Source organism: Pseudomonas sp. MF08831 (assembly GCF_059862645.1).
In genome coordinates this window covers 1-52,370 of record NZ_JCBCUX010000024.1, presented here as the reverse complement: position 1 = coordinate 52,370, position 52,370 = coordinate 1, and the positions used below count along the sequence as shown (strand labels likewise).

Genomic DNA, 52,370 nt, shown 5'->3' with positions numbered 1-52,370 from the left:
TTGCTCGCGAAGGCGGTGTGTCAGCTACACATGAATTGACTGACCCACCGCCTTCGCGAGCAAGCCCGCTCCCACAAGTTGACCGAGTGCAGCCTCCAGCACCGCACTGCTTTTGCTTTTCTGTGGGAGCTGGCTTGCCTGCAATGCAGGCACCTCGGTGTATCAGTAACAACCAGTTGATGCCATCGCAGGCAAGCCAGCTCCCACCTTTGATTGAGTTCAGCTTCAAACTTCAGGTCGGCTGTCAGGCCGCCGTGCTCTGCTTTTGATCTTGATCTGCTTTTGACTTTGACCTTAGGCGCCCCGTTAAACCACGCTGGCCGAACGCAGGTAGTACGGAGCGGCGGCCCGCTCCGTAGTACCGGAGTGAGGGCACACCGAGCCTAAGCGAGGTGCCGAGTGGTGGGGCAAGAGCCCTTTGGTTACTTTGGGGCTTTTCCAAAGTGACCCGCCGTAAGGGCGGAACCCATACCCGCCATCACCCAAAAAACGGATATGTACCCACCCCCGACACCTCACAAATTACGACTATGCCGATAGTCGCTCACAGCCTCATACACCGCCTTGCGCAACCGATTAATCCCCCCAATCGGTCGATGCGCCTCAAGCCCGAACCACGGATTAAACGACTGGTTATCACAAGCAAGATTCAACGCCGGCGTATCAAAATCCTGCGCCTCAACCCGTACGGTCGCCACGGTCTCATACGGCGCATCGCTCTCCTTCCATTCAATGCTGGTGTCTTCGATCGGCATGAATTTCTGCGGATTCTGCCGCTGAACCTGCAACACAAAACACGCCGGCACACGGTCGGTCGACAGCTGCTGGCTCAAGGCACTGCGCAGAAAGTTCGGCAGGTCCTGGTTCTGCTTGGGCAACACATACTCCGGGCAACTGAGCGGGTCAGGCGCTACGCGAAACTTGGCATTGGCTGCGCCGAACTTGTAGGGCGACACCGAAAAGTAAGTCGTCTGCGTCGGGCTGGCCGGCGCAGGCGACAGTGTGGCCAGCGCGATAAACAAATGGCGCACCTGCCAACTACGCGGATCTGCCTTGGGAAAGAACGCCAGGACCTTCTTGCCGTCGGCCTGGGCGCCGATGTTTTGCGCATACTCCGCCACATCGCTGACGAAGAAATTCGGATGACTGAACATCACGAAATCCTGTTCGGTGCGCGCCTGCTGATCCGCCATCAACTGTTTGCCCGGAACATCCAGCAGCTTGAGCGCCATGCCCCGCGCATCGCGGATGCTGTCGAATTGCGGGTAGGCATTGCCATTGGACAGACGCATCAACGCCTGCCAGGTTTTGCCCGGCTCGGCGAACACGCCTTGGCGCAATGCCGGGTCAAGATCCGCCACTACGCTGACGTGCGCCTTCACGCAGCCGTGAGCCTTGGCATGCGCGTCGCGCAGGTAACGCGTGCCTTCGCGGTGCTGATCGACGATGCGCACGGCTGTCTGAATGATGCCCTGGGTCATGGCCGCTTCACCGGGCGGAATCTGCTCGTCCGGCGACACCGGGCCGCTGTGCTGCCAGGCAAACCAGGCGGCAGCGATCAACCAGCCCAGCAGCCCCAGGCCCACCAGCCATAACAGGGTTTTACCCAAAAACGCGCCGAGGCGCAGCCACAGACGCGCGAGCATCGAAGATTCCTTGTAGTTAGATCCAATAGTCATGGCAACTGTTGCTCCAGCGGGCCGCCCAGTACTTTGAGGTATTCCAGCAGCGCCCAGCGTTCTTGCGGCTGCAGGCCGCGGCCGATCACGCCATTGCCACGTTGGCCGGCGCGAAATTCGTGGCCGCTGTTGTGGTTGCCGGTGACGTTGGTATCGAACCGGAAGCCATTCTTGAACGCCTGTGTTTCAAAGCCCAGGTGGCGCGGGTCGTAGGCGAACGTGCCTTTATAGAAGGTGGTGCTGCGCTCGTCCTGAGGCGAGAGCAATTGGTAGATCGTCGGCACCGAGCCGTTATGCAGGAATGGCGGCGTGGCCCACACGCCGGCCAGTGGCCGCGCTTTGTAGGCGCGTACCTCGCGCACACCGATAGGCAGGCCGAAACCGTCCAGGCTTGGCCGCTCGGCCGGGGTCACGCCGGCGGCGCGGTAGGCGTGGTCTTCGACAAAGGCGGTGACGTAGGCCAGGCCTTGCGCCACCGACAGGTTGTGCAGGTCCAGCGGCGCGGTCGGCGTAGGGTGCAGTTCGACGTTGAGCGTGGCCAGTTCCGCCGGGTCCCATTGCAGCGCGCTGAGGTCGTAGCGCTGGTCGGCGATGTTGCTGGCGGTGCCGGGGTCGGTGCCGATGTATTCAACGGGGAGCATTTTCAACTGCTGCACCGGGCGGCCATTGACCTGGCTGACGGCGGGCACATGGCAACCGGCGCAGTTCTCGGCGAACAACGCGCGGCCCTGAGCGGCGAGGGGTTTGTCGATGGCGCCGAACAGGTCTTCCGGCCAAGTGGGCGGCTTAAGGCGTTGCAGCGTTTCTTCGATCAGGTTGAGGTCGCGCACGCGCACGCTGGATGGGTAGCGCGCTTGGCCTTGAAGGGGCTGGCCGGCGCTGTCGAAGAAGTCCAGTGTCGCACCGACGCCGAGGGCTTCACCGATGTTGCGCGCCATCGGTTGCTGGGCCGAACCGTTCCATTGCACCCAGTCGAAGGTCCAGATATCCCACAGGTGCGGGTAGTCCACCGGGGCATTGGCAACGCGGTAATTGTCCGGCGAGACAGCGTCGCCAAAGCTGGCATTGGCGATGCGGCCAAACGCGTCGGTACGGCCCGGGCCTTCTTCGGTGGGGTAGAGGCCGCGGTGGGTGTCATTCCAGGCGACTTTGAGGAACTGGTTGAGCGACCGTTTGAAGTCCTGACGCAGTTGGCCATGTTCGGCGTCGTATCGATCCCCCAGCACCTGGCGGGCAAAGCGCTCGAATTTCCATGGGTTGTAATAGGTGGCGGCCAGGCTGGCCACCAGTGCCTGGCCGAAGCTGCCGCCGCGCAAGGTGGGCACGCTGGAGGGCAGCACGTGCTGGGCCGAGCCGCCATCAATGCGCAGGGCCTGGCCTTTGAAGTGCAGCTCGCCGGTGTGGCAGGCGGCGCAGGTGATATCCAGGTATTCAACCGCGCTGCCGGCATTCTGGTGGCGGGCAAAACCGACTGGCAGATTGCCGGGGTTCTGCGCGGTAGGGACCTGCTTGGGGTCTACCAGAAACCCAAAGCGCGCCAGGTACTCGGGCGTTGCAAAACGCTGTTCGGAGAACGGCAGCTCCAGGGCGGTGAACCAGTCGTAGTGCAGGCCTTTAACTTGGGTGCCCTGAGGCGTGAAGTAGTAGGTCTGGCGATCGGCGGCACTCCATTGATCCTGGTAGCGCACCTGCTGCACAGGCACGTAGTCGGGCAGCTTGGGGTTGATGGTGTAATAGAGCACGACGGCCAGCAGCAGGCCGAGTGCGAGCAATATCACAAGCAAAACACGGGAAAAAATGCGCAAGATAACTATCCTTGTCGAGTTGTCGCGTTGTTATGCCACTACGCCATAGGTGCGGCAAGTGGCCATGAGCCTGGTTGCAGGCAGTCCCGCGATCCGTCGCGGGCCTCCATCATGAATGAAAATGCTTTTAAACACGTGAACTTATCGGAAGTTTCTTGCTCACATGCCGGTAGCCATTGGTCGTGGCCGCCTGATAAGCTCGCGACTTTACTCGAATGCCCTTTTGGCGCACGAACAAGGAAATAGCATGAAACAGCATCGGTTGGCGGCGGCGGTGGCCCTGGTTAGCCTGGTACTTGCGGGTTGTGATTCGCAGACCAGCGTAGAGCTGAAAACCCCGGCGCAGAAAGCTTCCTACGGTATCGGCCTGAACATGGGCAAAAGTCTTGCCCAGGAAGGCATGGATGACCTGGACTCCAAAGCGGTAGCCCAAGGCATCGAAGATGCCGTCGGCAAGAAAGAACAGAAGCTGAAAGACGACGAACTGGTTGAAGCGTTTGCCGCACTGCAGAAGCGTGCAGAAGAACGTATGACTAAAATGAGCGAAGAGTCGGCAGCCGCCGGCAAGAAATTCCTCGAAGAAAACGCCAAGAAAGACGGCGTAGTGACCACTGCTTCCGGTCTGCAGTACAAGATCGTGAAGAAGGCCGATGGCGCTCAGCCTAAGCCAACCGACGTGGTAACTGTGCACTACACCGGCAAGCTCACCAACGGCACCACCTTTGACAGCTCCGTTGATCGCGGTAGCCCGATTGACCTGCCGGTCAGCGGCGTGATCCCGGGTTGGGTCGAAGGCCTGCAACTGATGCACGTTGGCGAGAAGGTCGAGTTGTACATCCCGTCTGACCTGGCCTACGGCGCTCAGAGCCCGAGCCCGGCGATTCCAGCCAACTCCGTGCTGGTATTCGACCTGGAACTGCTGGCCATCAAGGACCCAGCCAAGGCTGAAGCCCCTGACGCACCTGCTGCTCCAGCCGCCAAGAAGTAATCGGCGCCTGAACAGACAACGCCCCGTTTCGACGGGGCGTTGTCGTATCTGCGGCCCGGTAAATCCGCCTGATTCACAACCGACGTAAATTCAAACGAACCCCTGCAAGCTGAAACAGTCTGATATAAGACTCGAGCACGGGTAGCCGCACATCAACGCCAAGTCAATGAAATCTTGGGTTTTTTTTATGTGCGCAAAAAACGCCCGATCTGACTGAAAGCCTTGTAGTCCGTGGCTTTCAGCCGATAAATCAGGCTCTGTTCACAAGGTTATCCACAATTTGTGTGGATAACCTTTTATGTCGCCTGGAACTGGAGTGACAGATGAAACCACCGTTCAATTTCACCCGTTTCCTGCCCATGGCCGCGCGTCTGCTTGGCCGTGGGCGTTTGCCAACCCTGCTGTTTGCCGTCGCCGCAAAAGGCTCAAGCCAGGGCAACCGCCTGGGTAAGCTCAAGGATGATCTCAAATTGCTTCAGGCCCTGTGCCTGGCCTACTGGCGCGGCGAATACCGGGCGATCAGCCCCAAGGCGCTGATTTCGGTAGTGGCGGGCTTGATGTACTTCCTCAGCCCGATTGACGCAATCCCGGACTTTATTCCGGTATTTGGCATGCTCGATGACATCGCCGTGCTGGCATGGGTCATGAAGACCCTGGACGGCGAACTGAGCGCCTTTCGCGCCTGGCGCGACGCCCAGCGCCCGGAAAAGCTCGCGGTGGTTGAGCGCCTGCCTGCGACGCCTGCGCTGCTGGCTGAGGAAAACCCGCAAAAAAACTGATCACACGGATATCCCCCTGCGACCTTTGTGGCTGTTAGGATTACACTCCTAAGGAAAGAGCTTACTTAGTGAGTGTTGTTATCCTACGGGGCAGTCATGGATATTCAGATAATTTCACGCAATGGCGAACCCGAGTACGCGGTGTTGCCATGGGACCAGTACCAGGCGCTACTAAAAGCCGCCGGTCAGCAACAACCAGCACTCCCTCCTTCTTCTGACGCTCAGGTCGCTCCCGATCAGGCTTTGCGCCCGCTCGCGGACCTGCGCGGCCTGCGTGAAACCCGGGGGCTGGCCATCGAAACCCTGGCCCGCACCGTGGGTATAAGCCCCTCGTATCTCGGATTGATCGAAAGTGGTGAACGCCAGCCGGATGCCGCCATTCGCCGCAGCCTGGCCTGGGAATTGGGCGTTGCAGGTTGGAGGGATGAATCTTGAGCCTACGTATCAGCCGTCAACACTGGGATGGATTACTCAACGAACTGGATCAGGCGCGCCGCCAGCGTCATCTGCTGACCTACCGCGCGCTGCTGGAGCGCCTGCAATTTCCCACGCCGGCGATGCAGACCCTGGCCGCCGCCCTTGAGCACCTGGCCGCGCTGGACGCCAAGGCCGAGCAGCCGTTGCGCAGCTCACTGGTGATCAGCCAGGGTGCCAGTCGCCTGCCGCGTACCGGTTTCTTCGAATGCGTGGAGCGCCTGGGGCGTTTCAGCGGGCCGTCCGATGGCGTGGCCGCCGCATCCTGGCACGCCTCGGAAGTGGTGCGCGTGTTTGAATACGATTATCCGGAATCTGCCGAGGCTTAAAGCGTGTGGGCCAGCATGTCCATGCTGTCGATCACATGAATGCTGTAGCCCGCCACATCCTTGGCGTGGTGCTTGGCCTGCGAGGCCAGCTCCGCCAACTGGCTGGCGTCGAGTTGCCCACAGGCCTGTGGGTATAAATGCACCACGCCGATCGACAGCGACAACAAGGCGAATTCCTGACGCGCGCCCTGGCGGTTCAATGCCACAAAGCAGCCGGCGTCGAGGTGTTCGGCGCGGTAGAAGCGTCGGCACTGGGTGTGAAAATCATCCAGCAACTGGTTAAGCCGCTTGCGCCAATCCTGTGGGCCGAGCACCAGCAAAAAATCATCGCCGCCTATATGCCCGACAAAGTCGCGGCTGGGGTCAACCCGGTCGTTGAGGCACTGCGCCAGGCACAGCAAGACCTCATCCCCGCGCCCGTAACCGTAGATATCGTTGAACGGTTTGAAGCTGTCGATATCCACGTAGCAGATCACTGACTCTCGTTGTTGCTGCAACAGCCGCGTCAGGCATTGCTGGATCGGCACGTTGCCCGGCAGCAGCGTCAGCGGGTTGGCGTAACGCGCCTGCTGGATCTTCAGCTCGGTGATCAGCTTGAGCACATCGATCACCCGCCCCAGGCCCAGGTAATCGCCATTGAGCGTGATGATGAAATCCTCTTCAATCCGTTGCCGCGCGCGGCTCGTCAGCAGGCGGCTGACTTGCTGCAGCGATTGGCTCAATTCAACCGCCAAAAAGTCATCGCTCATCAAACGGCTGATGGGCTTGCGCGCGAACAGATCGGTGGCGAAGGGCTTGAGCAGTGCGTCCGATAATGAATGCCGGTGCACGATGCCGACCGGGTGGCCACGCCCGTCCAGCACCGCCAGCGAATTGAGATTGGCCTGGCGGCGGAACGACTCCAGCACCTGGGCGGTGGCAGTGTCCTGATCCACCGCCGGCTGCTCGTTAAGCAGGGCACTGAGGTCGCTGCCTTCTTCGCTGAGGGCGAGGTTGGCATTATCCTGCTTGGGCAGCATCAGGCGTGCTTCCTGGGGCGGCTGCTCCTGCGGGCGGCAAAGCAGGTAGCCCTGCACCAGGTCCACGCCCATCTCGGTCAACACCGCCAGTTCTTCGGGTAGCTCAATACCTTCGGCAATGACCTGTGCCCGCGACGCCCTGGCGATTTGCAGGATGGAGCCGACGAACTCACGCTTGAGCGCGTCCTGATGGATGCCGTCGATAAAATGCCGGTCAATCTTCACGTAGTCAGGGCGCAGCTCCGACCACAACCGCAGGCTGGAATAGCCGGCGCCCAGGTCATCCAGGGCGATGGCGAAGCCCATGTCGCGGTAATGGTGCAGTGCGGTTTGCAGCAGATCGAAGTCGTCGGTGGGGGTCTGCTCGGTGAGTTCGATCACCACTTGGCTGGGGGGAATGCCGAAGTCGCGCAGCAATTGCAAAGTGCGCCCCGGTTGATGCGCGGTCTCCATCAAGGATTCCGGCGAGATATTCAGGAACAGCTTGCCTGGCAGTTTCTGTTCGCTGAACCGTCGACACGCGCTTTCGCGGCAGGCCATCTCCAGCTCACTGAGGCGCCCGGCATGCCCGGCCACTGAGAACAGCGCGACCGGGGAGTGCAATGGACTATTGGAGGGGCCACGGCTGAGGGCTTCGTAGCCGAGGATGCGCCGTTCGGACAGGCAAATGATCGGTTGGAACAGGCTGTGCAAACTGCCTTGAGCCAGGATAGAGCCCAATGCATTCAGCTGTTCGGTCATGGTCATGGCGATCTCGATCGAAAAAAAGGACCGCAGGCTTGGCGCCTGCGGTCCTTCATTTCACGACAGAATGATGTCTATATGATGACACTCCGAGGAGCGATCACATTAAATTGCCATCATTTACTGCTTGGCCACCTGTTTGCTGATTTTCAGGTAGTCGAGCAGGATCCGGCCTGTTTCAGACAGGTAGGCGTCGTCTTCCGGCTTGGTTTTTTCCGGCTCGGTCGGCAGCGCATCTTCATCTTCTTTCTTCAGTTCCTTGAGCGGGTCTTCGCCTTTGGCCTTGCGGCGGGCGTTTTCCAGTACCAGTTGCTGATTTTCGATGCTGGTGTGCTGCGCACGGCGATCGGCTTCGTTGAGGCTGACGGTTTTCTCTTCCATCAGCTTCTTGGCCAGGGCCAGTTTGTCGCGGATGAACACAAACTCGGCATCCTTGGCGGAGCGCGCGTCATGGTCAGCCTTCAACTGCGTCAGGAACGGTTTGAACGGGTCCGACGCCGGCTTGATCGCAGGGCGGATGGTGTCCCACGGCATGGCTTCAGGCAGGGCGCTCTCGCCGATTTCCTTGGTGTCGATGATCGACGGGAAGTCGACATCCGGCAGCACGCCCTGATGCTGGGTGCTCTGCCCGGAAACCCGGTAGAACTTGGCCAGTGTCAGTTTCAGCTCGCCATGGTTAAGCGGCTGAATGGTCTGCACGGTGCCTTTACCGAAGGTCTGGCCGCCGACGATCAGCGCACGGTGGTAGTCCTGCATCGCGCCGGCGAAAATTTCCGAGGCCGAAGCCGAGAGGCGGTTGACCAGCAACGCCATCGGCCCTTTGTAGAAGGCACCCGGGTTCTCGTCCTCAAGCACATCGACACGGCCGTCAGCGTTGCGTACCAACACGGTCGGGCCTTTGTCGATAAACAGGCTGGTCAGCTCGGTGGCTTCCTGCAGGGAACCGCCGCCGTTGTTGCGCAGATCGATCACTACGCCGTCGACTTTGTCCTTCTGCAGTTCGGTCAGGATTTTCTTCACGTCGCGGGTGGTGGACTTGTAGTCCGGATCACCGGCACGGAACGCTTTGAAGTCCAGGTAGAAGGCCGGGATCACAATCACGCCCAGCTTGTAATCCTTGCCATCCTGCTTGAGGTTCAGGATCTGCTTCTGCACGGCCTGGTCTTCAAGCTTCACCGCTTCACGGGTGATGGAAACGATCTTGCTGGTCTGGTCGTTCGGTGCATTGGTGTGCGGAATCACTTCCAGACGCACCACGCTGCCTTTTGGCCCGCGGATCAGCTTGACCACTTCGTCCAGACGCCAGCCGACCACGTCGACCATCTCTTTGTCGGCCTGGGCCACGCCGATGATCTTGTCGGCCGGGGCGACCTGCTTGGTCTTGTCTGCCGGACCTGCCGGCACCAGACGCACGATCTTGACCTGGTCATTGTCGCTTTGCAGGACGGCACCGATGCCCTCCAGCGACAGACTCATGTTGATATCAAAGTTTTCCGCGTTATCTGGCGACAGATAATTGGTATGCGGGTCGTAGGACATCGCGAAGGTGTTGATGTAGGCCTGGAAGATATCTTCGGCACGGGTCTGGTCCAGACGTGCCAGCTGATTCTTGTAGCGCTTGGTCAACAGCTCTTGAATGGCCTTGGGCTCTTTGCCGGCGATCTTCAAGCGCAGCACTTCGTCCTTGACGCGTTTGCGCCACAGGTCGTCAAGGGCGGCGCTGCTGGTCAGCCAAGGCGCGTCCTTGCGATCCACCAGAAGGGTTTCCTTCTGGGTGAAGTCAAGCTTGTCGACGCCTTTGTCCAGCTCACCCAGGGCGAAGTCCAGACGCGCTTTGACGCGGTCCAGGTAACGCTTGTAGATGGTGAAGCCGGGCTGCAGGTCGCCGCTTTTGAGGAAGTCGTCGAACTGGGTCTTCCACTTATCGAACTCAGCGATATCGCTGGCCAGGAAGTAGCTGCGCGACGGGTCCAGCAGCTTGAGGTAGCTGTCGTAGATGATCACCGAGCGCGCGTCGTCCAGCGGCGGCTTGCTGTAGTGATGGCGCTTGAGCAACTCGACGACGTTAAGGCTTGCAATCACCTCATCGCGATCAGGCTGAAGGTTGTCCCAGCTGTTGGCTGCGAACGTATTGGTCGACATCGACGCGAAGCCGAGACCAATGAAAAAAGCGAGGGCGGTGCTGGGGAACAGATGCTTCATGCTGATTCGACGCGGGGGCAATTGATAACGCATATTAGGCCGTCTTTGAGGGAGCCGGTTCCATATGATCCGGTCGCATAATGCAAAAAGCCCGGCGCTACAGCTACGGGCTCAGTCCAGACTCACTATGGAGGCACTGTGAAAGCATTGCAAGGCGTTGAAGGTCATGTGGAGTGGCTGACAGAACCCAGCCCTACCTGCGATGTAGGCCAAGTTCGCGTTCGTGTGGCGGCTGCGGGCCTTAATCGCGCCGATTTATTACAGCGCGCCGGGCTCTATCCGCCGCCGCCTGGCGCCAGCCACGTGCTGGGTCTTGAGTGCGCCGGGGTTATCAGTGAGGTCGGGCCGGGGTCGTCCTGGCAGGTCGGTGACCGCGTTTGCGCATTGCTCGCCGGTGGCGGCATGGCCGAAGAAGTGGTGGTGGATGCGCGCCATGTACTGCCTGTGCCGGAAGGTTTGTCGCTGACCGAAGCAGCGGCTCTGCCCGAGGTGTACAGCACGGCGTGGCTGAATCTGTTCCAGCTGGCGGGCCTCAAGCCCGGTGAAAAAGTCTTGCTGCATGCCGGCGCCAGTGGCGTGGGCTCGGCGGCGATCCAGCTGTGCAAGGCGTTTGGCAGCCCGTGCTGGGTCAGCGTCGGCTCGGCGCAGCGCCTGGCGTACTGCGAGGCACTCGGTGCCCAGGGCGGCGTGGTACGTAATGACGGCATTGAAGGGCTAAGCGATTTCGGGCCGTTCGATGTGATCCTCGACCCGGTGGGTGGCAACTACGCCGCGCTGGACCTCAAGCTGCTGGCCCTGGACGGCCGTTGGGTATTGATCGGCTTGATGGGCGGGCGCGACGCGCAGCTCGACCTGGCGCAGGTGCTGGGCAAGCGCATTCAGCTGCTCGGCTCGACCCTGCGCAGCCGCAGCGATCAGTTCAAGGCAGACCTGTTCAGTGATTTGAGCCAGCATGTATGGCCCCTGTTTGCCGAGGGACGCTTGAGCCCGCAACTGGCCAAGACCTTCCCGATCAAGGATGCCGAGGCGGCGTTTGCCGAGTTGGCGAGCAACCAGATTTCCGGGAAATTGGTGTTGGTGATTGACGAGAGTTTGGTCTGACACCCGTCTCCGGCTGAAATGAGATCAAAGTGTGGGAGCGGGCTTGCTCGCGAAGGCGGAGTGTCAGATGAAACATTCTTCACTGACAAACCGCTTTCGCGAGCAAGCCCGCTCCCACAGTGGATTGGATTTCAATTCAAGGAGCGCAGTGTCACACCCAGTGATGAATCGGCCAGCCGGCCTTTTGCGCATGCTCACGCAACACCGGGTCCGGGTTCACCACCTGCGGGTGATCCACTTTCAGCAGCAGTGGCAAATCATTGCGTGAGTCCGAGTAGAAATACGCGCCGTCGAGCGTCTCGCTTTCTTGCTCCAGCCATTCCAGCAACCGCGTGATCTTGCCTTCACGGTACGTCAGTACACCCACGGTATGGCCGCTGTACACGCCATGGCTGACATCCAGGTCGATGCCCAGCACTTCATCAATACCAATACGTGCCGCAATCGGTTTGACCAAGTGGGTGCCCGACGCGGAAATCACCAGAATCCGGTCGCCGTTCGCGCGGTGGCGAGCGATGGTCTTGGTGGCGTCACTGTAGATCAGCGGCTCGATGACGTCCTCGACCCACGGCTCTACCAGGTGCTCGATCTCTTCCGGCGTGCGGCCGATCATGGGTTCCAGGCTGAAGTCCATGAACGCTTCCATGCGCAGCTTGCCCTGGCCGTAGGCGTCCATCAATTCGTTGTTCTTGCGCATGAATGACTCAGGGTCGACCCAGCCCAGGCGGCCCATCTGCTCGCTCCACAGGGTGGCGCAGTCGCCGTGGATCAAGGTGTCGTCCAAATCAAAAATTACCAATGCCATCCGTCATGCTCTCTGAAATAAATCGTGGCGTCAGGCTACTTCACACAACGCACTGGGGTCGATGGAAAGTGCCAGGCGCTGGCCATCCGGGTGCAGGTCGTCGGCGGAACGGTTGAGCACATCCACCACCAATTCCACGCCGCGTGCCTCGATGCGGTAGCGAATCACGTTACCCAGCAGGCTGTGGCTGCGCACCAGTGCGTCGAGTTCGCCGCTGCGGCTCAGTTCGATGGCCTCCGGGCGAATCGCAATGCGCCCACTGATCGGGCGTTGCAGCAATTGGCTGGCCTTGTCGGCGTCGAGCAGGTTGTAGTTGCCGATGAAACCGGCGGCGAACACATCCACTGGCGCGGTGTAGAGCGTCTCGGCATCACCGCTTTGCACAATCTTGCCCTGGTTCATCAGGAAGATGCGGTCGGACATGGTCAGGGCTTCTTCCTGGTCATGGGTGACGAAAATCGTGGTCAGCCCCAATTCGCGCTGGATCTGGCGGATCTGTTCGCGCAGGTGCTTGCGGATCCGCGCGTCCAGCGCCGACAGCGGCTCATCGAGCAGCAACAGGCGTGGGCGGGTCACCAGCGAGCGGGCGAGGGCCACGCGCTGGCACTGGCCACCGGACATCTGATGCGGGTAGCGGCCGGCGAGCTCTTTGAGCTCCACCAGTTGCAGCACTTCCTGCACGCGCTTATGGCTGTCGTCGGCGTTGACCTTTTGCATGCGCAGGCCGAAGGCAACGTTCTGCTCCACGGTCATGTTGGGGAACAGCGCGTAGCTCTGGAACACCATGCCGATGTGGCGTTTCTGCGGGCTGAGGGGAACGATGTCCTGGCCATCCAACAGAATTTTGCCACTGTCCACCGACGTGAGACCGGCGATGCAACGCAGCAAGGTCGACTTGCCGCAACCGGACGGGCCGAGCAGGGTGACGAATTCGCCCTTGGCGATCTCGCAATTGATGTCACTGAACACCGGGGTGCCGGCGTAGCCTTTTTGCAGGTGTTGGACGCTGACGAAGCTCATTGGCTTTTGTCCTTGTTCAAGATATTGGCGGCCCAGGTCAGCACCAGCACAAAGAAGAAATAGGAAATGACGACGGCACTGGTGAAGTGGCCGCTGCTGTTGCGCATGTTGTTGAGGTACACCTGCAGGGTTTCGTAGCGGGTGCCCACCAGGATGTTGGCGAACACGAACTCACCGAACAGGAACGAAAACGACAGCAGCAGCGCTACCATCAGGCCCTTGCGCAGGTTTGGCAGCACCACCAGGATTGCCGCCTGCCAGGTGCTCGCGCCGAGCAATTGCGAGGCGTCCATCAAGTCGCGCAGGTTGATCGCTTGCAGGTTGTTGGTGATCGCGCGGTACATGAACGGCAGGGCCACGGTGAAGTAGCAGCCGATCAGAATCCACGGCGTGCCCACCATCGCCAGCGGCCCGGAACCGTAGAGTTGCAGCAGGCCCACCGACGACACCACCGGCGGCACCGCGAAGGGCAGCAGGATGAGGATGTTCATCAGCGCGTCGAGCCGGGGGAAGTGGTAATGCACCACGAACAGCAGCGGCAGAATCAGCACCACTGACAGGATCAGCGCACCCACGCACACCAGCAGCGACTGGCCAAAGGCGGCCAGAAAGCGTGGGTCGCTCCACAGCTGCACATACCATTTCACCGTGAAGCCTGCGGGCAGGATCGTCGCTGACCAACTGCTGGCAATGGAGTAGACAAAGGTGCCCACCAGCGGCAACACCAAAATCGCAAACAACAGGTACACCACTACGCGATGGTAGAGGGAGGCCGAGCCGGCTTCAGCGCGAGACATGGTAGCTCCTCTTGAGCAGCAGTTGATGAACCACGGTGACCACGGTCATCAGCGCCACCAGCACCACCGCCAGGGCACTGGCCATGTTCGGGTCCAGGGAAATATCACCGGAGACCATCGCCGCGATGCGGATCGGCAACACGTTGAAGTTGCCGGTGGTCAGCGCGTACACCGTGGCATAGGCGCCCAGAGCATTGGCCAGCAGAATCACGAAAGTGCCGAGCAGCGCCGGGGTGAGCACCGGCAAGCCGATGTGCCGCCAGAACTGCCAGCCGCTGGCGCCCAGCAGCGAGGCCGATTCACGCCAGTCTTCACGCAACGCATCGAAGGCCGGGTAGAGCAGCAGCACGCCCAATGGAATCTGGAAGTAGGTGTACAGAATGATCAGGCCGGTTTTGGAATACAGGTTGAAGTCCTGAATGATTCCGGCCTGCTTGAGCATGATCGTGATGCTGCCGTTGAAGCCCAGCAGGATGATGAAGGCGAAGGCCAGCGGCACGCCGGCAAAGTTGCTGGTCATGTTGGCGAAGGCGGTGACGAAATTGCGCAACGGCCCATCGACGCGGCGCAACGAATAGCTGCCGAGCACCGAGATGATGATGCCGAACACGCTGGAGTAGAAGCTGATCTCCAGGCTGTACTGGATGGCTTGCAGGTAGAACTTCGAACTGAAGATCTTGATGAAGTTGGCCACGCCCCAGCCGAACTCCTCCGATTGCAGGCTGTTGATCAGTACCCACACCAGCGGGGCGATTTCAAACACGATAAAGAACAGCGCAAAGGGCACCAGGCAGAGGATCGCCAGCCATTTGCCACGGGTTAGGGAATTCACTTCAACAGCTCCCGGCATACAGGTTTGTCGTGGGGCACCCCGAGCAGTTCGCAGACAGTGCCACACAGTTCGGTTTGCTTGGGTCGGGCAGACGGGTCGAAGTTGAAGGCCGAGCCCAGCACAAACAGGGGCACTTCACGCTCCTCGGGCAGCAGGCCATTGTGCGAGCGATCGTTGTTCATGCCGTGGTCGGCGGTCACCAGCACCTGGTAGCCGGCGTCGAGCCAGCCTTGCAGGTAATCGGCGAGGATGATGTCGGCCGAGCGTGCGCTGTTGCGGTATTGCGAGGTATCGAGGCCGTGCTTGTGGCCGGCGTCATCGATGTTCATCGGGTGCACCACGAGGAAATTCGGCGCGTGTTTGCGGCGCAGGCTTTCGGCGTCGGCGAACAGGTGCGAATCCGGGTAGTGGTCATTCCAGTAGAAATGCCCGTGCTGGATCGCCAGCGCCTTGTCGTCGGTATGGCGATCACGCGCGGCAATAAAGGGCGTGCGATTATACAACTCGCTGACCCAGTGGTAAGCCGCCGCCGCTGTGGTGAGGCCGGCGTCGGTGGCGTAATGGAAAATGCTGCGCTGGTTGGACAGGCGCGAGACATTGTTGTGGACGATGCCGCTGTCGATCGGTGGCACGCCGGTGAGGATGCATTCATACAACGGCCGGGACAGGGCCGGCAGTTCACAGTCCAGTTTGTAAAGCGCTGCGCGTCCTGCGCCGATATAGGCCTGGAGATGCCCCATGGCATGTCGGGCAACCTCGTAGTTCAGGCCGTCGAGCACCACAAGGATGACGTTGTGCTTCATAGGGGCTGGGGCTCCGCGACGGTAGGTTCGACTCAATTTCCCTGGCTGAACGGGATCAAACATGTGGGAGCGGGCTTGCTCGCGAAAGCGGTGTGTCAGGCAACACTTCTTTCTCTGAACCACCGCTTTCGCGAGCAAGCCCGCTCCCACACAAGCCCGCTTCCACATTGGATCTCCAGTGGAGAGCCAATGTGGTTTGAAGCCTTACTGCATATTGATGATGACTTCTTCCTGCCATTTTTGCGGCAGTGCCTTGGAGGTCTTCTCCCAAGCGTCGGCATCCTTGATCGGCGTGACTTTCTTGTATTGCTCGTTCGGCAGCAGCTTGGCCTGCACGTCAGCCGGCAAGGTCAAGTGCTCGGCACGGATCGGACGGGCGTTGCCGCGCGCCAGGTTGGTCTGGCCGGCGTCGCTGAAGATGTACTCACGGGTCAGCTTGGCGGCGTTCGGGTGCTTGGCGTATTTGTTGATGATGGTGGTGTAGCCGGAAATCACCGAGCCGTCCGATGGGATCAGCACCACGTAGTCATCCGGGTTGGCCATCTTGGCTTTGTAGCTCAGGCCGTTGAAGTCCCAGACCACGCCCACTTCGACTTCGCCTTTTTCCATGGTGGCGATGGTCGGGTTGGCCAGCGACAGGCGGCCTTGCTTGGCGATGTCGGCGAACATCAGCAGCGCAGGCTGGATGTTCTTCTCGTCGCCACCGTTGGCCAGGGCTGCCGCGAGCACGCCGTTGGCGGCCTGGGCGGCGGTGCTCACGTCACCGATGGAAACTTTGTATTTGCCGGTTTTCAAGTCAGCCCAGCTTGTTGGGGCTTCGGAGCCGTGCAGCAGCTTTTTATTGACGATAAAGGCGATGGTGCCGGTGTAGGCCAGGGCCCAGTTGCCATCTTTATCTTTTGCCCAGTCCGGCACTTGCGCCCAGGTGCTCGGCTTGTACGGTTGGGCCACGCCCTGTTTCACCGCGATCGGGCCGAAGGCGGCACCGACGTCACCGATATCGGCGCTGGCGTTGTCTTTCTCGGCGGCGAACTTGGCGATTTCCTGGGCCGAGCTCATGTCGGTGTCGATGTGCTTGAGGCCGTAGGTCTTGGCCAGGTCTTCCCAGGTGCCTTTCCAGTTGGCCCAGTCATCGGGCATGCCGACGCTGTTGACGGCGCCTTCGGCTTTCGCGGCGGCTTCCAGAGTCTTTAGATCGGTATCAGCAGCCATGGCGGCGGTGCACATGGCAATGGTCGAGCCTAACAGTGATGCCAGGAAAAGCTTTTTCATCCGAAGCTCCTTTGGGCGTTTTCAACGCGGCGTTTTTATGAACGTTTGCGGTGGTGTTGGTCTAGGTCAGAGCAATACCTGAGCCAATCTAGGCTCGGTGCATGACAGTTTCATGTCGATGTCGTTTTTTAATCGCTTTTGTCGCGCAGTGCAGGCTTAGCGTAGACCATGCCCAAGTGCCCGCAGGCCCTGGACTTGGCCGATGTATTGCAGGGTGTGGTGCAGGGCGTGGACAGGGACTGTCATCTGTCGGTCATCTGTAATGCCTAGGCTGGCACGCAGTAGCAAAAGCCCATTTACGGAGCGGTTTGTGCACCTGAACGGTGCTGGTCTAGTCCAGATAGGTAACGTTGATGCGTGATGAGGCAATCAAGGCGGTGACATCCATCGGCCTGGCGCTGCAAGAGCAGATCGACCACGGCCTGTTGCCGCCCGCGAGTAAATTGCCCGCCGAGCGCAAGCTCAGCGAGTTGTTCGGTACCACTCGCATTACCGTGCGGGAAGCCTTGTTACAGCTGGAAGCCCAAGGCCAGATTTACCGTGAGGAGCGCCGTGGCTGGTTCGTTTCGCCGCCGCGGCTGGCCTACAACCTGATGCAACGCAGCCACTTTCACGCGATGGTTGGGGATCAGGGCCGGGTGGCGTCCACCGAAGTGATTTCTGCGCGGCTGCAACCGGCGTCGGCAGCAGTGTGCGCGTGGTTGCAGTTGCCGGCGCTGTCGAGTGTGATCCAGATCTGCCGAGGCCGACGGATTGATGGGCGCCTGGTGTTGTATGTGGAGCACTACCTGAACCCGCAGTACTTTCCGGGGATTCTGGGGTGTGATCTGAATCAGTCGATGACCGAGCTGTATGCGCGCAAGTACGACCTGCACTATGGCCGTGTGCGCTTTGAAATCGTGCCGACGTCACTGCCGGTGGAGGCCGCCGCCGCGTTGCGCGTGTCGGTGGGCAGCCCGGGCTTGCGCATTGCCCGGGTCAACTATGACCAGCACCAGCGGTTGATCGACTGCGACCTGGAGTTCTGGCGCCATGATGCGATTCACGTAGGCGTGGATGTGGTGTGACATTCGGGTGCTGGGCTGGCCGACAGTCAGCGGATGCACCGCGAGCTTAATGGGGGAGCTGGCTTGCCTGCGATGCGGGCGCCTCGGTACATCAGGCAAATAACATTGATGCTATCGCAGGCAAGCCAGCTCCCACACTTGAACCGAGATCGACTTGAAGAATCGCTCGCCTATGGCATCAGTGTCTTGATCACCTGATCCACGTTGCCTTCCAACTCCGCCACCGGGTCCGCACCGTCGACGTTCAACACCAATAGCTGCGCACCGGATGCCGTCACTGCTGCTTTCACCGCTTCGCTCGGTTGACGATGGTGCAGCACCACGGCCACGTCGCTGTCCTTCAAGCGGGCGGTTAACCCCTGCAGCGCTTCGGGCGTCCAGTCGGCGTCCGGCCGTGCATCGGTGCTGACCACTTCCAGGTTCAGACTGCTGACCAGGTACGCAAAGTGATCGCTCAGGCTGACCACGCTCAGGTTATCGGCCTGCGCCAGGCGCGCTTCGCTGTCGGCGTTGAGTTTGAGCAGGCGCTGCTTGAGGGCGGCGAGGTTGGCATCAATCGTCGGTTTGGCATTCGGCGCCAGCCGGCTCAGGTCGGCGGCCATCACATCGGCCATGCGCCCCATATTGTTGCTTGACTGCCAGGGCTGGCTGTTCAGCCCGTCGGTGCTGCCTGGTTGCACGGCAATGCCCGGCAGGCCGCCGTCCACCGGGCGCGCAGCGTCGATTTCGACGATGCGGATATTGCTGCGCCGCGCCACCGGATACAGCGGGTCATCCGGCCACAACGAGCGCAGGCCGATGGCGGCGTCGGCGTCCGACGCGAGGGTATTCAGTGTCTGCGCGCCACGGCCGGTGAAGTAGGACACCTGCCGAGAACCTGGCAGGTTGGCAGGGGCGGCGCGTTCAAGCTTCACGTCGGTGCCTTTTAGCAGTACCTCGGCCAAGCCGTAAGTGATGGGCAACGAGGCCACGACTTTGACCGACTTCTTTGCTTTAGTCAGCGCGGCATGGCCGAGACCTTGGTTGACTTTGAAGTCGTTGGGATTAAAACCATCGACGGCGGCCAGCGCCGAAGTGCTGACCAAACAAGCGATGGCCAAGGCCAGTGGGCGAAAACAAGGGCGCATTATCCAAGATTCCCTTTGAGGCTGGGCACAGTGCCGCGCGCGATGGCGGCGAAGGCGAAAGCGATACCGGCAACCAGAATGATCGCGGCGCCGGACGGAATAGGCAGGTCGAAGATGATCGGCAGCAGGATGCCGCACAGCGTGCTGACGGTGGCGATCACTACCGACACCCAGAAAAAACCTTTGAGCGACTGGCTCAGCAGGCGCGCCGCCGCGGCTGGAATCACCAGCAGGGCGCCCACCAGGATCGCGCCGATGACCTTGACCGCCGCCACGGTGATCAGCGTCACCAGAATCACGAACAGGTAGTCCAGGGTCTTTACCGCCACACCGCGCACGGCGGCCAGTTGCGGGTTGAAACTGGCGAGCATGATGCGGTTGTACAGCGGCAACGCCAGCGCCATCACCAGCGAGCCGACCACGGCCAGCACCAGCAAATCATTGCCGTTGACCGTCAGCACCGAACCAAACAGCACGTTTTCCAGAATGTGCACGTTGATCTTGCCCGCCAGAATCAGCAACAGGCTCGCGCCCAACGCCAGCGACACGGAGAGGAACACGCCGATCAAGGTGTCCGGCGCCAGGCCGGTGCGGTTGCGCAGGTAATTGAGCAGGATGCCGAACAGCAGGCAGTAGCCGAACAGCGCACCATACGGCCCGGTATAGGGTTCACCTAACAGAATGCCCACGGCCACGCCGGTCAGCGCGGCATGCCCGACCGCTTCGGAGAAAAACGCGAAGCGCTTGACCACCACCAGCGTGCCCAGGCCGCCCAGTACCGGGCCGATCAGCAAACCGGCGAGCAAGGCATTGACCACAAACCCATAGGCCAGCGCTTCCGGCAGATAGCCGGAAGAGGCCCAGCTCTGGACCATCAGACGAAACGCTTCATAACTCATGGTGCCGGGCTCCGGGGGTGAGTGGAGAACAGGGTCAGCAGGCGGTCCGGGGTAAGCGCTTCTTTAGGCGTGGCGTCGAACAGCACACGACGGTTGAGGCCAGTGACGCGGTCGGCCAGGCGGCCCACAGCTTCAAGGTCGTGCTCGATCCACAGCACGGTGATCCCGGCCAGGCGCCAGTCATTCAGCAGGCGTTCAAAGACCTGGATGCCGGCTTCATCGAGCGCCGACATCGGTTCATCCAGCACCAGCAGGTGCGGAGCCGGAATCAGGCCCTGGGCCAGCAATACGCGCTGACGCTCACCGCCCGATAACGCGCCCATGCGGCGTTTACGTTTGTCCTGCATGCCCACCCGTTCGAGCGCCTCGCCGATTGCCCCGGCGTAGTGCCTGGACAGGCCGAGAAACGCCGGGCGCCGTTGACACATGGCGGCCATGAAGTCGTCGACGGTCATCGGCAAGCCACGGTCGAACTCCAGCGCTTGCGGTACATAGCCGATGGTGCCGGGCGTGGCCTGCCAGTGCAGGCGCAAGTGGCCCTGGTGCGGCATTTGCCCCAACAGGGTCTTGATCAGCGAGCTTTTACCGCCGCCATTGGGGCCCACCAATGCATGGATGCTGCCTGGCTCTACCTGGAACCTCACGCCGTCAAGAATGGTGGTGCGGCCCAGGGTCAGCGACACCGTGTCGAACTCGATTGTCGGACCAATGCTGGCCACCTTCAGCTGTTCCGCCGCCGTCATGCCCCGGACTCCTGAATCGCCCGCACCACGGTGTTGAGGTTGCCGGTCATTTCCACTTCGTACTTCTCAGGGGTGTATTCGCCGTAGGAGATATGCGATAGCGGGTACAGCTTCACGCCGGATTCACGCTGGATGGTCTCGACGTAGGTGGACGGGAAATCCATCTCCGAAAAGATCACCTTCACGTCCAGGGCACGCAGTTCGTCGATGGTCTTCTTCAACTGGCTAGGGCTGGGCTCGATGCCGTGGGCAGGCTCGACCACCGCCGTGACTTCCAGGCCGAACTCACGCAGCAGGTAGTCGTAGGCCGCATGCACGGTGGCCACGCGCAGGTCGGGGTTGGGCGCGCTGGTCAGCTTGGCCAGCGCGTCGGCGCGCATCTGGCGCAGGCGCTTGCCGTACACACGGGCGTTCTGGGTGTAGGTCTTGGCGTTGTCCGGGTCGAGTTTGCCCAGCTCGCGGGCGATGTTGTTGACCTGGGCAATCGAGGCGCTGATCGACAGGAAGGTGTGCGGGTTGACCACCTTGCCTGCGCCGCGCGCGGCATTGCCGGTGGCGGCCAGCAGCGGCACGTTGGCGTTGGCCTCGATCACCGGGATGTCCGGGCGCTCGCTGGTGGCGATCATGCGGTCGGCGAAATCGTCATGACCGACGCCGTTGAGCACGATCACGTCGAGGGTGCCGATGCGCTTGATGTCTTCGGCGCGCGGCTCGTAGGCGTGTGGGTTGAAACCGGCCGGGATCAACGGCACCACCTCGGCCTTGTCGCCGACGATGTTGGTGACGTAGCTGTAATAAGGGTGCAGCGTAATGCCGATGCGCAGGCGTTTGGCCGCCTCGGCGTTGGCCAAAGGCGCCAGCAACACACTGAACAGACTGATCAGCAACAGGCGCAGCAGGGGAGATGAAATGGACATGGGCACTCGATCTTCTCGGGTCAGTGACGGTGCTGGCGCGTGACGCCGGCATCGAATTGCGCGACCACCTGCTGCCAGCCGGCCGCGATCAGCGCCTGGTCAGAGAGGTCGGAAGGGGCGGCGAGGTTGGCCTGGCGGTTGAGCCAGATATCCGGCTCGGCGCCGTGCACGCGCATCAGCAGCGAGCCGCTGGTGCTTGGCGTCTGGCTCACGCCCAAGTAGGCCGAAGGCTCCAGCAATTGCCAGCGATGGTCGCCACGGCTGACCGAACTGGCGTCCTGGGCAAACGGCGCAAACCCTTCTTCGGCCAATTGTTCAGGCGTTGGCAGGGCGCTTTGCTCCTGTTGCAGCAGCTGGATCTCATCCAGAGTCACCCGCAGGTCGGCGTAGATGCCTTGCTCGGAGGCACTGAGGTCGCGGCGTGCATCCAGCTGGTGGCTGGGCAGCGCCGCAACTTCCTGGGTTTCACCGTGCAGGGCGATCACCGAGCCGGCCACCGCCAGGATGATCAGGCACAGCAACAGCACGTAGAGGGTTTCGTGGCCGGCACCGGAGGGGCGTACAACTTGTGTGGTGCTCATTGAGGCTGGATATCCGCTTGGTCGATTTCCACCACGTGACCGGGGCCCGCGTCAAACAGCACATAGAACTCGGCGGCGGGCTTCTTGAAGGTCAGGGTCGAGTCCTGGCCAAGCTTGCCGGGCAGCAGGATGGTTTCGTCGTAGCCGATCACGTCCAGGGTCACGCCCGGGGCGCCGCTGCCGTCGGAGAAACCGCCGGTGCACTGGACCTGCTCGCCGGGGATTTCCTTGCATTCGCACATCGGGTTGTGGGCGAGGGCGGTGGTACTGAAACCGGCGCAGAGCAACAGTGCTGCACCGGCGCGGGTCAGGCGCGTCAACGTCATGGTTTAACTCCTTGCTTGTTCAGCCAGGCAATGGTGGCAGGCGAAGCCTGGCTCAGCGGGATGGAACCCTGGTGCATCGTGCCGTCCCAGCCTTCCATGGTGATCCACAGTTCGGCGTCGGCCGGCGTGCGTTCCGGCACCGGCAGGGCGGCGCCCATGCGGTACGGCGTGCCGAAGAAGATCACTCCGGCGGCGCGCAGGCTGCGGGGCTTGCCGATACGCAAGTAGGTGGCCTTGACCTGCTCGGCGCAGGTGTCGCACAGGGCAGCGTTGAAGAATTTCATCGGGCCGGCCGGGTCCGGGCGCGGGCCTTCATTGCGGAATTCGGCGAGTTTCAGGCTCCAGGGCCCGACCTGCACGTCACCGACCACTCGCTCACCAATGCCGGTATCCCCGCGAAACAACGCGGCATCGGCAAAGTACTTGGGCATGAACCCCAGCGGCACCAGCAACAGCAGGATGTTGATATGGAACCGCCATTTCAGCCAAACGGCGCGCAGCGGCGAAGGCGGTGTTGCACTGACCTTGCTCATTATTTGGCCTCCGAGGTTTCAGCCTGCAGGGCGGGAGCGGCAGCAGGCGCACGTTGGTTCTTGGCTTCGCGCTTGAGGGCATTGAGGGTGGCCAGCGCGGTGCGCTTGGTCCAGATCAGCAGGCCGCTCAACACCATCATGCTCAGCACCAGGCCGAAGAACGCCCAGATCAGCTTGATCCACAGCCCGCCAAAGTCGCCGGTGTGCAGCGGGCGCATGGATTCGGTGACGAACTCCAGCGTCGAGCGATCGGAGAGCAGGTGCGACACCGCGATTTCACCGCTGTAGGGGTTGAGTTGAGCGGTCTGGAACATCAACGGGTACCAGCCGCGCCCGCCGATTTGCAGGTGGCTGTAGGCGTTGAGCGGCAGGAACACGAATGTGGCGTCCAGCCCTGGAATGCGTTGGGTGGCGATTTCGATGGCTTCGTCCAGCGCGATCATCGGTGCCGGCACGCCGGGCGCAGACATCGGCACTTTCTCGCGAGCAATCACTGGGACGATCGGTTCGCTGGAGATGGAAATCTGGTTGTCCCCCAAAATCGCCTGGATCAAGAACCAGGTGCCGGTGATGGAAATCACCGCGATAAACCAGATCGACCAGATACCACTCAGGCGGTGGAAGTCGCCCCAGAAAATTCGCGCGCCGTGGCGGATGCGCAGGGTAGGGCGCAGAAACCCTTTCCAGAAGCGTTTGTAGACGACCAGCCCGGTGACCAGCGACGCCAGCAATGGCAGGCCGAGCGCCGAAACCAGGTACCAGCCCCAGCTGAAGCCGTTGGTGAACGGCACCAGCCACCAGCCATGCAGCGCGCGGGTAAATTGCTTGAAATCGAACGACGGGCTGATGCCCTGGATCGCCCCGGTGTACGGGTTGACGTAGACCTCCACGGAACGCCCGTCCGGGTAGCTGAGGTCGACACTCAGCGCAAAGTGCGTTTCGTCCGGGCGGATGATCGATTGCACGATCACCTGGGGTTCTTCGCGCTTGATGGCAGCAATCACCTGGTCAAAGCTCAGCATGTGGGCATCATCCGACGGCTTGCTCGCGCGGATATCCGGGTTGGCCAGCCAGACGATTTCCTGGCTGACCACCGCCAGGGTGCCGGTGACGCAGACGATCAGTACAAAAAACCAGATGGGCAATGCCAGCCAGCTGTGTACGAGAAACCAGAGTTTTGAGCGTGACTTCTTCGACATGTGAATGCGGGTCTTGATCGGAGGAGGGCGGAGGAGGCCCGGAAAAGGCCGGTCGTAGCTTTTGCTGACGCGACGGGCTGTATCTAAGTTAAGACGGATGAGGTTTGGAAATCCCTAACCCGGATATGAAAGAAAATGTTTCAGGTTTCCATTCAAGGCGCTGGCAGGCCTTCATCGAACACGAAACATGTTCCAAGCCATCACCCGGTCGCCATTGATAGGGCCCAAGGGCTGCGTAGGATGGATTTATACCGTTGAGCCCGCCTCAAGAAACGTGAGCCCTAAGAAAAATGACCGCCAGAACCCTCTACGCCAAACACATCGATTCCCACACGGTGTGCCCCCTGGATGACCAGGGCCATGTCCTGCTTTATATAGACCGCCAGGTGATCAACGAATACACCAGCCCCCAGGCCTTCAGCGGCCTGCGCGACGCCGGCCGCGGGGTGTGGCGCCCCGGCACGGCGCTGGCGGTGGTCGACCATGTAAACCCCACCACGCCCAAGCGCATCGCGGCGATGCCCGACGCAGGCGGGGCGCGGCAAGTCTCGTACCTGGCAGAAAACTGCCGCGATTTCGGCATCGAGCTGCTGGATATCCTCGACAAACGCCAAGGCATCGAACATGTAATCGCCCCGGAGCAGGGCTTTATCCTGCCGGGCATGGTGATCGCCGCCGGCGACAGCCACACCACCACCTACGGCGCCCTCGGCGCATTCGGGTTTGGCATCGGCACTTCGGAAATCGAGCACCTGCTGGCCTCGCAGACGCTGGTCTACAAACGCCTGAAAAGCATGCGCGTGACGGTTGAAGGCGACCTGGCGCCAGGCCTCACGTCCAAGGACGTCATCATGGCCTTGATCGGCAAGATCGGTGCATCCGGAGCCACCGGCTACGCCATCGAATTTCGCGGTTCCACCATCGACGCGTTGAGCGTCGAGGCACGCATGACCATCTGCAACATGGCGGTCGAAGCCGGTGCGCGCGGCGCCTTCATGGCGCCGGACGAAAAAGTCTTCAGCTACCTCAAGGGCAAGCCCCGCGCGCCGAAGGGCGAGTTATGGGAACAGGCACTGGTGGGCTGGCGCCAATTGCATTCGGACGCCGACGCCGTGTTCGACCAGGAAGTGCACCTGGATGCAACCACCCTGGAACCCATGGTCACCTGGGGCACCAGCCCCGACCAGGCTGCCCCCATTGGCGCCCGCGTGCCCGACCCGCAGGACGTCAGCGACCTGATCCTGCGCCAGGACATGCGCCGTGCCCTCAACTACATGGGCCTGGAAGCCGGCATGCCGCTGAGCGACATCGTCATCAGCCATGCGTTTATCGGCTCCTGCACCAATGCCCGCATCGAAGACCTGCGTGACGCCGCCAGCGTGGTGCGCGGCAAACACGTGGCCGAGCACGTACGGGCGATGATCGTGCCCGGCTCCACCGAAGTGCGCGACCAGGCCGAGGCCGAAGGGTTGGCGGCGATCTTTATCGACGCCGGCTTCGAGTGGCGCCAGTCCGGCTGCTCGATGTGCCTGGCGATGAACGACGATGTGCTGGCCCCCGGCGACCGCTGTGCGTCCAGCACCAACCGCAACTTTGAAGGCCGCCAGGGCGCCGGCGCACGCACGCACCTGATGAGCCCGGCAATGGTCGCCGCTGCCGCGATCACCGGCCGCCTCACTGATATTCGCCACTTTGGAGACCGTGCATGAGCCTGCAACCTTTTACTGTGGTCACCGGCAAGGCCGCGCCGATGCTGGCCGCCAATATCGACACCGACGTGATCATGCCCAAGCAGTTTCTCAAAGGCATCGACCGCAGCGGCCTGGACCGGGGGCTGTTCTTCGATCTGCGCTTTCTGGCGTCCGGTGAGCCCAACCCCGCGTTCGTGTTGAACCAGCCGGGCTGGCAGGGCGCACGCTTCATGGTCGTCGGGCCCAACTTTGGCTGCGGTTCCAGCCGCGAGCACGCGGTGTGGGGCTTGAAACAAATGGGCATTCGCGCGCTGATCGGCAGCAGTTTTGCCGGGATCTTTTATGACAACTGCCAGCGCAACGGGGTGTTGCTCATCACTCTGGACGACGCGCAGGTGCACACACTCGGACAGGCTGTCAGCCAGGCGGATCAGGCGCAGATCAGTGTCGACCTGGAGGCTCAGCAAATTCGTCTGGCGGATGGCCAGGTCATTGCGTTCCAGATCGACACCTTGCGCAAGACCGCGTTGCTGCTGGGTCTGGATGCCATTGGCAGCACGTTGCAGCGCAGTGAGCAAATCAAAGCATTTGAACGCGAACATTTGGCTGCCAACCCTTGGCTCAGTTGATAAACACGTAGTTATATAAGTAGCCAACACAGCGCCCTCTTTTAATTAAGAGGGCGTTTTTGTGTGCTATTTACTTTTCAAATAACAGCCATTAAATGCCGGCTTCGCCCGCCATTACAGGCGGTGTGGCCAGTTGAAAGAGTAATCCCGGAAAAACCACAAGGGTATTGGGTTGACACCCCGCAGACCATCGGCTTAAGTGGGGGCTGGCTTGGAAGTCAGCACATTATAAGAAAGGGAAGTTAATATTATGGCCGTTGAGTGAGTGGTTATGTCTCCTGGGTGTCGGTGATCACGTTAATAACCTGATTGCGCGCGCTCGCCTGTAAACAGTTGTCTTTGTTGCAGATAGTAATGTTGTTCCGGTCCGGGACGGCAGGTACTTATCTGCCCATAACATAAGTTAAAACACAGAGAGTACCTACTCATGTCGATTTTTGATCAAGCCACCCATCGCTCGGTGCAATGGCAAGATTGGCGCTGGCAGCAAAAGCACGCCCTGCGCGATGAGCCGGCCTTGCGCATTGCCTGCGGGGGATGGAGTGAGGAAATAACGGCGCATATCGAGCACAACTTGCAAGACCGCAAGATGCAGATCACGCCTTATTACATTGATCTGATCAAGCGCTCACTCACCAGCGGCCCGATTACCGACCATCCGCTGTGGCGCCAAGTGGTGCCTTACTGGAGCGAGCAGGTGGCGGGCGATTACGACGGAACGTCGGAGAACTGGGAACTCGGGCATGAGATGAAAACGCCCATTTGCCAGCACAAGTACGACAACCGCGTGATCCTGCGCATGACCAACACCTGCAATGCCTATTGCCAATTTTGCTTTGAGGCACTGCGCACCTTGCAGGTCGGCACGGAGAAGGCCAACGCCAGCACCGACTCGTTCAAGGATTCGGTGGCGTACATCCGCGGCAACCCGGCCATTGAAGAAGTGATCCTAAGCGGCGGTGACCCGTTGATGCTGGGTGACCGCAAGCTGGAAGAAAACCTTGCGGCGTTGCGTTCGATCCGCGACGACCTGCTGATTCGAATCCATTCACGGGCGTTGAGTTTCAACCCGTTCCGGGTAACCGATGAATTGGTGGCCATGCTCGAGAAGTACAACGTCAACGCATTTGGGGTACACGTTTGCCACCCACTTGAACTGACGGCTGATTTTGCGGCGGCGGTTAAACGTATTCAGCGTGCCGTGCCGATAGTGTTCTCCAACATGCCATTGTTGCGCGGCGTGAATGATGATGAAGCCACCTTGCATACACTCTTTATTGATCTTTATCGTCTCGGCGTAAAACCGTATTACTTGTATCACTTCATGCCGTTTTCGCCGGGGGCGTCCGAATATAAAGCCTCGATCAGCCAGGCGATCGCTATTATGGATCGGCTCAAACGGCGCGTGTCGAACATTGCCCTGCCCGAATATGTACTGCCGCACGCACAAGGCAAGTTTACGGTGCCGTTGCTGGACTTTGAAAAGCCTGAAGACTTGCCACATTTTGAAGTGCACGAGGGGCAGCGCCATTATCGTTTTCGTAATTGGGAAGGGCACTGGTGCAGTTGGCAGGATGCCTGAATTAACTCACGGAAGAGGCAATGATGGTCATGAAGCAAGAGGCGATTCTTTTTATTGATGTCGATGACAGTGCCTCGGTGCGTTACAACTACCGCGAGCCGCACTTTGCGGTCGCCCGCGCACAAGGCCTGGCCTGTCTAACCGCCGGGGTCGCGGGGCGTCATCACCTGCAGCGACTGCGCGACGACAGTGATGAAGTGTTCCTGCTCGAGGCATTAAGCGAACAATCGATTCTGGACCTGGTGGGCCGGCTGGACGGGCGTTACCAGATTCGCGCGATTTTCTGCCAGGCCGGGCACCCGTCTGCATTGGGCGAAGTGGGTTGCATTGTTGCAAACACCTGCAAGCGCCTGGGGCTGGTGTACAGCTGTGCGCAGGCGATTGCCGCGTGCAATAACAAGTACCTGATGCGCAGCGTGCTGCAAAAGCACGGGCTGCGCTCGGTGCCGTTTGCACTGTGCAATAACGAGCAGGAGCTTCAGGCAGACGCCGAGCGGGTGGGCTATCCGCTCATTGCCAAACCGCCTTTTGGCGGTGCGTCGGCCTTTATCAAGAAGTGCTCCAACTGGGCGCAGTTGCGCAGCCATTACGCGCAGTTCGTGAGCGGTCACGGCGCGGCGGCTTACGCGGATTTCTACGGTTGCGCGCACCGTTTGCCGGCAGTCGACGGTCAGGCGCGCGAGTACCTTCCGGGGCGTAGCATCCTGCTGGAAGGCTATATCCCGGGCATTGAAGGCAGCGTGGAATGCGTGGTTGTCGGCGAGCGCATCCACGCGCTGCTGATCAACGAGAAACTCATGCTGACCGAGCGCAGCGGCACCGTGTTGGAGAACCTGCTGATTTCTCCGCCGACCTCTTTCACGGCCGAGCAGTGCGAGCAGATCCGCACGTACGCCACGGCATGCCTGCGCGCGGTCGGGCTGACCAACGCGGTGGTGCATTTCGAATTTCGCATGACCGATCAAGGCCCCGTGGTCATTGAGATCAACCCGCGCGTGGGCGGGCTGTATGTCAACGCGGCGTTCCGAGACCTGGCCGCGATCAATCCCTACCAGCTGTATATGTCGCTGCTGCTGGGCGAGCCGGGGGTTGACGCGCAACTGGAGGCCGGCGCGCACAAGGTCGCCAACGGCAGCCAGCACTACGCGATGCTGGCGATTTACCCGGAGCACAGTGGCCGCTTCAAGGGGATTGAGGGCGTGCAGTTTCTCGATCACCACGCCGCCGTGCTGGAGTACGCGCAACTGGACGCCGGCCACTGCCTCGACGCCGATATCGAGGAGCACTATTTGCTCAAGTGCTGGGCCAGGGTCGACGATGCCGCCGACGCTTACGCCTTGCATGACGCGATCAGGCACAACCTGCACGTGATCATCGAGAAAAAGGTTTAGCGCTATGGACATCCCACAGATCTCTGCGCATTTGCGCGACCATCACTACTGCCACCGTCGGGACTACGGCGCGTTGATCGGCGTTGAGCCCGGGCAAGAGCAGAGCTTTCGAGCCTACTGGGCCAATCTGGTGCGGGACGAGGCATTCAAGGCATACACCCACCGCGAGCGCCGCATCCTGCGCTATCGTCTATTGCCTTCGCGGCAGTTGCAGCTTGACCGCAACACCGCGTTCACGTCGCCGGTCACCTACGCCGTGAATTATCGGCAGGGCGTGAACCATTTGAGCTATTGCGAGGACGGCTTTATCGAGCACCCGCTGATGCAGAAGCTGTTGGCCACCGACCTTGCGGTGATTGCCCCGCACCTGGGCGAGCAGGCTTATACGATCGATATCCACCAGTTCCGCGTTTGCGCGGATGGGCAATCGAGCAGTCCGACGACCTCGGGAATTCACCAGGATGGCCTGGACTGGGTGTTCATGCACTTCATTGGCCAGAGCAACACGGTGCCGGTGGTTTCGGAAGTATTTACCTCGCCGGCCGAGCAAAGCCGGGTGTTCAACCTGGCGATGGAGGCGTTTCTGGAAACCATCGTGATCAACGACCGTGGGCTCTACCATCGCGCCAGCGATGTGCGGCCCCATGCCGATGCGGCGCCGGCCTGGCGCGACGTGCTGCTGGTGAGCCTGCGCGGCGTGCCGACTGACGAAGAGGCGCAACCTGCATGAGCCATGATCCACAGCTGACCCTGTCGACGCGCAATGCCCGCTTGATCATCTTTGCCCGCGGCGTGTCGGATTTTGGCGCGTTCCTCAACCTGGTGGCGCTGTCCACCTACGTTTACTGGCTCAGCCAGAGCGTGGTGTTTGTCAGTGTGTTTCTGGCGTGCCGCGTCACCGGCGGGATTGTCGCCAGCCTGTTCGGCATTCCGTTTTTTCGGCGTTTTCCCGGGCGCAGCACACTGGCCGGGCTGGACCTGGCCAGGGCATTGCTGCTGTTGCCGCTGTTGGTGCTGATACCGGCGCATCAGCTCAACGTGCTGCCCTTTATCGCGTTTGGCATTGGCTTGTGCAACTCGCTGTTTGCCATTGGCCTGAACAGCCAGCTGCCCACCTGGGTCGCGCTTGAGCAGCGAGTGAGCACCAATGCGTGGATCACGTCGGCGGCGGCGACCGGTGCGGTGTTCGGCAGCCTGCTCTCCGGGTTGTTGATTGCCACGGGCGGATTCGAGGCGGTGTTTGCCGTCAACATTGGCACCTACGTTTTGGCGGCCTGCCTGATCCTGCCGTTACGCGCGTTGTTCTCGATCGCCGTTGCCGCGCACCGCGGGCTCGCGGCTGAATGGCGCGAGCTGACCCAAGGCCTGCGCGGCGCGCCCGTGCTGGCGGCGATGTTGTTGATCAGCATGCTCGACACCCTCGGCAGCGCCGCGCATAACGTCGGCTGGCCGGTGTTGTCGCAGTACATTTCGCCGGACACGGCCAAAACCGTCATGGGCTATCTGCTGGCGGTGTGGGCGTGCGGCAAGTTTGTCGGGGCGCGCATTGCCAGTGCGCTGTTGAAGGGCCGCGGCACTCAGGCCATGGAGCGCCTGTTCATGCTGGGCGTGGCGCTGATGTCCAGTGGCTTTATCCTGACCTTCCAGCAAACCGAGCTGTGGCTGGCGCTGCTGCTGGTGGTGTGGGCCGGGCTGGGCGATGGTGTGTCCGAGGTGGCGTTGGTCTCACGCGCGCAAAGCGAGCCCGATAGCCTGCGCTTGCCGCTGTTCAGCCTGTTGACCCTGATCCAGATGGCCGGCTTCGGTGTGGGCATGCTGGTGGTGGGGCCGTTCTACCTGACGTGGACGCCGGCCCAGGTGATTGTGTTGTTCCATGGTCTGCCGCTGACCGCGTTGCTGGTCATGACGGTGTGGCTGGGTTACAGCGCCCACCGGAGCGTCAGATCGACAAGCCCTTGAAGTGCTCCTGCAAAAATTCCACGCAGGCTCTTAATTTCCCGGAGTAGGCCAACCGTGTCGGGTATACCGCCCACACGTTGGCACTTTGGGTGCAGTCGTGCAGCACCTGCACCAGTTTGCCTTGTTCCAGCAGTGGCTTCACATCCCACATCGAGCGCAGCAATACGCCGCGCCCATCCAGCGCCCATTGCAACACGATCTCGCCGTTGTTGGAGGACAGCGGTCCGCGTACGCGCACGCTTTCAGGGGCGCCAGCGCGCTCCAGGTTCCAGATGCCGAAGGCGTTGTCGCGCTCCTTGAGCACCAGGCAGTCGTGCTGCTCCAGGTCACTCAATTGCTGCGGTGTGCCGCGCCGCTTGAGGTAGGACGGCGCGGCGCACAGCACCCGGCGGTTGCTCACCAGGCGTCGGCCGATATGCTGGCCGGGTATGTCATCGCCTACGCGAATTTCCAGGTCAAAGCCCTCGCTGACGATATCCACCACGCGGTCAAACAGGTCCAGGCGAATTTCCAGGTCCGGGTATTGCTCGGCCAACAAGGACAGGGCCGGCGCCACATGGTTACGACCAAAACCGAAGCTGCTGCACAGGTGCAGGTGGCCACGCGGGCTGTCGTGGGCGTCAGACAGCTCATCGGCCAGTTGCTGGAAATCTTCGAGGATGCGCACGGCCCAGCGCTGCACCCGCTCACCGTCTTCGGTCAAGGCGATGCGGCGGCTGGTACGGTGCAGCAGGCGCGTGGCCAAGGTGGTTTCGAGGATCTGGATGCGCTTGCTGACATACGCAGGCGACAGCCCCAGCTCATCGGCGGCGGCGGCAAAGCCAGCCTTGCGGATCACGGTCAGGAACACCCGCAGGTCTTCGGGTAGGGGCACGGTATCTTTCTTATGGGTCATCAGAAACAGACGTGGCGGCATGAGCCGCCAGAATAGCACCGGATCGGCGCGCCTTCCGGCACGCCCGGGCGTTATTGCTTATTCGGCAGCGATCTTCGCCTGTGCCGCCCGGGCCGCCCGCGCATGGCGGCCGCGCTTGAGGGCGATGGGCGCCATTTTCTCGCGATCCAGCTCACCTTCCCACGCCGCCACCACCAGGGCTGCGACGGCGTTGCCGATGATATTGGTCAGCGAGCGGCATTCAGCCATGAAGCGGTCAACGCCCAGGATCAACACCATCGCCGCCACCGGCACCGTCGGCACCACCGCCAGGCTGGCGGCCAATGCCACGAAGCCGGCGCCGACCACTGCACCGGCGCCCTTGGAGGTGAGCATGGCCACCGCCAGCAAGGTCAGTTGTTGTTCCAGCGGCAGGTGTGTATTGGTCGCCTGGGCCAGGAACAGCACGGCCAGGGTCATATAGATGTTGGTGCCGTCGAGGTTGAAGGTATAACCGGTAGGCACCACGATGCCCACCACGCCTTTGGAGGCACCCAGGCTTTCAAGTTTCTGGATCAGTTGCGGCAGCGCCGATTCCGAGGAGCTGGTGCCGAGTACGATCAACAGCTCCGACTTGATATAGCCCATCAGTTTGAAAATGCTGAAACCGGCGTAACGCGCGATGCTGCCCAGCACCACTGCGACAAAGAAGAACGCGGTGAGGTAGAAGGTGCCGACCAGCTTCAGCAGCGGCAGCAGCGAGCCCACGCCGTACTTGCCGATGGTGAAGGCAATGGCGCCGAAGGCGCCGATCGGGGCGACGCGGCTGATCATGCCGACGATGCGGAAAAACACCTCGCTGGCCTGGTTGATCATGCTCACCAGCGGCCGTGCCTTTTCGCCGACCATCACCAGGCCCAGGCCGAACAATACGGAAATAAACAGCACCGGCAGGATCTCGCCCTTGGCGAAAGCGTCGAAAAACGTGCCCGGGATAACATTCAGCAGAAAGCCGGTGACGCCTTCACTGTGCTGCGCCTGGCCGACGAAACCGGCGATGGCCGAACTGTCCAGGGTCTTCACATCAATGTTGAAGCCCACGCCGGGGTGCAGCAGGTGTGCAGAGAGAATGCCGATCAGCAAGGCAATGCTGGAGACGATTTCGAAGTACAACAGCGCCTTGCCGCCGACCCGACCGACCTGTTTCACATCGTGCATGCTGGTGATGCCGGAGACCACCGTGCAGAAGATGATCGGGCCGATGATCATCTTGATCAGCTTGATAAACCCGTCGCCCAGGGGCTTGAGGTCGATGCCGACTTGCGGCCATTGATGGCCGATCAACACACCCAGCGCGATAGCGATGAGCACCTGCACATACAGGGTTCCCAGCAGTTTTTTGAGTGTCATTGTTATTATCTCAATCGTTTTTTTGGGCAAGCAGAACCCGTCGCAGGCCATCAGCAGCCTGCGAGGCGGGTCTTTCAGGTCACGGGGTTACAGCATTCAGCGCAGGAAGGTCAGGACTTCGCCCAGCAACAGCTCAGGCACTTCTTCAGCAATGTAATGGCCGGCCGGCAGGGCCTTGCCACGCACGTCGGTGGCGACTTTCTGCCATTCCTTGAGCGGCTCGAAACAGCGGCCGACGGTGCCTTCGGCGCCCCACATCACCAGCAACGGCAGGTTCAGGTGGTGGCCAGCGTCGATATCCGCCTGGTCGTGTTCAAGGTCGATACCGGCGGCGGCACGGTAGTCTTCGCAGATGCCGCGAGCGGTGCCCGGCAGCTGCAGGCAGCGCAGGTATTCGGCGAAGGCCTCATCGGTAAACGGCTTGAGCCCGGCACTGCGGCTGCCCATCACGCTGCGCAGGTACAGCTCGGGGTTGCTCTCGATCAGCGCTTCCGGCAACGGCGCCGGGCGGATCAGGAAGAACCAGTGCCAGTAGGCGCGGGCGAAGGCTTCGTCGGTCTGGGCGTACATCGACAGGGTGGGTGCGATGTCCAGCAGCACCATGCGCTGCACGGCGTCGGGATGGTCCAGTGCCAGGCGATGGGCAACACGGGCGCCTCGGTCGTGGGCGAGTACCGAGAACTGCTCGAAGCCCAGGGCCTGCATCAGTTCGACGCCGTCGCGGGCCATTTCGCGTTTCGAATAGTTGGCGTGCAGGTCATCAGCCAGCGGCTTGCTGCTGTCGCCATAACCGCGCAGGTCGGCCGCCACCACGGTGAAATGCTCGGCCAGCTGTTCGGCGACTTTGTGCCAGATGACGTGGGTTTGCGGGTGCCCGTGCAGCAGGAGCAGACCGGGACCTGTACCGCCTTTGCGGTAGCTGATGTCCACGCCATTGACGTGGCACTGGTCTTTTTGGAATCCGGCGAACATGGAATGACTCCTTGTGATGATTGCCTGCATCCTGGAATCACGCGGCGTGCGGGGCAAGGGGGAAAGCGTGGAGGGGGTGTTCATGAAGTGTGTAGAAGCCTCAACCTTTCAAACACTGAGCACTGCTGTGGGCGCTGGCTTGCCTGCGATGGCATCGCCGCGGTCTTGCTGACGTACCGAGGTGCCTGCATCGCAGGCAAGCCAGCGCCCACATGGGATATGTATTGATGTTGAGATTTCAACCTTGCTTGAACATCGCCATCGCTCGCTCCCGGATCTGCGTTTCGGTCAGGTCTTCCTTGCGTGTAGCCAAAAACCACAAGTGCCCGAACGGATCTTTCACGCTCGCCGAGCGGTCGCCATAGAACTGGTCCTTGGGCTCGGACACCACGCTGGCACCGGCCGCAACGGCTTGTTCGAATTGCGCATCCACGTCGTTCACGTACAGGTGCAGACCGACACTGGTGTGTTCAGCCGGGTTACGCAGGGCCATGTCTGCGCAGGGCGAGCCGAGCATGAGCGCCGAATCGCCAATGCGCAGCTCGGCGTGGCCGACTCTGCCGTCGGGCATGTCCAGGCGCATGACCTGGGTGGCGCCGAAGGCTTTCTTGTAAAACTCGATGGCCTCGCTCGCGTTGTCGATGCCCATGTAGGGCGTGACGCTGTGATAACCCTCTGGGATAGGTTTAACGCTCATATCGTTCTCCTTGGTGGTGGTTGTGGAGGCAGGCTTTTTCACTATAGGCCACGTATCGCGCGGCCTGCAGCTAGCCGACGAGTGTTGGCCCGGCAACAGTGAACAGGCAGATTGCTGCGCTGCAAGCGGCTCCGGGCCTCGCTGCCGTGGGCAAACCCCCGGTTTCAGGGCGCGGCACAGAAGCTGCAATAGACCAGGCAAACCATTCGCCCGAGAGCGTTGTATGCCTGTACTGCCTGTAGCTGCCGATTACCCCATTCACACGCCCCACGCCGAACTGATCCGCGATGAAGCCCAGGCGATTGCCGTCGCTTACCAAGTCGCCGCCGTACTGCTGGAGCACGACGCTGAACGTGACCGCACCCGTCAGGTGCCCGCCGAGGTGGTGGACCTGTATTCCAACAGCGGCCTGTGGGGCATCAGCGTGCCGCGCGAGTTTGGTGGCGCCCAGGTGTCCTACGCGGTGCTGGCCCAGGTGATTGCGATTATCTCGGCGGCCGACCCGTCGCTGGGGCAAATCCCGCAGAACCATTACTGCCTGTTGGAAGACATCCGCCTGCAAGGCACCGCCGAGCAGCAGGCGCATTTTTTTGGCCTGGCGCTGCAGGGCCATCGTTTTGCCAATGCGCTGTCGGAAACCGGCGGCAAGAACGTGCAGGACATCCAGGCCACTGTTCGGCGCGCGGGCGACGGCTATGTGATCAACGGCCGCAAAGGTTATTGCACCGGTTCGCTGTACGCCCACTGGCTGGCGGTGCTGGCGCTGGATGAGCAGCAACATGCACAGCTGGCTTTCGTAAAGCGCGGCACCGAAGGGCTGGTGGTCGTCGATGACTGGGACAGCATGGGCCAGCGCACCACCTCCAGCGGCACTGTGCTTGCACAGGACCTGCGGGTGCCGGCCTTCAATCTGTTTCCTACGCACAAATCCTACGATTCCCCGACCCTGGCCGGCCCTTTCGCACAGCTGACCACCGCCGCCATCGATGCCGGGATCGCCCGCGCCGCCTTGCGCGACACCGTCCAGTTCGTGCAGCAATTCGCCCGGCCGTGGATCGACGCCGGGGTGGAAAAAGCCAGTGAAGACCCGCTGACCATCATTCAGGTCGGTGCCCTGGATATTCGCCTGGAAGCTGCCGAAGCCTTGCTGGAACGCGCCGGTCTGGCCCTGGACGCGGCACGCCCGGCGCCTAATGAAGACAACGTCGCCCAGGCCTCCCTGGCCGTAGCGCGGGCCAAGGTGCTGACCACCGAGATTGCCATCGAAGCCAGCAACAAATTGTTCGAACTGGGCGGTACGCGTTCGACGCTGAACAAACACAACTTCGACCGCCACTGGCGCAATGCGCGGGTACACACGTTGCACGACCCGGTGCGCTGGAAATACCACGTGGTGGGCAACTGGTTGCTCAATGGCACCAAGCCGCCACGTCACGACTGGTCATAAGCCATGGCCGAATTGTTCAAGCACATTTATTGGGCCGACATCGGCCAAGCCTGCCTGGAAACCCTGAGCATGCTCGGCGCCGCCCTGGGTTTTACCGTGTTGCTGGGGTTGCCGCTGGGCGTGCTGCTGTTTCTGACCGGCAAGCATCAATTGCACGAAGCGCGGGTGGTGTATCGGCTGTTGTCGGTGGTGGTCAACGTGCTGCGTTCGCTGCCGTTCATCATCCTGCTGATTGTGCTCATCCCGCTGACTACCTTGCTGGTCGGTACCTCACTCGGGGTGCCGGGCACCATCCCACCGCTGGTGGTGGGTTGCACGCCGTTTTTTGCACGGCTGGTGGAAACCGCGTTGCGCGAAGTCGACCGCGGCGTGGTCGAGGCCACCCAGTCCATGGGCGCCAGCACCTGGCAGGTGATCCGCCACACGCTGCTGCCGGAGGCCCGCGGTGGGCTGCTGGCGGCGGTGACCGTGACCGCCATTGTGCTGGTGGACTACACCGCCATGGCCGGCGTGATCGGTGGCGGTGGCCTCGGCGACCTGGCGATTCGCTACGGCTACCAGCGGTTCCAGACCGACGTAATGGTGGTCACCGTGCTGCTTTTGCTGGTGCTGGTGCAGGCCCTGCAGATGACCGGTGACCGTTTGGTGGCGCGCTACAGCCGCCGTTAATTCTTATAAAGCTGATCGTGGAGCATTCATGAAAAAGTCCCTGGCCATCTTGGCCGCTGTCCTGTCGTTCAATGCGTTCGCCAGCGAGACGTTGGTGGTGGGCGCGACCCCCGTGCCCCATGCGGAAATCCTCGAGTTCGTCAAACCGGTGCTGGCCAAGGAAGGCGTGGACCTGCAGATCAAAGTCTTTACCGACTTTATCCAGCCCAACCAGCAGCTGGCGCTGAAGAACATCGACGCCAACTACTACCAGTACCGGCCGTTTCTGGATGATTACAACAAGACTCGCCACACCGACCTGGTGCCGGTAGTGGGCGTGCACATTGAGCCGTTTGGCGCTTATTCGACGCGGATCAAGAACATTGCTGAATTGCAGGACGGCGCCACCGTGTCGATCCCCAACGACCCGGTGAATACCGGCCGCGCGCTGGTGCTGCTGGATGAAGCCGGGCTGATCAAACTCAAGGACCCGAGCAACACCCTCAGCACCCCGCGTGATATTGCGCAAAATCCCAAGCACCTGAAAATCCGCGAACTGGAAGGCGCCTTGCTGGCCCGCTCGGTGAGCCAGGTGGACCTGGCGTTTGTGTTTGCCAATTACGCGCTGGAGGCGGGGATCGATACCAACAGTGCATTGATTGTGGAGAAGGGCAAATCGCTGTACGTCGAGTACCTGGTGGCGCGGCCGGATAACATCAACGACCCGCGCATCCAGAAGCTGGCCAAGGCGTTGAACTCCGACGAAGTGCGCCAGTTTATTCTGACGCGCTACAAAGGCCAGATCGCGCCCGGCTTCTGAGCCTCAACTGAGATCAAATGTGGGCACAGGCTTGCCTGCGATAGCATCACCACGGTGTGCCTGGGGTACCGAGGTGCCTTCATCGCAGGCAAGCCAGCGCCCACATTGATCAAGTTTGCAGGTCAGGAGGGTGGCGTCGGTTCCAGCAACTGCGCCCCCGGCCCGCGCTCGCCGAGCTGGTCATCCTGATTGCGCAGCGGGCATGCCTCGAGCGACAAACACCCACAGCCGATACACCCGCTGAGCTTGTCGCGCAGCAGCAATAATTTGTTGATGCGAGCGTCCAGGTCCTCTCGCCACAGCGCCGACAAGCGTTCCCAGTCTTCAGTGGTGGGCGTGCGCTCATCCGGCAAGGTTTTAAGCGCCTCGCCAATCGTCGCCAGCGGAATGCCCAAACGCTGGGCGATCTTGATTACCACCACCCGGCGCAACACATCCCGTGGGTAGCGCCGTTGGTTGCCGGCATTGCGCTGGCTCTTGATCAGCCCCTTGGACTCATAAAAATGCAGGGCCGTAACCGCCACGCCACTGCGGGCGGCCAATTGGCCGACGGTGAGTGCTTTGTTGAGCATGAAAACTCCGAAACAATGCTTGACCTTGACTTAACTAGAGGTTTTACCCTGCGTGGCATCGAATCGCAAGATTTTGCCTACACAGAAAGGGGAGTGTTCATGCAGGTATCAGAGAAGAATCGCAGCTTCACTCAATTGATCGAATTTCAGATCGAGCCCCGGCAGCAGCTCGCGCTGGTGGCGGCCTTGTCCACCCAAAGCGAGCGCCTGGCCCAGGGCCATGGCGGCTTTATCAATGCGAGTGTGCAGGTCAGCGACGACGGCCGGCGGGTGCTCAACTACCTGCAATGGCGCTCGCGCGAGGAGGGCGAGGCAGCTTTCAAATGCTTTGAGCATGGCGAGGAAGATTTCTGGACACTGATCCGCGCCCACCAGGCCACGGCGGTGACCTTTGACTCGTTCCAGGTACTGCGCAGCTTTGAGCGCAGCCATGACAACGCGTTGCACTGTCGCCTAAATGGATAGGTGCAACATGCGCTCGCCTTGCACGTTTTCACCGGGCCTGCGCTTGTTTACCGCCAGTTCACCGATCTTGATCAGGCGCGTGCGCGTGACGTTGCGGCTCAGGCCCAGCAGGTTGGCGGTGTGCACCTGGTTGTAATGGCTGAAGCGGTAGGCGGCGCGCAATAACGCGTCCTCGACCTTCTCATGCAGGGCGCCGGCCTGTTCCTCGAAGAGCTTTTGAAACGCGCGCGCCAGCAGGGCTTCGGCGCTGTTGCCGGTGCCGTGCTGGCTGTCGTCCTGGCGCTCGATGCGCATGTTCGACAAGCGCAGATCATCGCGCTCGATCACGCCATTCCGGCAGATCAGCAGGGTGTGGTGAATCACGTTCTCCAGCTCGCGAATATTGCCCGGCCAGCTGTAGCTTTTGAGTTTGTGCTCGGCCTCGCGGCTGATGGTGATCGGGCCGTAACCCAGGCGCTGGCTGTAGGCTTCGATGAAGTGCCGGGTCAGCGGCAGGATATCGCCGGGGCGCTCGCGCAGCGGGCTGAGTTCCAGGCTGACCACGTCGAGGCGGTAGTAGAGGTCTTCGCGGAAATGCCCGGCGTTAATGGCCTTTTCCAACTGCACGTTGGTGGCGGCCAGTACCCGCACATCGATAGGAATGCTCTTGCGTGAGCCCAGGCGCACGACTTCGCGCTCCTGCAACACGCGCAGCAACTTGACCTGGATCGCCATCGGCAAGTCGCCGATCTCATCGAGGAACAAGGTGCCGCCGTCGGCCTCTTCGAACCAGCCGGCCTTGGCGCTGAGGGCACCGGTAAACGCGCCTTTTTCATGGCCGAACAGTTCGGCTTCCACCAGCGACTCGGAGAATGCGCCACAGTTGACCGCCACGAACGGCCGGTTGCGGCGCGCGCTCAGGTTATGGATGTGGCGTGCCACCAGCTCTTTACCGGTGCCGGTCTCGCCGATGATCAGCACGCTCGCTTCGCTGGGCGCCACTTGCTGGATGTGGTCGAGCAGGGCCTGGGATTTGGGGTCTTCGAAGACCTGGGCCGTGGCGCGGATCGAGGTCGCAAGGGCGGGCGAGGGCGGTAAGGTTAAAAGCTGCATGGGCACCTCTTTTAGGAATAGAACGTGGGAATCGGCAGGGACTGGTTCAACGCCCACTCCCCCAGTTCGTGAAGTTTGTAGTCCACCGGGTCGTGCAAGGTTTGTGTGCGCAGGTTGCGCCAATGGCGGTCCAGGCGCAGTGAGGCGTGGGTGGAGCGCGCGCCGGTGACTTCAAACAGCCGGCTGCATATCTCCAGGCCCTGGCGGGTGGCGGCGACCTTGGCGGTGGCAATCGCGATGGCCAGTTGGCCGCGTTCGTGCTCGCTGAGCTTGGCGCCTTTGGCCCAGGCCCGGTCGAGCAGATCGGCGGCGCGCTCGACCAGCAGGCGCACGCCTTCCAGCGCCACCCAGAACTCGCCGTAGTGGTGCAGCACGTAAGGGTCCTGGCGTACATCGTTGGCCGTGGATTTGTGCCATGAGCGGGTTTCGGTCAGGGTGTAGTTGCGCGCTTCTTCAAAGGCGCCCTCGGCAATCCCAAGAAACATATGTGTGAACGTCAGTTGCGCGATCAGTGGGCGCAGGCAGGCGAAGGGCGTGCTCAGTGGGCCTGGATCGAGCAGCAGTTCCGATTCTTCGACACGCACCCGTTCAAAGCTGGCGCTGCCGCTGTCGGTCTGGCGCTGGCCGATGTTGTTCCAGTCATTGTGCAAGGTGATGCCGCTGCGCCCGCTGGGGATGGCCGCGATCAACAGTTTGCCGCCGGCACTTTCATCCACCGCCGAGGCGATGAGCATTTCCGAGTCGCTGGCGCCGGAACAAAAACTTTTTTTGCCCGAGAATTCGCGCCAGCCGCCGAAATCCTTGACCACCGTGCGCGTGTCCAGCGGGTTGAGGGCATTGCCCCAGAACCAGTTTTTGCGCGCGGTCTGTTCGAACCAGGGTTGCCACTGGTCCGGGCGGGCAAACAGGCGCACGGTGGCGAGCATCAAGTGGTGGAAGCCAAAGACATGGGCGATGGAGCTGTCGACCTTGGCGAATTCGCGCACGATGCCCAGGGTTTCGCTCCAGCGCGCGCCGAGGCCGCCGTATTGCGTGGGTATGCTCAGGGCCAGCAGGCCGCTGTGGCGCAGGGCGTCACGTTCGGCTTTCGGGGTGCCGCCACGCTCGTCGCGCTCAACAGCGGTGAGGGCGAATTCGGCGGCCAGCAGTTTGGCGGTTTGCAGCGGCGATGGCAGGACGCTATGGGGGTTGGCTGTCACGGGGTTTCCTCAATTGGCTCAGAAGCCGTGCGCTGTAGGTCTGGCAATGCAGCTCAAGTGTGGGAGCTGGCTTGCCTGCGATGGCATCAACCGGGGTTCACTCAAACACCGAGTCGCCTGTATCGCGGGCAAGCCCGGCTTCCACAGAAAAGCAGTTGCCCTATCAGGCCGATTTCAGCGCGCTCAGGCCTTTGTTTTGGGCAGCACATCATTGGCAATCATTTCGCCAAACGGGCCGGTGAGGTTGGTGATGCCGCGCCCGGCGAGGCTGGCGTAGGGTTCCGGCAGCAGCGGGAACACAAGCTCAGCAAAGCGATAGGCCTCTTCCAGGTGCGGGTAGCCGGAGAAAATAAAGCTCTCGATACCCAGGTCGGCGTACTCCTTGATGCGCTCGGCGACTTGCTGCGGGTTACCGACCAATGCCGTACCGGCACCGCCTCGGACCAGGCCGACGCCAGCCCACAGGTTGGGGGCGATTTCCAGGTTGTCGCGGCGCCCATCGTGCAAGGCGGCCATGCGGCGCTGCCCTTCGGAGTCAAAGCGCGAGAAGGATTTTTGCGCGGCCACGATGGTTTCGTCGCTGATGTGCTCGATCAATTTGTCGGCGGCTTTCCAGGCGTCTTCTTCGGTTTCGCGCACGATCACGTGCAGGCGAATGCCGAACTTGACGGTGCGGCCGTGGCGTGCGGCGCGTTCACGCACATCCGCGAGTTTTTCCGCGACGGCGGCGGGCGGCTCGCCCCACGTCAGGTATACGTCCACCTGTTCGGCAGCCAGGTCGTGGGCGGCGACTGAAGAACCGCCGAAGTACAGCGGCGGATATGGCTTCTGCACCGGTGGGTAAAGGGCCTTGGCGTTCTGTACGCGCAGGTGTTTGCCTTCAAAATCTACCGATTCGCCCTGCAACACACGGCGCCAGATCTGCAGGAATTCGTCAGAGACTTCGTAGCGTTCGCTGTGGTCTAGGAAACTGCCGTCACCGCGGTTTTCGTCGGGGTCGCCGCCAGTCACCACATTGATCAGCAAGCGGCCGTTGGACAGCCGATCCAGTGTGGCGGCCATGCGCGCCGAGACGGTGGGCGAGATGATGCCCGGACGAATCGCCACCAGATAACGCAGGCGTTCGGTCAACGGCACCAGCGCCGAGGCGATGACCCAGGAGTCTTCGCACGAACGACCGGTAGGAATCAGCACGCCGTAGTAGCCCAGGTTGTCAGCCGCCTGCGCCACTTGTTTCAGATAATTGAGGGTGACCGGGCGTGCACCCTGGGTGGTGCCCAAGTAGTGACCGTCGCCGTGCGTCGGCAGAAACCAGAAAACATCCATGACAAATCCTTAAGCGATTTTCAGCAGAGAGGGGGAGTGCGCGGCAAACAAAGGTGCTGCGCGTTCTGCGGCAAGGCGTATGCGGCCCTTCAAGGGCTCGCTGGTTATTTGGTAGTCGGTGAAGTCGGCTTCGGTGGCGTACACACCGATCGGCAAGGTCAGTGCCTGGAAGAAGCTGAACAGCGGGCGCAGCTGATGATCGAGCACCAGCGCGTGACGTTCGCTGCCGCCGGTGGCGGCGAGCAATACCGGCGTGTTGATCAGCGAGTTGAGGCCGACCAGATCGAACAAGTGCTTGAGCAGGCCGGGGTAGGAGCCACGGTATACCGGTGCGGCGACGATCAGCAGGTCGGCCTGTTCGATGGCCAACAGTTGCGATTCAACCTCGGCCGGCAGTTCGTCACGCGACAGGGCACCGCCCAATGGCCGGGCGATGTCGCCCAGTTCGATCAGCGTGGTCTGGATCGGCAGTAACGTCGCCAGTTCGGCCAATACGGCCTGGGTCAGCACCAGGGTGCGCGAGGGGCGCCAGGTTCCGCCGGAGAGGGCAACGACATTCAGGGGACGGGTCATGAACAGTTCCTTTATCAACAGGGGTACATAGCGGGTGAAGTGGAACGTGTTGAGCAAGAGCTGTACCAACGGCTGGAAGCCTTGATGGGCGTGGGCTTCAGGCTCACTGCTGAAAAGTGAAGCTGTTGGCTGACTGGTGTTTTGTTGAATGACTGTTGCTGGTGCAACAGTTGCGTGGCGAACAGTGTTGATTCGAGATGGGCTATTTATAGAGGGTTAGGTTTATTCCGTAAATGAACGTATTTCCATATTTATAGATCTTAAATGAATATGCATTGCTGGCTATCGCAGGTCTCTGAACGGTTGATAGCGACTATCACGGCGGGTGATTTTTCACCGTGCGGAGGCGGGAGTAGCCTGTGTTCATTGACTCGAAACCTCCTGCGCAGGGCCTCCACCATGAACCAATTTCTGGCTGTTTCCGTACTGGTTGTCAGCGCCGTCCTCGCCGGCTGCGCGACCCATCCATCACCTGAATCCCGCCCTTACACGGCTGAAGAAACCAAGCAATTGGCCCTTGAAGCGCTGAGCCGTCGCGGCTTGTCGTTTGATGAATACCAGCAGCAGCGTACTGACCGCTCAGCCACAGAAGCCTTTCGGTTTTGATCACCAAGGCGAAATGAACGCCGAACGCAGCGTGGTGCTGCATGGTCGTCCCAGTTGAGCCGGCGCTCAGCAGCAAAAAGCCCGAGGATTCCCCTAAGGAACCTCGGGCTTTTTGTTTGCCATTAGGCTACTTCAGCCTGTTAAGCTGAATTTCAGGAGCGTTCCTACGCACATTTGCATAAAGTTGTTCTTCTTTAATGGCATTCGATCGGTTAAACCTGACGACCTCTGTTCCGGTTGATGCCCCTGAGACGTTGCTCTCGGGAACACGCTCTGCGAGTCTTAAACGTCATGAATAAACGTCCGTTGTATTTCGACTACGCCGCCACCACGCCGGTGGATGAGCGGGTCATCCAGGTGATGGTCGAGTGTCTGGGCTTCAATGCCAATTTCGGTAACCCCGCGTCCAGTTCCCATGCATACGGCCAGGCGGCCCGGCAAACGGTTGAACAGGCGCGGCGCCAGGTCGCCGAGCTGGTCGGTGCCAGCGCTGAGCAGATCGTCTGGACCTCCGGCGCGACTGAATCCAACAACCTCGCGATCAAGGGCGTGGCCCAGGCGCGAGGGGTGGCGGGCGGGCACATCATCACCAGCCAGATCGAACACAAGGCCACACTGGACACCGTGCGTCAGTTGCAGGAAGCCGGGGTGGCCGTCACTTATCTGGTGCCGGACGCCGATGGGCTGATCAGCGCCACCGCGGTGAGTGAAGCGTTACGTGACGACACCTTTCTGGTGTCCCTGATGCTGGTCAATAACGAATTGGGCACCTTGAACGACATCCCTGCCATCGGCGCACGGGTGCGTGAGCATGGCGCGCTGCTGCATGTGGATGCCGCGCAAGGTGCCGGCAAAGTCGCGATCGACCTGGCTGAATGGCCGGTGGACTTGATGTCGTTTTCTGCGCACAAACTGTACGGCCCTAAGGGCATCGGCGCGTTGTATGTCGGCCCGCGAGCGCAGCAAAAAGTGTTGGCGCAGATTCACGGGGGTGGTCACGAAGGCGGCCTGCGCTCCGGCACCCTGGCGACCCATCAGATTGCGGGCATGGGCACCGCGTTTGCCTTGGCGGCGCAGTCCTTCGCCGAGGAAAAGGCCACCATCGTCGCCTTGCGCCAGCGCCTGCTCGATCAGTTGGAAACAGTGGCGGGCGTGCGCCTCAACGGCAGCGCCACACAGCGCATTCCTCATACGCTCAGCCTGACGTTCAGTGAAGGTGAGTTCAATTCCGCCGCACTCAGTGCCGGCCTGGCGTTCTCGGCGACCTCGGCGTGTAATTCCGCGAGCAACGCGCCGTCCCACGTGCTTCTGGCCCTGGGCCATGACGCGCGCAGCGCTGGCCGTACCATTCGCCTGAGCCTGGGCCGGTTTACCACCGAACAGGACATCGATCAGGCCGTGCAGTTGATCAAAGCCGCACTCGCCAGTGCCCCGGCGTTCTGGGCGTTCTGATTTTTCATTCGCAACACATAACAATTATTAGTGGTTAGCAGGAGACACAATGAGTACGCAGCCTTTGACCCATGGAACGGTTCCCCAGCGCCTGGCGCACACCCGTGAACTGATGCGCCGCGAGGGCATCCACGCCCTGTTGGTACCGTCGGCCGACCCGCACTTGTCCGAGTACTTGCCGGGTTACTGGCAGGGGCGGCAATGGCTGTCGGGGTTTCATGGTTCGGTGGGCACGCTGATTGTCACCGCAGATTTCGCCGGTGTCTGGGCCGATAGCCGTTACTGGGAACAGGCGACCAAGGAACTCAAGGGCAGCGGTATCGAGCTGGTGAAGTTGCAGCCCGGCCAACCCGGCCCGCTGGAATGGCTGGCTGAGCAAACCCCCGAAGGCGGTGTGGTGGCGGTGGATGGCGCGGTCATGGCCGTGGCCTCGGCGCGTACCCTGGGCGGCAAGCTGGCAGAGCGCGGCGCGCGTCTGCGTACCGATATCGATTTGCTCAATGAAGTCTGGCAAGACCGCCCGGCCTTGCCGAACCAGCCGATCTATCAACACCTGCCGCCGCAGGCGACAGTCAGCCGTGGCGAGAAGCTCGCTGCGCTGCGAGCCAGCCTGAAAGAGAAAGGGGCCGACTGGCACTTTATCGCCACCCTGGATGACATCGCCTGGCTGTTTAACCTGCGTGGCGGCGATGTGTCGTTCAACCCGGTGTTTGTGTCGTTTGCCTTGATCAATCAGCAGCAGGCCATCTTGTTTGTGGCGCTGAGCAAGGTCGATGCCGAGTTACGCGCGGTGCTGGAGCAAGAGGGTGTGACCCTGCGCGACTACAGCGAAGTGGCGGATGCGCTGCGGGCTGTGCCGTCGGGCGCGAGCTTGCATGTTGACCCGGCGCGGGTCACGGCCGGTTTGCTGGAAAACCTCGATGCCGGCGTCAAGCTGGTCGAAGGGCTGAACCCGACCACGCTGGCCAAGTCGCGCAAGAGCCTGGCGGACGCCGAGCATATCCGCCAAGCCATGGAGCAGGACGGCGCGGCGTTGTGCGAATTCTTCGCCTGGCTGGACAGCGCGCTGGGCCGTGAGCGCATTACCGAATTGACTATTGATGAACACCTGACGGCGGCGCGTACCCGTCGTCCAGGTTATGTGTCGTTGAGTTTCAACACCATCGCGGCCTTCAACGCCAATGGCGCGATGCCGCACTACCACGCCACTGAAGAAGAACACGCGCTGATCGAAGGCGATGGCTTGCTGCTGATCGATTCGGGCGGCCAGTACCTGGGCGGCACCACGGACATCACGCGGATGGTGCCGATCGGCACGCCGAGCGAAGAGCAGAAGCGTGACTGCACACGGGTGCTCAAGGGCGTGATTGCCTTGTCGCGTGCGCAGTTTCCCAAGGGCATTCTGTCGCCGCTGCTGGACGCCATTGCGCGTGCGCCGATCTGGGCCGAAGGCGTGGACTACGGCCACGGCACGGGTCACGGTGTAGGCTATTTCCTGAATGTGCATGAGGGCCCGCAAGTGATTGCCTACCAGGCCGCCGCTGCGCCGCAAACGGCGATGCAGCCGGGCATGATCACCTCGATTGAGCCGGGCACTTATCGCCCGGGCCGTTGGGGCGTGCGCATCGAGAACCTGGTGTTGAACCGTGAAGCGGGCAAGACCGAGTTCGGTGAGTTTCTCAAGTTCGAAACCCTGACCCTGTGCCCGATCGACACCCGTTGCCTGGCGCCGTCGCTGCTGACGGCGGACGAGCGCGAGTGGTTCAACGCTTACCACGCCCAGGTGCGCGAGCGGCTCAGCCCGCTGCTCAGCGGCGCTGCGCTGGAATGGTTGCAGGTGCGTACAGCGGCTATTTGATCGGTTGCAGTTCGGGCGCCTGGGCCAGGGCGTCGGCCATATAGTCGACGAACGCCTTGACCCGGGCCGACTGGCGGCGATTGGGCGCCGAGACCGCGTAAATGGGCAGTGACAGCGGGGTGTAGTCCTGCAACACCGCAACCACGCGGCCGGCTATCAAGTCGTCAGCGAACAGCCACAGGGGCGACAGCGCAATGCCGAGCCCCGTTAGCACCATCTCGCGCACCGCCTCGGAGTTATTACTCTGGGCGTTGCCGGTGATGCGCACCGTATGTCGCGCGCCGTCCTTGTCATAGATCCACTGATTCTGGCTGCTCAGCAGGTTGAACAGCAGGCAGTTGTGCTGCGTGAGCGCTTGCGGGGTGAGCGGGGCGGGGTGCCGCGCCAGGTACGCCGGGCTGGCCACGGTGACACGGTGGGTGATGCCGATCTGCCGCGCAATCAAGCCGCTGTCGCGCAGTTCGCCGATGCGCAGGGTTACGTCCAGGCCTTCGCTGACCAGGTCCTGAAGTTGATCGCTGAGTTGCAGGTCGACTTGCACGTCAGGGTAGTGCTGCAGGAAACCGCTCAGCCGCGAGGCGATATGCAGGCGGCCAAAGCTCACCGAAGAGCCGACGCGCAACGGGCCGGCGATGGTTTCTCTGCCGGTCTGGAAGCTGTGTTCCGCCGCATCGACGGCTGTGAGAATTTCACGGCAGTGGTGGTAGTAGCGCTGACCTTCGTCAGTCAGAGACAAGTGGCGAGTGCTGCGGGCAATCAGCTTGCCGCCCAGTTCGCGTTCCAGGGCGCGCAGTACTTTGCTGATGGTCGGCTGAGTGGTCTGCATTTCCCGGGCGACGGCGGAAAAGCTGCCGCGTTCGATCACGCGAACGAATATTGCCATTGCATTGAGTTTGTCCATGAGCTGTCCGATTCATGCCATAGGCGCATAGGCACTATAGCTTTTTAGCGTCTTATCGGCATGAGTCGGTGGGCCGATCATTGGCCTCACTCCTCAACGAATCGAGATCGCCGACATGACTGATATGCACGCTTTGATTGTGGACGCTGTAGACGCGCCGCTGCGTTTGACCAGGATGCCCAGACCCGTGGCGGGTGCCGGGCAGGTGCTGGTCAGGATCAAGGCCAGTGGCCTTAACCCGCTGGACGCGAAAATTCTCGCAGGCCAAGCCGCACATGCCCGTCAGCCCTTGCCGGCCGTCATCGGCATGGACCTTGCCGGGATTGTCGAGGCGGTTGGCCCCGCGGTGCGGGAGTGGCGCGTGGGCGATGAGGTGTATGCGCTTGCGACGGGTATCGGTGGCGTGCAGGGTTCGTTGGCGGAATACGCGGTGGTCGATGCACGCCTGCTGGCAAAAAAACCTCAGGCCCTGAGCATGCGTGAAGCGGCGGTATTGCCGCTGGTGCTGATCACTGCATGGGAAGGGTTGGTGGACCGTGCGCACGTAGGCTTGGGCCACAAGGTGTTGATCCAGGGGGGCGCCGGGGGTGTAGGGCATGTCGCGGTGCAGTTGGCGGTTGCCTGCGGCGCCGATGTGTATGCGACCGGGTCCGCCAGGCACCGGGCGACGATAGAGGGCTTGGGCGCTACTTTTATCGACTATCAGCACCACAGGGTCGAAGACTACGTAGCGCAGCATACGGCGGGTGAAGGGTTTGACATTGTGTATGACACCGTCGGTGGCGAGACGCTGGATGCTTCCTTTCTAGCCGCCAAGGCATATCACGGCCACGTGGTCAGCTGCCTGGGCTGGGGGCAGCACAGCCTGGCGCCGCTATCGTTTCGCGGGGCGACGTATTCCGGTGTCTTTACTTTATTGCCGTTGTTGACGGGCAAAGGGCGTGAGCACCACGGACAGATACTGGCTGACGCGGCCAGGTTGATCGATGCGGGCAAGCTCAGGCCGATCATGGACCCGCATCAATTCGACCTGCAGACGGCAAACGCCGCCTACGATTTGCTCGCAAGCGGCGCTCAGGGGCGATTGGCGATAGCGATTAGCTGAGGGCTTCGCGCACAAAATCCAGACGGTCCTGACCGAAGAACAGCTGGTTGCCTACAAACATACTGGGCGCACCGAACACGCCGCGCTGAACGGCCTGCTCCGTGTTGTCCTTGAGGGCGGCTTTCACACTTTCGTCATTGGCCAGGGCCAGCACTTCTTCCGGGTTGAAACCGGCTTCGGTCAACACCGCGGCCACTACAGCGGGGTCGCCCATATTCCGACCTTCGACCCAGAGGGCGCGGAACAGGCAGTCGATGAAGCCCTGGAAGCGCTCGGGCTGGTGAAGCTGCATGCCGGTCACTGCGCGCATCAGCATCAGAGTATTGATGGGGAAATGCGGGTTGAACTTGAGCGTCACGTTGTAGCGCTGGGCATACCGCGCCAGATCGTTAAACAGGTACCGGCCCTTGGCCGGCACGGTGATGGGGGATGCATTGCCCGTGGCTTTGAACACGCCTCCGAGCAGCATCGGCTGGTACACCAGGGTCGCGCCGGTTGCAGCGCACAGGGCAGGCAGTTGGGTGTAGGCCAGGTAAGTGGCGGGACTGCCGAGGTCAAAGAAGAATTCCAGGGTTTTACTCATGGTCGATGCTCGCTGCTTATTGTTGTGAAGGCGTGCTTACCAGGGTTCATTCCAGGGGCGCAGGTCCAGTTCGAACGTCCAGGCGTCGCGCGGCTGGCTGTGCAGGTACCAATAGTTGTCAGCGATGTGTTCGGGGTTGAGGATGCCGTCCTGATCCTTCAGGGCGTATTTTTGCGGGAAGTTGTCGCGAATGAAGTCGGTGTCGATAGCGCCGTCGACCACTACGTGGGCGACATGGATATTCCTGGGGCCCAGCTCTCGCGCCATGCTCTGTGCGAGTGCGCGAATGCCGTGCTTGGCGCCGGCGAACGCGGCGAAACCTGCAGCGCCGCGCAAGCCCGCGGTAGCGCCGGTAAACAGGATGGTGCCGCGGTTGCGGGTGACCATGCGCTTGGCCACTTCGCGCGCATTCAGGAAGCCGGAGAAGCAGGCCATTTCCCAGATCTTGAAGTACTTGCGCGCGGTTTCTTCGAGGATGCTGCAAGGCACGTTGGCGCCGATATTGAAGACGAACGCTTCGATCGGGCCTAACTCGCTTTCGATCTGTTCGATCAGCGCGATGACCTCGTCTTCCTTGCGTGCATCACAGGCAAAGCCGTGTGCTTGGCCACCGGCCGCCTGGATGCTGTCGACCAAGGGCTGCAGCTTGTCCGCGCTGCGGCGGGTGACGCAGGCCACGTAGCCTTCGCGCGCGAAGCGCTTGGCAATGGCGCCGCCGGTGGCGTCACCGGCACCCACTACCAATACGATTTTGTTGTTTTCTGTCATGGGAACTCCGTTGCTCGATAGTCGAGCAGGAGTGTAGCCGCAACGTCGCAAAGGGCCGGGTCGAGATCAGATATTCACAAAAGGGAGCAGTCGGATGAAGACTGCTCGGGCGTTCACTTACAGATGACGATCATGCTGCGACTGGTGTAGCCGGCAGGGTTGAGGCCGAAGGGGTAGTCCCCAGGCTCCTCGGAGTTGTCACCGGACTTGGCGATAACCCGGTAGCCCTTGGCACCGCATGAATTGGCTGCGCTGGTGTAGCACTCGTCCCAGGAGGAGGACAGCCCTGAACAGTTGATATGCAGCCCTTTTTTGCCCCGTTTCACTTCTGTCTTGGTGGTCGCAGCACAGCCCGCAATGCCCACGACCATGAACAGTATCAATATTCTTTTCATCACTATCCTTAATAGCCGCTTCGCAAAAAGGCTCGATGCAGGCTTTACTCGCTCTCGATTGTAGCGTTCAGCTGTCCTTGTCGAAATTCTCCATGAAAGACATTCATTTACGGCCTAAACATGGCCTAAATAAGCGGCAAATACCAGAGCTACCTTTGATAGCGATCAATCGGCCGGCACCAGCGGTTTGGATTCATTGCGCATCGTCAGCGTAGCGCCTACAGAGGCCAGGATAATGCAGGTGATGGCCAGCCACTGTGCCAGCGACAAGTGCTCTTGCAGGAAGAACAGCCCGGAAAGCGCGCCGAATGCAGGCTCGATGCTCATCAGGGTGCCGAAGGTGCGGGCAGGAAGGCGAGTGAGTGCGACCATTTCCAGGGTATAGGGCAGCGCCGTGGACAAGATGGCGACAGCCAGGGCGACGGGGATCAGTGCAGGCGTCAGCAGCGCGGCGCCTGCGTGGACAATGCCAATGGGCGCGACGAACAACGCAGCAATCATTACGCCGAGTGCTGCGGTCTGGACGCCATTGTCGTTGCCGGCCTTTTGGCCAAACAGAATATAGAGCGCCCAGCAGATACCTGCGCCAAGGGCATAGGCTGCCCCCGTCAGATCGATACCGCTGCTGGCTTCGCCTATGGGTATGAGCAGTAGAAGCCCGGCGATCGCGAGGCCTATCCATAGAAAGTCCACCGCCCGGCGCGAAGCGTAGATCGCAACGGCGAGCGGGCCTGTGAATTCCAGCGCTACTGCGATCCCCAGGGGCACTGTGCGCAAGGACATATAGAAGAGGAAATTCATGCCACCCAGTGCCATGCCATAAATGACAACGGTACGCAGGGACTTGGCTGTGAGCTTGGCGCGCCATGGGCGTAGCAGAAGCAGCATGATCACACTGGCAAATATCAGGCGCAGGGTCGTGGTGCCCTGGGCGCCGACAATGGGAAACATGCTTTTGGCCAGCGAGGCGCCGGACTGGATGGACGCCATGGCTATTAATAGCAGGCCGACCGGGAACAACGCCGATGCCAGGCTGCGGGGTGGAGTGGTCATTGGGGTGTTTGTCCAAAGTCGTGGTGGAGAGGCAGGGGCATATGATGCTCAACCGGTGAGCTTTGAGCAATATATTGCTCAGTTTCTGGTTTTTGGGCGTCTATATAGAAGGTGTGACTAAGTTTTCGGGGTGTTTGATAGAAAAGCAAAATTAAGGGTTGACGGCAGATTCTGGAAGTCTATAATTCGCCCCACTTCCGGCGCAGTCGAAACGGAAAACTCCTTGGTAAACAAAGAGTTACGCAGAATTCGACAGCGAGT

Annotated in this window: 51 protein-coding genes and 1 pseudogene; 20 read left to right on the top strand and 32 right to left on the bottom strand. The window is 61.1% G+C overall.

The features are described 5' to 3' along the window. Positions 1 to 515: 515 nt before the first annotated feature. Complete coding sequence (locus AC19YS_RS31260) at positions 516 to 1,646, bottom strand: catalase family protein (RefSeq protein ID WP_124418847.1); 1,131 nt, start codon at positions 1,644 to 1,646, stop codon at positions 516 to 518. 29 nt (positions 1,647 to 1,675) lie between these two features. Further along, a complete protein-coding gene (locus tag AC19YS_RS31255) occupies positions 1,676 to 3,484 on the bottom strand; it encodes a di-heme-cytochrome C peroxidase (RefSeq protein WP_200625096.1) in 1,809 nt (602 codons plus the stop codon). Between the two features lie 247 nt (positions 3,485 to 3,731). Between AC19YS_RS31255 and bamJ the strand changes: the two genes are divergently transcribed. The 4 genes from bamJ (at position 3,732) to AC19YS_RS31235 (ending at position 6,054) form a co-directional block, all read left to right on the top strand. Then, the gene (bamJ, locus tag AC19YS_RS31250) at positions 3,732 to 4,472 is read left to right on the top strand and encodes a BamJ family beta-barrel-assembly machinery protein (RefSeq protein ID WP_106580563.1); all 741 of its coding nucleotides are present in this window, start codon (positions 3,732 to 3,734) and stop codon (positions 4,470 to 4,472) included. A gap of 323 nt (positions 4,473 to 4,795) precedes the next feature. Next, on the top strand, positions 4,796 to 5,251 hold the full coding sequence (locus AC19YS_RS31245) for a YkvA family protein (protein WP_058420139.1): 456 nt from the start codon (positions 4,796 to 4,798) through the stop codon (positions 5,249 to 5,251). A 96-nt stretch (positions 5,252 to 5,347) separates the two neighbouring features. Beyond that, positions 5,348 to 5,686: a helix-turn-helix domain-containing protein gene (locus AC19YS_RS31240; RefSeq protein WP_119735601.1), complete on the top strand. Its 339-nt coding sequence runs from the start codon at positions 5,348 to 5,350 to the stop codon at positions 5,684 to 5,686. Beyond that, positions 5,683 to 6,054 (top strand): hypothetical protein, encoded by a 372-nt coding sequence (locus tag AC19YS_RS31235; protein ID WP_010565198.1) that lies wholly within the window; start codon positions 5,683 to 5,685, stop codon positions 6,052 to 6,054. Before AC19YS_RS31240 ends, AC19YS_RS31235 begins: the two co-directional genes overlap by 4 nt. On the opposite strand, the gene AC19YS_RS31230 is transcribed toward AC19YS_RS31235, so the two are convergent. Beyond that, positions 6,051 to 7,820, bottom strand: coding sequence for a bifunctional diguanylate cyclase/phosphodiesterase (locus tag AC19YS_RS31230; RefSeq protein WP_448194854.1), 1,770 nt, complete (start codon positions 7,818 to 7,820; stop codon positions 6,051 to 6,053). The genes AC19YS_RS31235 and AC19YS_RS31230 overlap by 4 nt on opposite strands. Before the next feature lie 117 nt (positions 7,821 to 7,937). Then, complete coding sequence (locus AC19YS_RS31225) at positions 7,938 to 10,019, bottom strand: carboxy terminal-processing peptidase (protein ID WP_234452694.1); 2,082 nt, start codon at positions 10,017 to 10,019, stop codon at positions 7,938 to 7,940. A gap of 138 nt (positions 10,020 to 10,157) precedes the next feature. Here AC19YS_RS31225 and AC19YS_RS31220 point away from each other — a divergent pair, with 138 nt between their 5' ends. Further along, on the top strand, positions 10,158 to 11,120 hold the full coding sequence (locus AC19YS_RS31220; RefSeq protein ID WP_200625098.1) for a zinc-binding dehydrogenase: 963 nt from the start codon (positions 10,158 to 10,160) through the stop codon (positions 11,118 to 11,120). 151 nt (positions 11,121 to 11,271) lie between these two features. Here AC19YS_RS31220 and AC19YS_RS31215 read toward each other — a convergent pair whose 3' ends face one another. From AC19YS_RS31215 to AC19YS_RS31190, 6 genes are all read right to left on the bottom strand, one after another. Next, positions 11,272 to 11,925 carry an HAD family hydrolase gene (locus tag AC19YS_RS31215; RefSeq protein WP_179607099.1) on the bottom strand — a complete coding sequence of 218 codons (654 nt, stop codon included), beginning with the start codon at positions 11,923 to 11,925 and terminating at the stop codon, positions 11,272 to 11,274. A 30-nt stretch (positions 11,926 to 11,955) separates the two neighbouring features. After that, complete coding sequence (locus tag AC19YS_RS31210; protein WP_010565203.1) at positions 11,956 to 12,945, bottom strand: ABC transporter ATP-binding protein; 990 nt, start codon at positions 12,943 to 12,945, stop codon at positions 11,956 to 11,958. Beyond that, the gene (locus AC19YS_RS31205) at positions 12,942 to 13,742 is read right to left on the bottom strand and encodes an ABC transporter permease (protein ID WP_106580568.1); all 801 of its coding nucleotides are present in this window, start codon (positions 13,740 to 13,742) and stop codon (positions 12,942 to 12,944) included. The genes AC19YS_RS31210 and AC19YS_RS31205 overlap by 4 nt, the downstream gene beginning before the upstream one ends. Then, positions 13,729 to 14,592, bottom strand: coding sequence for an ABC transporter permease (locus AC19YS_RS31200; protein ID WP_218876551.1), 864 nt, complete (start codon positions 14,590 to 14,592; stop codon positions 13,729 to 13,731). Before AC19YS_RS31200 ends, AC19YS_RS31205 begins: the two co-directional genes overlap by 14 nt. After that, positions 14,571 to 15,377 carry an alkaline phosphatase family protein gene (locus AC19YS_RS31195; RefSeq protein WP_106580570.1) on the bottom strand — a complete coding sequence of 269 codons (807 nt, stop codon included), beginning with the start codon at positions 15,375 to 15,377 and terminating at the stop codon, positions 14,571 to 14,573. Before AC19YS_RS31195 ends, AC19YS_RS31200 begins: the two co-directional genes overlap by 22 nt. Positions 15,378 to 15,581: 204 nt before the next feature. Further along, positions 15,582 to 16,649: an ABC transporter substrate-binding protein gene (locus tag AC19YS_RS31190; protein ID WP_106580571.1), complete on the bottom strand. Its 1,068-nt coding sequence runs from the start codon at positions 16,647 to 16,649 to the stop codon at positions 15,582 to 15,584. Between the two features lie 353 nt (positions 16,650 to 17,002). Here AC19YS_RS31190 and AC19YS_RS31185 point away from each other — a divergent pair, with 353 nt between their 5' ends. Next, positions 17,003 to 17,716 (top strand): UTRA domain-containing protein, encoded by a 714-nt coding sequence (locus AC19YS_RS31185; protein WP_106580572.1) that lies wholly within the window; start codon positions 17,003 to 17,005, stop codon positions 17,714 to 17,716. 170 nt (positions 17,717 to 17,886) lie between these two features. Here the strand turns inward: AC19YS_RS31185 and AC19YS_RS31180 are convergent, their stop codons facing one another. From AC19YS_RS31180 to AC19YS_RS31145, 8 genes are read right to left on the bottom strand one after another with little or no spacing between them, the layout of a single operon-like run. Next, a complete protein-coding gene (locus tag AC19YS_RS31180) occupies positions 17,887 to 18,843 on the bottom strand; it encodes a metal ABC transporter substrate-binding protein (RefSeq protein WP_106580573.1) in 957 nt (318 codons plus the stop codon). Beyond that, positions 18,843 to 19,742, bottom strand: coding sequence for a metal ABC transporter permease (locus AC19YS_RS31175; RefSeq protein ID WP_179677925.1), 900 nt, complete (start codon positions 19,740 to 19,742; stop codon positions 18,843 to 18,845). The genes AC19YS_RS31180 and AC19YS_RS31175 overlap by 1 nt, the downstream gene beginning before the upstream one ends. Further along, entirely contained in the window at positions 19,739 to 20,485 is a 747-nt protein-coding gene (locus tag AC19YS_RS31170; protein WP_200625102.1) for a metal ABC transporter ATP-binding protein, read from the bottom strand. The genes AC19YS_RS31175 and AC19YS_RS31170 overlap by 4 nt, the downstream gene beginning before the upstream one ends. Further along, positions 20,482 to 21,402, bottom strand: a complete 921-nt coding sequence (locus tag AC19YS_RS31165) for a metal ABC transporter substrate-binding protein (RefSeq protein ID WP_179677923.1) — start codon at positions 21,400 to 21,402, stop codon at positions 20,482 to 20,484. The genes AC19YS_RS31170 and AC19YS_RS31165 overlap by 4 nt, the downstream gene beginning before the upstream one ends. A gap of 20 nt (positions 21,403 to 21,422) precedes the next feature. Beyond that, the gene (locus tag AC19YS_RS31160) at positions 21,423 to 21,983 is read right to left on the bottom strand and encodes a DUF6162 family protein (protein WP_200625103.1); all 561 of its coding nucleotides are present in this window, start codon (positions 21,981 to 21,983) and stop codon (positions 21,423 to 21,425) included. Next, the gene (locus AC19YS_RS31155; RefSeq protein WP_200625104.1) at positions 21,980 to 22,309 is read right to left on the bottom strand and encodes a hypothetical protein; all 330 of its coding nucleotides are present in this window, start codon (positions 22,307 to 22,309) and stop codon (positions 21,980 to 21,982) included. Before AC19YS_RS31155 ends, AC19YS_RS31160 begins: the two co-directional genes overlap by 4 nt. Continuing rightward, on the bottom strand, positions 22,306 to 22,842 hold the full coding sequence (locus tag AC19YS_RS31150) for a PA2404 family protein (RefSeq protein WP_200625105.1): 537 nt from the start codon (positions 22,840 to 22,842) through the stop codon (positions 22,306 to 22,308). The genes AC19YS_RS31155 and AC19YS_RS31150 overlap by 4 nt, the downstream gene beginning before the upstream one ends. Continuing rightward, positions 22,842 to 24,041, bottom strand: a complete 1,200-nt coding sequence (locus AC19YS_RS31145; protein WP_119735582.1) for a PepSY-associated TM helix domain-containing protein — start codon at positions 24,039 to 24,041, stop codon at positions 22,842 to 22,844. The genes AC19YS_RS31150 and AC19YS_RS31145 overlap by 1 nt, the downstream gene beginning before the upstream one ends. 290 nt (positions 24,042 to 24,331) lie before the next feature. Between AC19YS_RS31145 and leuC the strand changes: the two genes are divergently transcribed. From leuC to AC19YS_RS31115, 6 genes are all read left to right on the top strand, one after another. Then, positions 24,332 to 25,750: a 3-isopropylmalate dehydratase large subunit gene (leuC, locus tag AC19YS_RS31140; protein ID WP_500603493.1), complete on the top strand. Its 1,419-nt coding sequence runs from the start codon at positions 24,332 to 24,334 to the stop codon at positions 25,748 to 25,750. Next, positions 25,747 to 26,361 (top strand): 3-isopropylmalate dehydratase small subunit, encoded by a 615-nt coding sequence (leuD, locus tag AC19YS_RS31135; RefSeq protein ID WP_169368613.1) that lies wholly within the window; start codon positions 25,747 to 25,749, stop codon positions 26,359 to 26,361. Before leuC ends, leuD begins: the two co-directional genes overlap by 4 nt. Positions 26,362 to 26,878: 517 nt before the next feature. Further along, positions 26,879 to 27,943, top strand: coding sequence for a KamA family radical SAM protein (locus AC19YS_RS31130; RefSeq protein WP_234452695.1), 1,065 nt, complete (start codon positions 26,879 to 26,881; stop codon positions 27,941 to 27,943). A gap of 20 nt (positions 27,944 to 27,963) precedes the next feature. Continuing rightward, positions 27,964 to 29,334 (top strand): ATP-grasp domain-containing protein, encoded by a 1,371-nt coding sequence (locus tag AC19YS_RS31125; protein WP_500603492.1) that lies wholly within the window; start codon positions 27,964 to 27,966, stop codon positions 29,332 to 29,334. A gap of 4 nt (positions 29,335 to 29,338) precedes the next feature. Further along, complete coding sequence (locus AC19YS_RS31120) at positions 29,339 to 30,064, top strand: 2OG-Fe dioxygenase family protein (RefSeq protein WP_119735586.1); 726 nt, start codon at positions 29,339 to 29,341, stop codon at positions 30,062 to 30,064. After that, entirely contained in the window at positions 30,061 to 31,293 is a 1,233-nt protein-coding gene (locus tag AC19YS_RS31115) for an MFS transporter (RefSeq protein WP_124416908.1), read from the top strand. The genes AC19YS_RS31120 and AC19YS_RS31115 overlap by 4 nt, the downstream gene beginning before the upstream one ends. Here the strand turns inward: AC19YS_RS31115 and AC19YS_RS31110 are convergent. The 4 genes from AC19YS_RS31110 to AC19YS_RS31095 form a co-directional block, all read right to left on the bottom strand. Then, positions 31,274 to 32,188 (bottom strand): LysR substrate-binding domain-containing protein, encoded by a 915-nt coding sequence (locus AC19YS_RS31110; protein WP_448194860.1) that lies wholly within the window; start codon positions 32,186 to 32,188, stop codon positions 31,274 to 31,276. The two genes, AC19YS_RS31115 and AC19YS_RS31110, sit on opposite strands and share 20 nt — an antisense overlap. Positions 32,189 to 32,266: 78 nt before the next feature. Continuing rightward, positions 32,267 to 33,577, bottom strand: a complete 1,311-nt coding sequence (locus tag AC19YS_RS31105) for a dicarboxylate/amino acid:cation symporter (RefSeq protein ID WP_179607118.1) — start codon at positions 33,575 to 33,577, stop codon at positions 32,267 to 32,269. Between the two features lie 96 nt (positions 33,578 to 33,673). After that, complete coding sequence (locus AC19YS_RS31100) at positions 33,674 to 34,549, bottom strand: alpha/beta fold hydrolase (RefSeq protein WP_119735587.1); 876 nt, start codon at positions 34,547 to 34,549, stop codon at positions 33,674 to 33,676. Positions 34,550 to 34,787: 238 nt separating this feature from the next. Next, positions 34,788 to 35,246 (bottom strand): VOC family protein, encoded by a 459-nt coding sequence (locus tag AC19YS_RS31095; protein ID WP_500603491.1) that lies wholly within the window; start codon positions 35,244 to 35,246, stop codon positions 34,788 to 34,790. A gap of 223 nt (positions 35,247 to 35,469) precedes the next feature. On the opposite strand from AC19YS_RS31095, the gene AC19YS_RS31090 reads away from it, so the two are divergent. Genes AC19YS_RS31090 through AC19YS_RS31080 form a run of 3 tightly spaced genes read left to right on the top strand, consistent with a single transcriptional unit; the run spans position 35,470 to position 38,161 of the window. Continuing rightward, complete coding sequence (locus AC19YS_RS31090; RefSeq protein WP_500603490.1) at positions 35,470 to 36,693, top strand: SfnB family sulfur acquisition oxidoreductase; 1,224 nt, start codon at positions 35,470 to 35,472, stop codon at positions 36,691 to 36,693. Between the two features lie 3 nt (positions 36,694 to 36,696). Then, complete coding sequence (locus AC19YS_RS31085) at positions 36,697 to 37,362, top strand: methionine ABC transporter permease (protein WP_124416912.1); 666 nt, start codon at positions 36,697 to 36,699, stop codon at positions 37,360 to 37,362. A gap of 28 nt (positions 37,363 to 37,390) precedes the next feature. Continuing rightward, a complete protein-coding gene (locus AC19YS_RS31080; protein WP_500603488.1) occupies positions 37,391 to 38,161 on the top strand; it encodes a MetQ/NlpA family ABC transporter substrate-binding protein in 771 nt (256 codons plus the stop codon). A 122-nt stretch (positions 38,162 to 38,283) separates the two neighbouring features. On the opposite strand, the gene soxR is transcribed toward AC19YS_RS31080, so the two are convergent. Next, a complete protein-coding gene (gene soxR, locus AC19YS_RS31075; protein ID WP_106580593.1) occupies positions 38,284 to 38,733 on the bottom strand; it encodes a redox-sensitive transcriptional activator SoxR in 450 nt (149 codons plus the stop codon). 99 nt (positions 38,734 to 38,832) lie between these two features. Between soxR and AC19YS_RS31070 the strand changes: the two genes are divergently transcribed. Next, entirely contained in the window at positions 38,833 to 39,198 is a 366-nt protein-coding gene (locus AC19YS_RS31070; RefSeq protein WP_124416913.1) for an antibiotic biosynthesis monooxygenase, read from the top strand. On the opposite strand, the gene AC19YS_RS31065 is transcribed toward AC19YS_RS31070, so the two are convergent. From AC19YS_RS31065 to msuE, 4 genes are all read right to left on the bottom strand, one after another. Beyond that, positions 39,187 to 40,290: a sigma-54 interaction domain-containing protein gene (locus AC19YS_RS31065; RefSeq protein ID WP_500603487.1), complete on the bottom strand. Its 1,104-nt coding sequence runs from the start codon at positions 40,288 to 40,290 to the stop codon at positions 39,187 to 39,189. The two genes, AC19YS_RS31070 and AC19YS_RS31065, sit on opposite strands and share 12 nt — an antisense overlap. A gap of 11 nt (positions 40,291 to 40,301) precedes the next feature. Beyond that, positions 40,302 to 41,489 (bottom strand): acyl-CoA dehydrogenase family protein, encoded by a 1,188-nt coding sequence (locus AC19YS_RS31060; protein ID WP_106580596.1) that lies wholly within the window; start codon positions 41,487 to 41,489, stop codon positions 40,302 to 40,304. Positions 41,490 to 41,672: 183 nt separating this feature from the next. Continuing rightward, positions 41,673 to 42,815, bottom strand: a complete 1,143-nt coding sequence (gene ssuD / locus AC19YS_RS31055; protein ID WP_500603486.1) for an FMNH2-dependent alkanesulfonate monooxygenase — start codon at positions 42,813 to 42,815, stop codon at positions 41,673 to 41,675. 9 nt (positions 42,816 to 42,824) lie between these two features. Then, positions 42,825 to 43,388: an FMN reductase gene (msuE, locus tag AC19YS_RS31050; protein WP_106580598.1), complete on the bottom strand. Its 564-nt coding sequence runs from the start codon at positions 43,386 to 43,388 to the stop codon at positions 42,825 to 42,827. A gap of 399 nt (positions 43,389 to 43,787) precedes the next feature. Between msuE and AC19YS_RS31045 the strand changes: the two are divergent. The 3 genes and pseudogenes from AC19YS_RS31045 to AC19YS_RS31035 all read left to right on the top strand — a co-directional run bounded on the left by AC19YS_RS31045 (position 43,788) and on the right by AC19YS_RS31035 (position 47,304). Further along, positions 43,788 to 44,052, top strand: a pseudogene (locus tag AC19YS_RS31045) (hypothetical protein). Positions 44,053 to 44,285: 233 nt separating this feature from the next. Further along, complete coding sequence (locus AC19YS_RS31040; RefSeq protein WP_500603485.1) at positions 44,286 to 45,446, top strand: cysteine desulfurase family protein; 1,161 nt, start codon at positions 44,286 to 44,288, stop codon at positions 45,444 to 45,446. A gap of 49 nt (positions 45,447 to 45,495) precedes the next feature. Then, on the top strand, positions 45,496 to 47,304 hold the full coding sequence (locus AC19YS_RS31035; protein WP_500603484.1) for an aminopeptidase P family protein: 1,809 nt from the start codon (positions 45,496 to 45,498) through the stop codon (positions 47,302 to 47,304). Here the strand turns inward: AC19YS_RS31035 and AC19YS_RS31030 are convergent. Continuing rightward, positions 47,297 to 48,205 (bottom strand): LysR family transcriptional regulator, encoded by a 909-nt coding sequence (locus AC19YS_RS31030; RefSeq protein WP_500603483.1) that lies wholly within the window; start codon positions 48,203 to 48,205, stop codon positions 47,297 to 47,299. The two genes, AC19YS_RS31035 and AC19YS_RS31030, sit on opposite strands and share 8 nt — an antisense overlap. Before the next feature lie 124 nt (positions 48,206 to 48,329). On the opposite strand from AC19YS_RS31030, the gene AC19YS_RS31025 reads away from it, so the two are divergent. Further along, on the top strand, positions 48,330 to 49,310 hold the full coding sequence (locus AC19YS_RS31025; RefSeq protein WP_200625126.1) for a zinc-dependent alcohol dehydrogenase family protein: 981 nt from the start codon (positions 48,330 to 48,332) through the stop codon (positions 49,308 to 49,310). Here the strand turns inward: AC19YS_RS31025 and AC19YS_RS31020 are convergent. The 4 genes from AC19YS_RS31020 to rhtA form a co-directional block, all read right to left on the bottom strand. After that, positions 49,303 to 49,893 carry a 2-hydroxychromene-2-carboxylate isomerase gene (locus AC19YS_RS31020; RefSeq protein WP_124416919.1) on the bottom strand — a complete coding sequence of 197 codons (591 nt, stop codon included), beginning with the start codon at positions 49,891 to 49,893 and terminating at the stop codon, positions 49,303 to 49,305. The genes AC19YS_RS31025 and AC19YS_RS31020 overlap by 8 nt on opposite strands. Before the next feature lie 36 nt (positions 49,894 to 49,929). Beyond that, positions 49,930 to 50,661, bottom strand: a complete 732-nt coding sequence (locus tag AC19YS_RS31015; protein WP_145165924.1) for an SDR family oxidoreductase — start codon at positions 50,659 to 50,661, stop codon at positions 49,930 to 49,932. A gap of 113 nt (positions 50,662 to 50,774) precedes the next feature. Further along, positions 50,775 to 51,056 carry a hypothetical protein gene (locus AC19YS_RS31010; protein WP_106580605.1) on the bottom strand — a complete coding sequence of 94 codons (282 nt, stop codon included), beginning with the start codon at positions 51,054 to 51,056 and terminating at the stop codon, positions 50,775 to 50,777. A 165-nt stretch (positions 51,057 to 51,221) separates the two neighbouring features. Continuing rightward, positions 51,222 to 52,109: a threonine/homoserine exporter RhtA gene (gene rhtA, locus AC19YS_RS31005; RefSeq protein WP_106580606.1), complete on the bottom strand. Its 888-nt coding sequence runs from the start codon at positions 52,107 to 52,109 to the stop codon at positions 51,222 to 51,224. Positions 52,110 to 52,370 lie beyond the last annotated feature (261 nt).

Coding starts and splice junctions, on each gene's coding strand:
- AC19YS_RS31195 (WP_106580570.1), bottom strand. CDS start 15,377: ATGAAGCACAACGTCATCCTTGTGGTGCTCGACGGCCTGAACTACGAG.
- AC19YS_RS31185 (WP_106580572.1), top strand. CDS start 17,003: ATGCGTGATGAGGCAATCAAGGCGGTGACATCCATCGGCCTGGCGCTG.
- AC19YS_RS31225 (WP_234452694.1), bottom strand. CDS start 10,019: ATGAAGCATCTGTTCCCCAGCACCGCCCTCGCTTTTTTCATTGGTCTC.
- AC19YS_RS31095 (WP_500603491.1), bottom strand. CDS start 35,246: ATGAGCGTTAAACCTATCCCAGAGGGTTATCACAGCGTCACGCCCTAC.
- AC19YS_RS31080 (WP_500603488.1), top strand. CDS start 37,391: ATGAAAAAGTCCCTGGCCATCTTGGCCGCTGTCCTGTCGTTCAATGCG.
- ssuD (WP_500603486.1), bottom strand. CDS start 42,815: ATGGATGTTTTCTGGTTTCTGCCGACGCACGGCGACGGTCACTACTTG.
- AC19YS_RS31040 (WP_500603485.1), top strand. CDS start 44,286: ATGAATAAACGTCCGTTGTATTTCGACTACGCCGCCACCACGCCGGTG.
- AC19YS_RS31010 (WP_106580605.1), bottom strand. CDS start 51,056: ATGAAAAGAATATTGATACTGTTCATGGTCGTGGGCATTGCGGGCTGT.
- bamJ (WP_106580563.1), top strand. CDS start 3,732: ATGAAACAGCATCGGTTGGCGGCGGCGGTGGCCCTGGTTAGCCTGGTA.
- AC19YS_RS31180 (WP_106580573.1), bottom strand. CDS start 18,843: ATGCGCCCTTGTTTTCGCCCACTGGCCTTGGCCATCGCTTGTTTGGTC.
- leuC (WP_500603493.1), top strand. CDS start 24,332: ATGACCGCCAGAACCCTCTACGCCAAACACATCGATTCCCACACGGTG.
- AC19YS_RS31175 (WP_179677925.1), bottom strand. CDS start 19,742: ATGAGTTATGAAGCGTTTCGTCTGATGGTCCAGAGCTGGGCCTCTTCC.
- AC19YS_RS31115 (WP_124416908.1), top strand. CDS start 30,061: ATGAGCCATGATCCACAGCTGACCCTGTCGACGCGCAATGCCCGCTTG.
- AC19YS_RS31090 (WP_500603490.1), top strand. CDS start 35,470: ATGCCTGTACTGCCTGTAGCTGCCGATTACCCCATTCACACGCCCCAC.
- AC19YS_RS31200 (WP_218876551.1), bottom strand. CDS start 14,592: ATGCCGGGAGCTGTTGAAGTGAATTCCCTAACCCGTGGCAAATGGCTG.
- AC19YS_RS31015 (WP_145165924.1), bottom strand. CDS start 50,661: ATGACAGAAAACAACAAAATCGTATTGGTAGTGGGTGCCGGTGACGCC.
- AC19YS_RS31245 (WP_058420139.1), top strand. CDS start 4,796: ATGAAACCACCGTTCAATTTCACCCGTTTCCTGCCCATGGCCGCGCGT.
- AC19YS_RS31205 (WP_106580568.1), bottom strand. CDS start 13,742: ATGTCTCGCGCTGAAGCCGGCTCGGCCTCCCTCTACCATCGCGTAGTG.
- AC19YS_RS31170 (WP_200625102.1), bottom strand. CDS start 20,485: ATGACGGCGGCGGAACAGCTGAAGGTGGCCAGCATTGGTCCGACAATC.
- AC19YS_RS31105 (WP_179607118.1), bottom strand. CDS start 33,577: ATGACACTCAAAAAACTGCTGGGAACCCTGTATGTGCAGGTGCTCATC.
- AC19YS_RS31025 (WP_200625126.1), top strand. CDS start 48,330: ATGCACGCTTTGATTGTGGACGCTGTAGACGCGCCGCTGCGTTTGACC.
- AC19YS_RS31125 (WP_500603492.1), top strand. CDS start 27,964: ATGATGGTCATGAAGCAAGAGGCGATTCTTTTTATTGATGTCGATGAC.
- AC19YS_RS31110 (WP_448194860.1), bottom strand. CDS start 32,188: ATGACCCATAAGAAAGATACCGTGCCCCTACCCGAAGACCTGCGGGTG.
- AC19YS_RS31065 (WP_500603487.1), bottom strand. CDS start 40,290: ATGCAGCTTTTAACCTTACCGCCCTCGCCCGCCCTTGCGACCTCGATC.
- AC19YS_RS31085 (WP_124416912.1), top strand. CDS start 36,697: ATGGCCGAATTGTTCAAGCACATTTATTGGGCCGACATCGGCCAAGCC.
- AC19YS_RS31155 (WP_200625104.1), bottom strand. CDS start 22,309: ATGACGTTGACGCGCCTGACCCGCGCCGGTGCAGCACTGTTGCTCTGC.
- AC19YS_RS31145 (WP_119735582.1), bottom strand. CDS start 24,041: ATGTCGAAGAAGTCACGCTCAAAACTCTGGTTTCTCGTACACAGCTGG.
- AC19YS_RS31215 (WP_179607099.1), bottom strand. CDS start 11,925: ATGGCATTGGTAATTTTTGATTTGGACGACACCTTGATCCACGGCGAC.
- AC19YS_RS31120 (WP_119735586.1), top strand. CDS start 29,339: ATGGACATCCCACAGATCTCTGCGCATTTGCGCGACCATCACTACTGC.
- AC19YS_RS31160 (WP_200625103.1), bottom strand. CDS start 21,983: ATGAGCACCACACAAGTTGTACGCCCCTCCGGTGCCGGCCACGAAACC.
- AC19YS_RS31240 (WP_119735601.1), top strand. CDS start 5,348: ATGGATATTCAGATAATTTCACGCAATGGCGAACCCGAGTACGCGGTG.
- AC19YS_RS31035 (WP_500603484.1), top strand. CDS start 45,496: ATGAGTACGCAGCCTTTGACCCATGGAACGGTTCCCCAGCGCCTGGCG.
- AC19YS_RS31210 (WP_010565203.1), bottom strand. CDS start 12,945: ATGAGCTTCGTCAGCGTCCAACACCTGCAAAAAGGCTACGCCGGCACC.
- AC19YS_RS31165 (WP_179677923.1), bottom strand. CDS start 21,402: ATGTCCATTTCATCTCCCCTGCTGCGCCTGTTGCTGATCAGTCTGTTC.
- AC19YS_RS31190 (WP_106580571.1), bottom strand. CDS start 16,649: ATGAAAAAGCTTTTCCTGGCATCACTGTTAGGCTCGACCATTGCCATG.
- AC19YS_RS31070 (WP_124416913.1), top strand. CDS start 38,833: ATGCAGGTATCAGAGAAGAATCGCAGCTTCACTCAATTGATCGAATTT.
- AC19YS_RS31150 (WP_200625105.1), bottom strand. CDS start 22,842: ATGAGCAAGGTCAGTGCAACACCGCCTTCGCCGCTGCGCGCCGTTTGG.
- msuE (WP_106580598.1), bottom strand. CDS start 43,388: ATGACCCGTCCCCTGAATGTCGTTGCCCTCTCCGGCGGAACCTGGCGC.
- AC19YS_RS31020 (WP_124416919.1), bottom strand. CDS start 49,893: ATGAGTAAAACCCTGGAATTCTTCTTTGACCTCGGCAGTCCCGCCACT.
- AC19YS_RS31260 (WP_124418847.1), bottom strand. CDS start 1,646: ATGCTCGCGCGTCTGTGGCTGCGCCTCGGCGCGTTTTTGGGTAAAACC.
- leuD (WP_169368613.1), top strand. CDS start 25,747: ATGAGCCTGCAACCTTTTACTGTGGTCACCGGCAAGGCCGCGCCGATG.
- soxR (WP_106580593.1), bottom strand. CDS start 38,733: ATGCTCAACAAAGCACTCACCGTCGGCCAATTGGCCGCCCGCAGTGGC.
- AC19YS_RS31100 (WP_119735587.1), bottom strand. CDS start 34,549: ATGTTCGCCGGATTCCAAAAAGACCAGTGCCACGTCAATGGCGTGGAC.
- AC19YS_RS31230 (WP_448194854.1), bottom strand. CDS start 7,820: ATGACCATGACCGAACAGCTGAATGCATTGGGCTCTATCCTGGCTCAA.
- rhtA (WP_106580606.1), bottom strand. CDS start 52,109: ATGACCACTCCACCCCGCAGCCTGGCATCGGCGTTGTTCCCGGTCGGC.
- AC19YS_RS31030 (WP_500603483.1), bottom strand. CDS start 48,205: ATGGACAAACTCAATGCAATGGCAATATTCGTTCGCGTGATCGAACGC.